47 protein-coding genes, 1 tRNA gene and 1 pseudogene (1 of these 49 only partly in view) are annotated in these 47,288 nt (G+C 63.3%); 21 read left to right on the plus strand and 28 right to left on the minus strand.

The features are described 5' to 3' along the window. Positions 1 to 414: the 5' portion of a 5-oxoprolinase subunit PxpA gene (locus GJ654_RS09445; protein WP_155445904.1), read on the minus strand. The gene continues 411 nt to the left of window position 1, outside the view; 414 of the gene's 825 nt are visible here — the first part of the coding sequence; it begins with the start codon at positions 412 to 414; its stop codon lies off the left edge, out of view. Positions 415 to 546: 132 nt separating this feature from the next. Here GJ654_RS09445 and GJ654_RS09450 point away from each other — a divergent pair, with 132 nt between their 5' ends. Then, complete coding sequence (locus GJ654_RS09450; RefSeq protein WP_155445905.1) at positions 547 to 1,590, plus strand: ParA family protein; 1,044 nt, start codon at positions 547 to 549, stop codon at positions 1,588 to 1,590. 1 nt (position 1,591) lies between these two features. On the opposite strand, the gene GJ654_RS09455 is transcribed toward GJ654_RS09450, so the two are convergent. After that, positions 1,592 to 2,575 carry a biotin-dependent carboxyltransferase family protein gene (locus GJ654_RS09455; RefSeq protein ID WP_155445906.1) on the minus strand — a complete coding sequence of 328 codons (984 nt, stop codon included), beginning with the start codon at positions 2,573 to 2,575 and terminating at the stop codon, positions 1,592 to 1,594. Beyond that, positions 2,563 to 3,246: a 5-oxoprolinase subunit PxpB gene (gene pxpB / locus GJ654_RS09460; protein WP_155445907.1), complete on the minus strand. Its 684-nt coding sequence runs from the start codon at positions 3,244 to 3,246 to the stop codon at positions 2,563 to 2,565. The genes GJ654_RS09455 and pxpB overlap by 13 nt, the downstream gene beginning before the upstream one ends. Before the next feature lie 87 nt (positions 3,247 to 3,333). Here pxpB and GJ654_RS09465 point away from each other — a divergent pair, with 87 nt between their 5' ends. The 5 genes from GJ654_RS09465 (at position 3,334) to GJ654_RS09485 (ending at position 7,033) form a co-directional block, all read left to right on the plus strand. Continuing rightward, the gene (locus GJ654_RS09465) at positions 3,334 to 4,758 is read left to right on the plus strand and encodes a sensor histidine kinase (RefSeq protein ID WP_155445908.1); all 1,425 of its coding nucleotides are present in this window, start codon (positions 3,334 to 3,336) and stop codon (positions 4,756 to 4,758) included. Further along, positions 4,755 to 5,438, plus strand: coding sequence for a response regulator transcription factor (locus tag GJ654_RS09470; protein WP_155445909.1), 684 nt, complete (start codon positions 4,755 to 4,757; stop codon positions 5,436 to 5,438). Before GJ654_RS09465 ends, GJ654_RS09470 begins: the two co-directional genes overlap by 4 nt. 168 nt (positions 5,439 to 5,606) lie before the next feature. Beyond that, entirely contained in the window at positions 5,607 to 5,684 is a 78-nt protein-coding gene (pqqA, locus tag GJ654_RS21675) for a pyrroloquinoline quinone precursor peptide PqqA (protein WP_104469644.1), read from the plus strand. Positions 5,685 to 5,823: 139 nt separating this feature from the next. Beyond that, a complete protein-coding gene (locus tag GJ654_RS09480) occupies positions 5,824 to 6,387 on the plus strand; it encodes a tetratricopeptide repeat protein (protein ID WP_155445910.1) in 564 nt (187 codons plus the stop codon). Positions 6,388 to 6,502: 115 nt separating this feature from the next. After that, a complete protein-coding gene (locus tag GJ654_RS09485) occupies positions 6,503 to 7,033 on the plus strand; it encodes a tetratricopeptide repeat protein (protein ID WP_155445911.1) in 531 nt (176 codons plus the stop codon). Positions 7,034 to 7,355: 322 nt separating this feature from the next. On the opposite strand, the gene GJ654_RS09490 is transcribed toward GJ654_RS09485, so the two are convergent. The 7 genes from GJ654_RS09490 to GJ654_RS09520 all read right to left on the minus strand — a co-directional run bounded on the left by GJ654_RS09490 (position 7,356) and on the right by GJ654_RS09520 (position 13,894). Next, the gene (locus tag GJ654_RS09490; protein ID WP_196305489.1) at positions 7,356 to 7,982 is read right to left on the minus strand and encodes an isochorismatase family protein; all 627 of its coding nucleotides are present in this window, start codon (positions 7,980 to 7,982) and stop codon (positions 7,356 to 7,358) included. A 419-nt stretch (positions 7,983 to 8,401) separates the two neighbouring features. Further along, positions 8,402 to 8,740 (minus strand): hypothetical protein, encoded by a 339-nt coding sequence (locus tag GJ654_RS09495; RefSeq protein ID WP_155445913.1) that lies wholly within the window; start codon positions 8,738 to 8,740, stop codon positions 8,402 to 8,404. Between the two features lie 97 nt (positions 8,741 to 8,837). Next, positions 8,838 to 11,057 (minus strand): transglycosylase domain-containing protein, encoded by a 2,220-nt coding sequence (locus GJ654_RS09500; protein WP_155445914.1) that lies wholly within the window; start codon positions 11,055 to 11,057, stop codon positions 8,838 to 8,840. 54 nt (positions 11,058 to 11,111) lie between these two features. After that, on the minus strand, positions 11,112 to 11,873 hold the full coding sequence (gene eutC / locus GJ654_RS09505; RefSeq protein WP_155445915.1) for an ethanolamine ammonia-lyase subunit EutC: 762 nt from the start codon (positions 11,871 to 11,873) through the stop codon (positions 11,112 to 11,114). Positions 11,874 to 11,880: 7 nt separating this feature from the next. Then, entirely contained in the window at positions 11,881 to 13,251 is a 1,371-nt protein-coding gene (locus GJ654_RS09510) for an ethanolamine ammonia-lyase subunit EutB (RefSeq protein WP_155445916.1), read from the minus strand. A gap of 9 nt (positions 13,252 to 13,260) precedes the next feature. Next, a complete protein-coding gene (locus GJ654_RS09515; protein ID WP_155445917.1) occupies positions 13,261 to 13,641 on the minus strand; it encodes a type II toxin-antitoxin system VapC family toxin in 381 nt (126 codons plus the stop codon). Next, complete coding sequence (locus GJ654_RS09520) at positions 13,628 to 13,894, minus strand: AbrB/MazE/SpoVT family DNA-binding domain-containing protein (protein WP_155445918.1); 267 nt, start codon at positions 13,892 to 13,894, stop codon at positions 13,628 to 13,630. The genes GJ654_RS09515 and GJ654_RS09520 overlap by 14 nt, the downstream gene beginning before the upstream one ends. Before the next feature lie 147 nt (positions 13,895 to 14,041). On the opposite strand from GJ654_RS09520, the gene dnaN reads away from it, so the two are divergent. The 3 genes from dnaN to GJ654_RS09535 all read left to right on the plus strand — a co-directional run bounded on the left by dnaN (position 14,042) and on the right by GJ654_RS09535 (position 17,345). Further along, positions 14,042 to 15,157, plus strand: coding sequence for a DNA polymerase III subunit beta (gene dnaN / locus GJ654_RS09525; protein WP_155445919.1), 1,116 nt, complete (start codon positions 14,042 to 14,044; stop codon positions 15,155 to 15,157). Next, the gene (locus GJ654_RS09530; RefSeq protein ID WP_155445920.1) at positions 15,154 to 16,728 is read left to right on the plus strand and encodes a P-loop ATPase, Sll1717 family; all 1,575 of its coding nucleotides are present in this window, start codon (positions 15,154 to 15,156) and stop codon (positions 16,726 to 16,728) included. The genes dnaN and GJ654_RS09530 overlap by 4 nt, the downstream gene beginning before the upstream one ends. A 239-nt stretch (positions 16,729 to 16,967) precedes the next feature. Then, entirely contained in the window at positions 16,968 to 17,345 is a 378-nt protein-coding gene (locus GJ654_RS09535; RefSeq protein WP_155445921.1) for a response regulator transcription factor, read from the plus strand. A gap of 233 nt (positions 17,346 to 17,578) precedes the next feature. On the opposite strand, the gene GJ654_RS09540 is transcribed toward GJ654_RS09535, so the two are convergent. Next, positions 17,579 to 18,049: a GNAT family N-acetyltransferase gene (locus GJ654_RS09540; protein ID WP_155445922.1), complete on the minus strand. Its 471-nt coding sequence runs from the start codon at positions 18,047 to 18,049 to the stop codon at positions 17,579 to 17,581. A 21-nt stretch (positions 18,050 to 18,070) separates the two neighbouring features. On the opposite strand from GJ654_RS09540, the gene GJ654_RS09545 reads away from it, so the two are divergent. Continuing rightward, positions 18,071 to 19,063: a polysaccharide deacetylase gene (locus GJ654_RS09545; RefSeq protein WP_246664673.1), complete on the plus strand. Its 993-nt coding sequence runs from the start codon at positions 18,071 to 18,073 to the stop codon at positions 19,061 to 19,063. Here GJ654_RS09545 and GJ654_RS09550 read toward each other — a convergent pair whose 3' ends face one another. Next, positions 19,064 to 19,333 carry a hypothetical protein gene (locus GJ654_RS09550; protein WP_155445924.1) on the minus strand — a complete coding sequence of 90 codons (270 nt, stop codon included), beginning with the start codon at positions 19,331 to 19,333 and terminating at the stop codon, positions 19,064 to 19,066. 142 nt (positions 19,334 to 19,475) lie between these two features. Between GJ654_RS09550 and GJ654_RS09555 the strand changes: the two genes are divergently transcribed. The 3 genes from GJ654_RS09555 to GJ654_RS09565 are packed head-to-tail and all read left to right on the plus strand — an operon-like array spanning position 19,476 to position 21,479. Then, positions 19,476 to 19,715: an exodeoxyribonuclease VII small subunit gene (locus tag GJ654_RS09555; RefSeq protein ID WP_155445925.1), complete on the plus strand. Its 240-nt coding sequence runs from the start codon at positions 19,476 to 19,478 to the stop codon at positions 19,713 to 19,715. 4 nt (positions 19,716 to 19,719) lie between these two features. Further along, positions 19,720 to 20,604, plus strand: coding sequence for a pirin family protein (locus GJ654_RS09560; RefSeq protein WP_155445926.1), 885 nt, complete (start codon positions 19,720 to 19,722; stop codon positions 20,602 to 20,604). Next, a complete protein-coding gene (locus GJ654_RS09565; RefSeq protein WP_155445927.1) occupies positions 20,601 to 21,479 on the plus strand; it encodes a 4-(cytidine 5'-diphospho)-2-C-methyl-D-erythritol kinase in 879 nt (292 codons plus the stop codon). Before GJ654_RS09560 ends, GJ654_RS09565 begins: the two co-directional genes overlap by 4 nt. A 575-nt stretch (positions 21,480 to 22,054) precedes the next feature. On the opposite strand, the gene GJ654_RS09570 is transcribed toward GJ654_RS09565, so the two are convergent. Genes GJ654_RS09570 through GJ654_RS09580 form a run of 3 tightly spaced genes read right to left on the minus strand, consistent with a single transcriptional unit; the run spans position 22,055 to position 24,455 of the window. Continuing rightward, positions 22,055 to 22,342 (minus strand): hypothetical protein, encoded by a 288-nt coding sequence (locus GJ654_RS09570; RefSeq protein ID WP_155445928.1) that lies wholly within the window; start codon positions 22,340 to 22,342, stop codon positions 22,055 to 22,057. Positions 22,343 to 22,371: 29 nt separating this feature from the next. Next, the gene (locus GJ654_RS09575; protein WP_196305490.1) at positions 22,372 to 23,535 is read right to left on the minus strand and encodes a lytic murein transglycosylase; all 1,164 of its coding nucleotides are present in this window, start codon (positions 23,533 to 23,535) and stop codon (positions 22,372 to 22,374) included. A gap of 8 nt (positions 23,536 to 23,543) precedes the next feature. After that, on the minus strand, positions 23,544 to 24,455 hold the full coding sequence (locus GJ654_RS09580; protein ID WP_155445930.1) for a DMT family transporter: 912 nt from the start codon (positions 24,453 to 24,455) through the stop codon (positions 23,544 to 23,546). 129 nt (positions 24,456 to 24,584) lie between these two features. On the opposite strand from GJ654_RS09580, the gene GJ654_RS09585 reads away from it, so the two are divergent. The 3 genes from GJ654_RS09585 to GJ654_RS09595 all read left to right on the plus strand — a co-directional run bounded on the left by GJ654_RS09585 (position 24,585) and on the right by GJ654_RS09595 (position 27,764). Continuing rightward, positions 24,585 to 26,195 carry a mucoidy inhibitor MuiA family protein gene (locus GJ654_RS09585; protein WP_155445931.1) on the plus strand — a complete coding sequence of 537 codons (1,611 nt, stop codon included), beginning with the start codon at positions 24,585 to 24,587 and terminating at the stop codon, positions 26,193 to 26,195. A gap of 188 nt (positions 26,196 to 26,383) precedes the next feature. Further along, on the plus strand, positions 26,384 to 27,295 hold the full coding sequence (locus tag GJ654_RS09590; protein WP_155445932.1) for a SphA family protein: 912 nt from the start codon (positions 26,384 to 26,386) through the stop codon (positions 27,293 to 27,295). Positions 27,296 to 27,368: 73 nt separating this feature from the next. Next, on the plus strand, positions 27,369 to 27,764 hold the full coding sequence (locus GJ654_RS09595) for a VOC family protein (RefSeq protein ID WP_155445933.1): 396 nt from the start codon (positions 27,369 to 27,371) through the stop codon (positions 27,762 to 27,764). A 253-nt stretch (positions 27,765 to 28,017) separates the two neighbouring features. On the opposite strand, the gene GJ654_RS09600 is transcribed toward GJ654_RS09595, so the two are convergent. The 3 genes from GJ654_RS09600 to GJ654_RS09610 form a co-directional block, all read right to left on the minus strand. Then, positions 28,018 to 28,935, minus strand: a complete 918-nt coding sequence (locus GJ654_RS09600) for a hypothetical protein (protein ID WP_155445934.1) — start codon at positions 28,933 to 28,935, stop codon at positions 28,018 to 28,020. Between the two features lie 356 nt (positions 28,936 to 29,291). Next, the gene (locus tag GJ654_RS09605) at positions 29,292 to 29,492 is read right to left on the minus strand and encodes a hypothetical protein (protein WP_155445935.1); all 201 of its coding nucleotides are present in this window, start codon (positions 29,490 to 29,492) and stop codon (positions 29,292 to 29,294) included. Positions 29,493 to 29,505: 13 nt separating this feature from the next. Beyond that, positions 29,506 to 30,447, minus strand: coding sequence for an aspartate carbamoyltransferase catalytic subunit (locus tag GJ654_RS09610; RefSeq protein ID WP_155445936.1), 942 nt, complete (start codon positions 30,445 to 30,447; stop codon positions 29,506 to 29,508). Positions 30,448 to 30,617: 170 nt separating this feature from the next. Here GJ654_RS09610 and topA point away from each other — a divergent pair, with 170 nt between their 5' ends. Further along, positions 30,618 to 33,482 carry a type I DNA topoisomerase gene (gene topA / locus GJ654_RS09615; RefSeq protein ID WP_155445937.1) on the plus strand — a complete coding sequence of 955 codons (2,865 nt, stop codon included), beginning with the start codon at positions 30,618 to 30,620 and terminating at the stop codon, positions 33,480 to 33,482. A 21-nt stretch (positions 33,483 to 33,503) separates the two neighbouring features. Further along, positions 33,504 to 34,550, plus strand: coding sequence for an alpha/beta fold hydrolase (locus GJ654_RS09620; protein WP_155445938.1), 1,047 nt, complete (start codon positions 33,504 to 33,506; stop codon positions 34,548 to 34,550). 21 nt (positions 34,551 to 34,571) lie between these two features. Here GJ654_RS09620 and GJ654_RS09625 read toward each other — a convergent pair whose 3' ends face one another. From GJ654_RS09625 to GJ654_RS21580, 5 genes are all read right to left on the minus strand, one after another. Continuing rightward, entirely contained in the window at positions 34,572 to 35,645 is a 1,074-nt protein-coding gene (locus GJ654_RS09625; protein ID WP_196305491.1) for a glycosyltransferase family 2 protein, read from the minus strand. Continuing rightward, positions 35,626 to 36,642 carry a rhamnan synthesis F family protein gene (locus GJ654_RS09630; protein WP_196305492.1) on the minus strand — a complete coding sequence of 339 codons (1,017 nt, stop codon included), beginning with the start codon at positions 36,640 to 36,642 and terminating at the stop codon, positions 35,626 to 35,628. The genes GJ654_RS09625 and GJ654_RS09630 overlap by 20 nt, the downstream gene beginning before the upstream one ends. Positions 36,643 to 36,718: 76 nt before the next feature. Beyond that, positions 36,719 to 37,984 carry a rhamnan synthesis F family protein gene (locus GJ654_RS09635; protein WP_155445941.1) on the minus strand — a complete coding sequence of 422 codons (1,266 nt, stop codon included), beginning with the start codon at positions 37,982 to 37,984 and terminating at the stop codon, positions 36,719 to 36,721. After that, complete coding sequence (locus GJ654_RS21440; RefSeq protein ID WP_264586175.1) at positions 37,977 to 38,108, minus strand: hypothetical protein; 132 nt, start codon at positions 38,106 to 38,108, stop codon at positions 37,977 to 37,979. The genes GJ654_RS09635 and GJ654_RS21440 overlap by 8 nt, the downstream gene beginning before the upstream one ends. Before the next feature lie 164 nt (positions 38,109 to 38,272). Continuing rightward, the gene (locus GJ654_RS21580) at positions 38,273 to 40,552 is read right to left on the minus strand and encodes a putative bifunctional diguanylate cyclase/phosphodiesterase (protein WP_155445942.1); all 2,280 of its coding nucleotides are present in this window, start codon (positions 40,550 to 40,552) and stop codon (positions 38,273 to 38,275) included. A gap of 293 nt (positions 40,553 to 40,845) precedes the next feature. On the opposite strand from GJ654_RS21580, the gene GJ654_RS09645 reads away from it, so the two are divergent. Together GJ654_RS09645 and GJ654_RS09650 are read left to right on the plus strand one after the other, a co-directional pair. Then, complete coding sequence (locus GJ654_RS09645) at positions 40,846 to 41,376, plus strand: hypothetical protein (RefSeq protein WP_155445943.1); 531 nt, start codon at positions 40,846 to 40,848, stop codon at positions 41,374 to 41,376. Positions 41,377 to 41,511: 135 nt separating this feature from the next. Continuing rightward, entirely contained in the window at positions 41,512 to 41,784 is a 273-nt protein-coding gene (locus tag GJ654_RS09650) for a hypothetical protein (protein ID WP_155445944.1), read from the plus strand. A 165-nt stretch (positions 41,785 to 41,949) separates the two neighbouring features. Here the strand turns inward: GJ654_RS09650 and GJ654_RS09655 are convergent, their stop codons facing one another. Further along, a complete protein-coding gene (locus tag GJ654_RS09655) occupies positions 41,950 to 42,222 on the minus strand; it encodes a helix-turn-helix domain-containing protein (RefSeq protein WP_196305493.1) in 273 nt (90 codons plus the stop codon). Positions 42,223 to 42,401: 179 nt separating this feature from the next. Between GJ654_RS09655 and GJ654_RS09660 the strand changes: the two genes are divergently transcribed. Then, complete coding sequence (locus tag GJ654_RS09660; protein ID WP_155445946.1) at positions 42,402 to 44,474, plus strand: methyl-accepting chemotaxis protein; 2,073 nt, start codon at positions 42,402 to 42,404, stop codon at positions 44,472 to 44,474. A 28-nt stretch (positions 44,475 to 44,502) separates the two neighbouring features. On the opposite strand, the gene GJ654_RS09665 is transcribed toward GJ654_RS09660, so the two are convergent. The 4 genes and pseudogenes from GJ654_RS09665 to GJ654_RS09680 all read right to left on the minus strand — a co-directional run. Next, entirely contained in the window at positions 44,503 to 45,168 is a 666-nt protein-coding gene (locus tag GJ654_RS09665; protein ID WP_155445947.1) for a sulfate transporter family protein, read from the minus strand. A gap of 980 nt (positions 45,169 to 46,148) precedes the next feature. Beyond that, positions 46,149 to 46,224: transfer RNA gene (locus tag GJ654_RS09670), tRNA-Trp, on the minus strand. A gap of 536 nt (positions 46,225 to 46,760) precedes the next feature. Further along, a complete protein-coding gene (locus tag GJ654_RS09675; RefSeq protein WP_155445948.1) occupies positions 46,761 to 47,024 on the minus strand; it encodes a hypothetical protein in 264 nt (87 codons plus the stop codon). A gap of 183 nt (positions 47,025 to 47,207) precedes the next feature. Continuing rightward, positions 47,208 to 47,288, minus strand: a pseudogene (locus GJ654_RS09680) (elongation factor Tu); the annotation flags it as partial.

The raw sequence follows: 47,288 nt of genomic DNA on the forward strand, positions 1-47,288 counted from the left end.
AGCCTTGATGGCGCGGGCTATGGCCCCGGCAAGCTCGGCGTTGCGGCAGGCCTCGTTGCTGAGCGCGCCGTGCGGCTTCACATGGGTGACCCGCGCCCCGTTCGCGCGCGCAAAACCGTCCAGCGCGCCGAGTTGGTAGAGCACAAAAGCCTCGACCTCCTCCGCCGAGCATTTGAGCGCGCGACGGCCAAACCCTTGGAGGTCGGGATAGGAGGGATGGGCGCCGAGGCTGACGCCGGCTTGCAGCGCCGCCGTGACGGTTTTTTGCATCACGAGCGGATCGCCGGCGTGAAAGCCGCAGGCGATGTTGGCGGATTGCACCAGTTGCAACAAGGCCACGTCGTCGCCCATGCGCCACGCGCCAAAACTTTCGCCGAGATCGGCGTTGAGGTTGAGATGAGAGGGCGAAAGCATGCCGATAATCCGCAAGCTCCTTTTTCCCTGTACGCCTGTCAACGTCATTTTCGAAAGAGCGCTTTTTGACTTGATCGCGTCCGTTTTGGACATTATTATGTCCAATAACTCCACGCTGATCTTGGAACCAAAATGACACAAGCACACGAAAATATCCCGACGATTTACGCGTTTTGGAACAACAAAGGCGGAACGGGAAAGACCAGCCTCGCCTTCCAGGCAATTTGCCTTTACGCCGAGAAAAATCCCACGAAGAAAATTTTGGCGATCGACCTTTGCCCTCAAGCAAATCTTTCCGAGCTTATGCTTGGGGGATTAGCTAACAACGGCAGCGACCGACTGCTTACGCAGCAAGGCCTTGTGCCGCGTTGCAGCATAGGTGGATATTTTCAACTTCGACTCCCGTCTCCATACGTCGCTCCAAAATTCAGTGCCGCCGACTTCATTACAAAACCGCACACCTTCAATAAGGAACTCAAGGACAATATAGATTTGGTTTGCGGGGACCCATTACTCGAACTGCAGTCGAATGCCGTCAACACCCTCGCAAACAACCAAATTCCCGGCGCAAACCCGTGGATTTCGGTGATTGACTGGCTTAAGGATTTTTTGGCTCAAGTTGCAAGTGAGTACGATACTATCTTCATCGACTGTAATCCAAGCTTTTCCCTATATACTCAGATTGGCTTGGCTGCATGCGACCGGATTATTTTGCCGGTTATGGCTGACGACTCATCACGAAGAGCGATTCAAAACGCCTTCTCGCTCGTCTATGGCCTGAAACTTCCGTCAGAGATTTACACTTCATACGCTTTCGCTACAAAATTGAAGGCCGCTGAACGCTCGCTGCCGAAAGTGCACTTGATCGTCAAGAATCGACTTACTCAATACATGGGTGCAGCCTCTGCTTACGCGGCAGTCCTCAAAGCTATAGAAACCGACGTGGCCAAGCTTATGAAATCAAACCCTGACATATTCACGTTCAACTCAAATTCAAAAGGATTCGTTGAAGTACGAGATTTTCAGACAACCGGTGTTGTCGCATTTGCAAAAGGACAACCGTTTTCGAAGGTGAAAATTGGAAAACAGAGCATAAACGGTCATCGGGTTCAGGTCAAAAAAGATTACCTCGACAACGCGAAGGATGCCATGGAAGACCTTGTGAATCACCTGTAGTCTATTCCCCAAAAATCGCACCGCCGATCAGGTTTTCGCTCCACAGCTTTTTCTCGTCGAAACCAATTGGCACCAGGGCTTGCCGCCATTTTTCGAAGCCGTCGCGCCGCTCGGCCCGCGCCCGCGCCGCTTCCGTCGCGTCCACCGCGCGAAAACGGACCTCTTCGCCCGGCAGGACGTGCGCCAAACGGTCGAGATCGGCGGAGATGATGCAGCCGATCTTGGCATAGCCGCCGGAAGTCTGTCCATCCGCGCGCAAAACGATCGGCTGGCCGTCGCCGGGAACTTGGATCGCCCCCGGGGTCACGCCGTCGCTGACGATATTCGCGCTCTTTCGGCAGGCAAGGCGCGGACCCACGAGACGCAGCCCCATGCGGTCGCTTTCGGGCCGCGCCGTCCAGCGCGCGGTCGTGAACGCTTCGAACGTTTCGGGGGAAAAATGATCGACCTGCGGTCCCGGAATGAAACGCAGCGGACCCTCGCCGGCGCAAAGCGGCGGCGCGGCAATATCCTCTCCCTGCGCGGAGGCGCAGGTCAAAAGATCGCGGACGGCGAGGGCGCCGCCCAGACCGGCCCGCGCGTAAGTCGAGCGGCTGCCGAGCCGGACCGACGCGTCGAGCCCGCCGGAAAAGCCGATGTAGCCCGGCGCGCGCAAGAGCTTTAGCGCGAGACGGTCTCCCTCATGCAACAGCAGGCCGCGCCACGACTCCACTTTCTTCTCGTCCCCTTCGCGAAAAAGCACCCCGGAAATCGCGCCGGCGAGCCCGAGCCGCAACGGCCCCTGCTCCACCCGGAAAACCGGCGCCGCGAGCAAAATTTCCAGCACGGCCGCCTGCTCCGGCGCCCCCGCCAAAAGATTGGCGGCGAGCCGAAAACGCTGGTCCAGGGCGCCGGACACGGGAACGCCGAGTTTTCGATACCCCGTGCGGCCGCTGTCCTGAATGGAGACTCCGAGGCCCGGATGTTCGACGATCAGCCGCGCCATTGCGCCTCCAGCTCCAAAAATTCGTCCAGGGCGATGGGGCGCCAGCGCACGCGGTCGCCGGGCGCGAGGCGGGTCGGGGTTTTCGCGCCCGCGTCAAACATTTGCAGCGGCGTGCGGCCGACGAGGCGCCAGCCGCCGGGGCTCGCGAACGGGTACGCGGCGCACATGCCGTCGGCGATGGCGACGGACCGCTCCGGCACGATTTTGCGCGGTGTGGCGAGGCGCGGCGCATCCAAGAAATTTGGAAGGCCGCCGAGGTAAGCAAAACCCGGAAGAAAGCCGAGCATGTAGACGTCGAAGTTCACTTTCGAAAAGGCGTCCAGCCAGTCGCGCGGGGTCATGCCATTGCGCGCGGCGACATCAAAAAGGTCGGGGGCAAACTCCTCCTCCGCGCAGAACGGCAATTCATGCACGACTCCCGCGCGCGAAAAATTCGGGGTTGAGGCCAGCCGCAGGCACAGGGCGTTCAGTTCATCGAAAGACAGCGCGTCCGGGTCATACCAGAGGGTCACGGAGGAAAAAGCCGGCGCCCATTCGCGCAAGCCGGCCGGGCGCGCGGACTCCAGCGCCGCGCAAAAGGCGTGGGCGCGGGCGTTGAGGGCCAGGTCGATCGCCTCGCCGAAGCGAAGCGTCGCCGCCTCGTCTCCGAGCGGAAGGAGGACAGGTGACATGAGGCAAACATCTTCCAAGGTCCGGGTTTTTTCCAGCGCCGTTTTGTGCTGCGCTCAAAACCTGGAGGACATGCATTGAAGCTTAGCATGGGTTCGCGGAGCGGCTGGATCGCGACGGCGCGCACGGCGCTGCTGTTCGCCCTGCCGCTCATGCTGGCCGCCCTGCTCGGCGCGCAGGCGCTCGACGCCGACTATCTGGTTTTGCGCGAAAAGGCGCGGCGCGAGACGGAGCGCGTCGCCGACGCCTTTTCCGGCGCCGCCGTCAACGAGGTCACCGAACTCGCCGCCTTCGCCAAACTCAACATCGAAAAGGCCGCGCGCGACCCCAACCCCGACCCCACGCTGTGGCGGGTGATCTACACTTACGATCTGGGCCTGCTGGTGCTGAAGCGGCGCGGCGACCGCGTCCTGTTCCCGCCGGAGGACCCGCTCGCCATGCCAAAGATGTGGGAGGAAAAGCTGCGCGCGCTCACGGCGATCGCCGACCTGCTGCGTGACGGCGATTTCGTCAACGGCTGGTTTCCCAACATCGCCGGCGAATATTATTTCGAATGCCGCCGCAAAGGCGCCGGCGCCGAGCGCGACGAAAACTGCCTCGCGTTGTCGAGCACGCAAATTTTTCCCACCCTGTTCGGCGTGCTCGACGAATTCGCCGCGGTGACCCCCGGCTGGGCCTTCCGCCTGCGCGATCCCTTCGACCGCATCGTCTGGAGCAAGGGCAAGGGCGACGCCTACGAATCCTTCACCCAGGGCGGCGCGCTGCATGGCTGGGTGGTGGAGCTGTCCGGCGCGCCGAACGCCAAACGCGGCGCCTTGGGGCGGCTGGCGCTGGCGACGCCGCTCGCCCTGGTTTGGCTGCTGCTCGTGTTCCAGGCGCGGCGCGCGCAGACCGCGCAAGCCGAGGAAAGCGCGGCGCGCATGACCCTGCTCACGCAATTGTCTCACGACCTGCGCACGCCGCTCGCCAATCTGAAGCTTTACGCCGAACTGATCCGGCGCAAAGGCGACAGTCCCGAACTCAGCCGCTATTGCGCGGTTCTGACCGACGAAATCGACCGTCTCGACGCGCTCGCCGGCGCGACCCTTTCGCAAGGCGCGGCGCCGGTTCAATACAGAATGGAGACCGCCGATCCCGGCGAATTGGCGCGGGAGATCGTGGCGCGCTACCACAGTCTTCTCGCCGCTTCCGGCTGCGCCTGCGAGGTGACGAGCGCCGTTCAGGGCGAACGCCGCTTCGCCACCAGCGCCTTCGAGCGCATCCTCATCAACCTCATCGACAACGCCCGCAAATACGCGCCGGGACGGATCGAGGTCGAGGTCGGCGAGAGCGGCGGCCTGCTGCATCTGAGGGTGCGCGACCACGGCGGCGATTCCCCCAAGGCGCCTAAGTCGCATGGCGTCGGCCTGTCGATCGTGCGCGAACTGGCGCGGGCCAATGGCGGCGGGTTCACGCTTTCGCAAGCGCATCCGGGCTCCTGCGCCCACGCGACATTGAAAATGGACGTTTCATGAAGATTTTGATCGCCGAGGACGATCCCAATCTGCGCGCCGGCCTCACCGACCTTTTGGCGCTGGAAGGCCTTGATTGCATTGTCGCCGAGGACGGCGAGGCCGCCTGGACCGCCTTCGTCGAACAGGCGCCCTCGCTATGCCTGTTCGACGTGATGATGCCGCGCCTCGACGGGCTTGCCCTATGCCGGCGCATCCGTGAGCGCGACCACGCCACGCCGATCCTGCTGCTGTCGGCCAAGGGAGCCGAAATCGACCGCGTCGTGGGACTCGAAATCGGCGCCGATGACTACATCGCCAAACCGTTTTCGGCGCGGGAATTGGTGGCGCGAATCAAGGCGGGGCTGCGCCGCGTCAAGGCGCCGGCGCCCGCGACGCCCGAGAAGGTTTTTCACATGGGCGATCTCGCCATCGATCCCGACGCTTTGCGCGCCACGCGCGGCGCCGGCGGCATCGACCTCGCGCCGCGCGAGCTTGCCGTGTTGCAGGCGCTTTACGCGCGAAAAGGCAAGGCGGTGTCGCGCGACGAACTTTTTGATCTCGCCTGGGGGCGCGGCTACATGCCCAACAGCCGCGCGCTCGACCAATATGTGTCGTCGCTGCGCAAAAAGATCGAGCTGGACCCGGCGAAGCCGAGGATCATCCAGACGGTGCATGGCGTGGGGTATCGTTACGACGAGTGACGGCCCTGTCGCCGCGCCCAAAGACGCGAGGCGGCGGCGCGCCTGACAAAAATCTTACAAATTCCTTCCGGACGCATGACCCTTTTGCGCCGCCCGCCGTTTATAAGAGAGCATAGGCCGGGGTGAACAAAGCCTTGGCCATCAAGCAAAAATATTGGGAGTTAAGCAATGACGTGGACCGTTCCGGAAGCTTGCGAAGTGTGCGTCGGCATGGAAGTCACCAGCTATATGTCGGCTGAAATCTGAGCCTTTTCGCCATTCCTCCAGTGGCGGCGCCCGGGCATCGGAAGATGTTCCGGGCGTTTGTTTTTGCGCAGGATGTTTTTGCGCCAGGATGTTTTTGCGCCAGGACGTTTTTGCGCCAGGATGTTTTTCGGGAGGCTGCATGTCGATCAGGTTTGCTTTGACCGTGGCGCTGTTCGCCGCGAGTTCGCCGCTCGCCGCCGCGCCTGTGGGCGAGACCATCTCGGACGAGGTCGGGACCCTCAACCCGGAAGAGCTGACCGTGCAATATTGGGCGGCGCGGGCCGACGAAGGCCGCTTCGATCCGGGCATGTGCATGTACGGCTATCCCATCGCCAAAATGGGCTGGCACGAGCCGGCGCGCAAAATTTTTGAGCGCTGCGCGCAAAACGGCAATCCCCACGCCATGCCCTGGGCGGCCTGGATCGAGGAGAACGGCTACGATCGCCCCTCCAACCCCGGCGGCGCCGCCGCATGGGACAAAAAACTCGCGGAAACCGGCTCACCCCTGGGACAGCTGAATTATGGCCTGGATGTGCTGCGCGGCCATGGCGTGGCCCGCGATCCCGCGCTCGGAAAGGCGCTGGTGGACCGCGCCGCGGCGGCGGGCGAACCGACGGCCAAGGCGCTGAAGGCCGCCAATTACGATCCGGAAGCGGTGACGCCCAGCGCCGACCTCGCCCACTACCGCCAGCCGCAGTTCTAAGCAAGCATTCGTTGGTCGCCCAACGAATGCTTGCTTCAGTTCCTTTGTTTTCGCAGGATTTTCATCCGAAAACCGGGGGCCGCTTTTCGGAAATCCTGCTTAGGAGTTTTGTCGCATGCGGATCGCTCTCGTCCTCGCCCTCTGCCTCGCCGGCGCGGCCCATGCGGACGACATCGGCGAACTCAACCCCAACCAGTTGAGCGTCGACTATTATGTCGGCAAGGCGGGAGCCCAAAAACTCGATCCGCACCTGTGCGCCTATGGCGTGTTCATGGACAAGACCGGCCAGCACGAAGAGGCGCGCAAAATCTTCGAGCGCTGCGCCAACGAAGGCAATGATCTTGCGATGCCCTGGATGTCCTACATGGAGGAAAACGGTTTTGAAAAGCCCTCCAACCCCGTCGCGGCGGCGGAATGGGACCGGCGGCTGGCGGATCGCGGCTCCTCGCTGGGGGCTTTCAACTACGGCCTGGACCTGCTGCGCGGCCACGGGATCGCGCGCGACGAAAAGCTGGGACGCGCGATGATCGACCGCGCGGCGGCGGGCGGCGACGTCACGGCCAAGGAGCTGATTGCAAACGGCTACGACCCGGAGTCCGTGACGCCGGGCGCGGATCGCGCGCGCTATCGGCAGCCGCAGTTCTAGAGCATTTTCAAGCGAAGCCGATGCCGGTTCGCGTGAAGACAATGCGTCAAAACAAGAATCTGGAGCTTTTTCATGTTTCCATGAAAAAGCTCTAGGGGCCCCTCGCCTCGAAACCCACGGCCGTCATGCCCGGGCTTGTCTCGGGCTTCCCGGCCGAGCCGCGAGGGCAAGTCTGGGACGGCTCGCATTGCCGCACCGCGTGGATGGCCGAAACGAAGCCCGGCCATGACGACATGGAGTTGCATGTTAAACGGGACATGCGCGTCATCGTTGAACCCGCGCTTTTGCCGGCAGCCTCGCCAGTTCGCAGGGAACCGGCGCCTCAGCACACGTCGTAAGCGTAGCTGTCCGGCAATCGGCGGCGCGGCTTTTTCGGCGCGAGGGCGTCTATAACATCCGAGGTCGCGACCACCTTCGCGCAGGTTTTGGCCATAGCGGACAAGCCGGCGGAATGGTCGGCCTCGTCGATGTCGGCCACGGCGTCGGCGACGAGGAATGCTTTGATGTCCCGCGAAAATGCGTCGACGGCGGAGTAATGGCAGCCGATGGACGTGTAAACGCCAACGATCAGGAGCGCGTCGCGGCCCAGGCGGCGCAGCAGCGGTTCGAAATCATTGCCGTAGAAGGCGCTGTAGCTGCGCTTCACCAGGGGACGCGCGTGATGCGCGTCAAGGCCGAGCGCCGGTTCGAAGCCTGCGGCCGCAGGCCCCGGGCCCCATATGTCCGCCATCAGCCCGCGCTCGTCGAGGCGGCGCGCCTTCGGCACATGCGACGCAAAGATCGGAATGCCCCGGCGGGCGCTGGCGTCGCAGATGTCGCGCGCGTTCGCCACGATCCGGGCGCGGCTGTCCTGCGGGAGCGCGTTCAAAAAGTGCGGCTGCATGTCATGCACGAGCAGCGCGCATCGCTCCGGCTCAATCGTCCAATCCACCTTGTTCGAGAATTTCACGGCTTGCCTCCTTGAAGGCCGCCGCATCGTCACGCGAATTGAGATTGAACCATACGCCTGCCGATACGGCGGCCATGGTCATGAGTGATGACGTGGCCGCTCCCTAAAAGGAGCGCCAATAGCCTGCGGTAAGTGCAATGCGGGCGTGTGTCATGAAGGCATTTGCGCCATATTGGTTCCGCGATGTCAATGTCGTCGATGTCGCAGGGCTCAACCCCGCTTGCGGAACACGCGGACATTGGGGTGGGCGCGGTCCCTGGCGCATGTCGGGCGCCCCGGCGGGTCGAGCGGCCCGGGATCGCCCTCGCAGAGGAACAGCCATTCAAAAAACGGATGTCGCCGGCCTTCGCCAGCGCCGGCGCAACCCTCAGCGCCGCGCCGAACGCGCCGTCCCGCGCGCCGATCCGCGATCTGCGCGGCTATTCGGGTTTGCGGCACACCTGCACATAGGGGTGGCGGAAATCCCAGTCGTCAAAGACCACACGCTGGCGGAAGACGCAATTCGTCTTGCCCGCGTGGGGGGCGTAGACTTTCATCGGGCGGCCCGCGTCCCAGCGGGTGCGGTCCATATAGGCGTTGGGATCGTACTTGTACTGACCGGACGTCCAGAACGTGCCCGGATCGATCGGACCGGGATCGACGTCGTAATAGGCCACGCCGTTGGCGGTCCTGATCTGCGCGCGCGCCTCCGAGGCGAGGGTCGCGGCGCCAATCAGCGCGACGCACACGGTGGAAAGGCGCACAAAATTTCCGAACATCTAAACCTCTTTCGCCGGAGAGCAGGCGGGCCGGCTCCGGCGCCCCGCCAGAGTAGCGCGATCGATGCGCCCTGCCCATAAAATTCCCTGCGCCGCCTTAATCGTCGCTGAACAGCTTTTCGAAGAAATTCCGGTCGTCGCGCGCCTGGCGGGCGGTGCGGCCGGTCGGAATGTCGGCAGGTGGCGTCGGCTCCTCGTCGCGGTCGAAACCCGGAATCCGTTCCGGCGGGCGCGGCGGCGGGGCCGAACCGCGTCCGGCGCTGGAGAAGACCACGGGCGCCGAAGGGTTGCTGGTGTCGAGATGCTGAACCGGCGCCTGCGGCTGCGCCGGCTCGCGCGGCGCCTCCGGCTGCGGCCAGAGAGAGGCCGGCAGGCCGCCAAGACTCTCGTTGCGCCAGCCGCCGGTCGGCAGGCCCGCAACGACTTGGCCCTTCAAAGCCTCGCGCATGTAGCGGCTCCAGATGTCCACCGGCAGATTGGCGCCGGAGGCCTTTTTCGTCGGCGAATTGTCGTCGTTGCCGAGCCAGACGCCGGTCACCAGCTGGCTGGTGTAGCCGACGAACCAGGCGTCGCGGTAATCCTGGCTTGTGCCGGTCTTGCCCGCCGCCTCCCAGCCCGGCAGGTCGGCTTTTCGCGCGGTGCCGATGATCAGGGTCTGTTGCAGCATGCTGTTCATCATGGCGACATAGGTGGGGTCGATCACCCGGCCGTTGCTGGAGCCTTTGCGGGCGTACAAAAGCTTGCCGTCGGCGGTGCGCACTTTGGTGATGATGTGGCTCTGCACGCCAATGCCGCCATTGGCCAAGGGGACGTAGGCCGTGACCAGCTCCAGCGGCGACACCACGGAGGTGCCAAGCGCGATCGAGGCGTTGGGATCCAGCTTTGAAGAAATGCCGAGCCGGTGCGCCGTCTGGACCACCGCGCGCGGGCCGACATCGAGGCCGAGCCGCACCGCCACGGTGTTGAGCGACAGCGCCAGCGCCGTGGTGAGATTGACCTCGCCCATATATTTGTGGGTGGAGTTTTCCGGCTGCCAGCCCTTCACATTGATGGGCGCGTCCTCGCGGGTCGAATCGGGCGTCAAACCTTTTTCCAGCGCGGTGAGGTAAACAAACGGCTTGAACGCGGAGCCGGGCTGGCGGCGCGCGGAGACGGCGCGGTTGAATTGGCTTTCCTCGTAATTGCGCCCGCCGATCAGGGCGCGGATCGCGCCGGTCGGGTCCACCGACACCAGCGCGCCCTGGGTCACGCCGAATTTTCCGCCGCTCTGCGCCAGAACGGCGTTCAGCGCCCGCTCGCCCGCCGCCTGCATCATCGGATTGACGGTGGTGGTGACGACAATGTCCTCGTCGATGGCGCCGATGGTCTCGTCGAGCGTGTCCATCACATAGTCGGCGGCGTAGTTGAGCGTGCTGGCGTCCTTACCCTTGACCGCGCGGGCGGGCCGGGCGAGGGCCAGTTGCGCCATGGCCTCGGTGATATGGCCTTCCTGCGCCATGGCCGCGATCACCATGTTCGCCCGCTCGACGGCGGCGGATTCGTAATGGTTCGGCGCGAGTCTTGTGGGCGCCTTCATCAGGCCGGCGAGCATGGCGGCCTCGGCCAGCGTCGCGTCGCGCGAGGGGTGACCGAAATATTTGAGCGAGGCGGCGTCCACCCCATATGCGCCGCTGCCGAAATAGACGCGGTTGAGATAGAGTTCGAGAATCTGGTCCTTGGAATATTTGTGCTCCAGCCACAGCGCCAGAATCGCTTCCTGGATTTTGCGCGAGAACGTGCGCTCCTGGGTCAGGAAAAGGTTCTTGGCGAGCTGCTGCGTGAGCGTCGAGCCGCCCTGCATGCCGCCCTTGCCGGTGACGTTGCGGGCGAGCGCGCGGGCGATGCCGACGGGATCGACGCCGTAATGGCTGTAAAACCGGCGGTCCTCGATGGCGATGAAGGCTTTGGGCAGATAGGGCGGCAAGTCCTGCAAGCGCACCGCCGCGCCGCCGGTGTCGCCGCGATTGGCGAGCAGGCTGCCGTCCATGCCGAGAATGGCGATGTTGGGCGGGCGCTTGGGGACGGCGAGATGGTCGATCTGCGGCAGTTGCGAGCCGTAATAGACGAACAGGCCGCCGGCGCCGATCACGCCCCAGACGCCGAGCACGAAGGTCCAGTAAAACAGGCCGCCGAACAGCGAGCGGCGCTTTTTCTTTTTTTCGGCTTTGGGCGCGGCTTTCCTCGCCTTGGGCGCGGGCGCGCGCGCGTCGGGTTCGACGGGCGGCGCGGAGGCGTCAAAGGTCGGCTCGATCCGTTCGCCGCGTTTCTTCCGCGCCATGTCTTTCAGGTCCGAATTGGTGAAACCGGCCTTTTCGAGCTTAAGTTGGGCGAATTAAGGGCCGGTTAAGGATGGGGCGGCGTCATCCTTGAGCTGGACGCCGCTCAGCCCCCGTCTCAGCGATTCCCTCAGGAGCCACAGGGTTTTGCGCGCGGCTTCGGTGCAAGACAAACCGTCCGGGCGGATGTTTGAAATGCAGTTGCGCTCGGCGTCGGTGCGCCCGATTCTGGGCGCGTGGGTGAGATAAAGCCCCATGGAATCGGGCGAGGACAGGCCGGGGCGCTCGCCGATCAGGACGATCACGATTTTGGCGCGTAAAATTTCGCCGATCTCGTCGCCCAGCGCGACGCGGCCTTGCAGCGCGAGGGTCGTGGGGCCGAGGGTCAGCCCCGAGTCTTTCGCCAGCGGCAGGAAGGCGGTGAGAAATTTTTCCGCGTTGGTCTCGATGGCGAACGAGGACAAGCCGTCCGCCACCACAAGCGCGACATCGCAGGGTGAGGCCTCCAGGGCGACGAGTTTTTCGCGCGAGGGCGCGTCCAGGCGGCGGCCGAGGTCGGGGCGTTGCAGATAAGTTCCCCGGTCGGGAGCGGCGCTGTGCGCGCGCACAATTTTCAGGCCGAGGCCGCGCAAGTCTTCGAAAACCTTGTCGGCGTCGAGCGGGCGATGCACGGCGTCGCGCGCCTGGGCGTGGTCGAACTGGAAGTTCAAATGCGCCGAGGTCGGCAGGCTGGTGCCGGCGCGGCCCAAAGCGATGCGCGCCGCCGTGAGTTTTCGGAACTCGGTCCAGGGGTTTGTGGTGACTTCGCTTTTTTTCATGCGCGCCTCACGCCAGTTGCGGTAGGCGAAGGGGGTTCGCCGCGTTGAGTTTTATTTGCGCAACGCTTTCGAATATGCCCGCCCGCTCCAGCCAGTCGGCGAACTCGGGCGCCGGCGCGAGGTTGAGAACACGGCGCGCGTAGAGCGCGTCATGAAAACTGGTCGTCTGGTAGTTGAGCATGATGTCGTCGGCGCCGGGCACGCCCATGATGAAATTGACTCCGGCCGCGCCCAAAAGGGTCAGCAGCATATCCATGTCATCCTGGTCGGCCTCAGCGTGGTTGGTGTAGCAAATGTCGCAGCCCATTGGGACGCCCAAGAGCTTGCCGCAAAAATGGTCTTCCAGGCCGGCGCGGATGATTTGCTTGCCGTTATACAGATATTCGGGGCCGATGAAGCCGACCACCGTGTTGACCAGCAGCGGGTTGAAGGCGCGGGCCACCGCATAGGCGCGGGCCTCGAGGGTTTGCTGGTCGACGCCGTGGTGGGCCTCGGCCGACAGCGCCGACCCCTGCCCCGTCTCAAAATACATGACGTTGTCGCCTCCGCGCTTGAGCGACAGGCCGGCGTCGTGGCCTTCTCGCAGCAGCGCGAGATCGACGCCAAAACTTTTGTTGGCCGCCTCCGTGCCGGCGATGGACTGAAAAACGAGGTCCACCGGCGCGCCTCGGGCGATGGCCTCGATGGTCGTGGTGACGTGGGCGAGCACGCAGGATTGGGTGGGGATGTTTTGGCGCAAAATGATCTCGTCGAGCATGTGCAGCAGTGTGATCACCGCCGGCACCGAATCGCTGGCCGGATTGATGCCGATCACCGCATCGCCCGCGCCATACATGAGGCCGTCGAGCACGCTCGCGGCGATGCCGGCGGGGTCGTCGGTGGGGTGATTGGGTTGCAGCCGCGTCGACAGCCGGCCGGCGAGACCCAGCGTGTTGCGGAATTTTGTCACCACCCGGCATTTGCGCGCGACCAGGATCAGGTCTTGCACGCGCATGATTTTTGAGACCGCCGCCGCCATTTCCGGCGTCAGGCCGGGCGCGAGGGTTTTGAGCGCGGCCTCGTCAGCGGCGTCGGAGAGCAGCCAGTTGCGAAAATCGCCGACGGTGAGATGGGAGACCTTCGAAAAATTTTCGGCGTCGTGGCTGTCCACGATGAGACGGGTCACCTCGTCGTCTTCGTAGGGGATGACCTGTTCGCTGAGAAAAGTTTTGAGCGGCAGGTCGGCGAGCGCCATTTGCGCGGCGACACGCTCGCTTTCGTCGGACGCCGCCACGCCCGCCAGAAAATCGCCGGAACGGGCCGGCGTCGCCTTCGCCAAAAGCGTTTTGAGGTCGGAAAAGCGATAGGTCAGGCCTCGGATCGTGTGCTGAAAAACCATCGCTGCTCCTCAGGGCTCGCGGACCGCGGCCGGCGCCGCTTTCGCGAAAGCTTTTTTGTCGAAGGTGATGAAGGCGTCGCAGCCGCCCGCCGCGGCCAGATGCAGGGCGTCGGCGAAATCCAGCCCGCCTTCGGCCAGGGTGAGCGCTGCTTCCGCCCGCGCGGGGTCTTCAAAATGCACAGTTGCAAGACCGGCGAAGGCGCGCAGGGCGGCGAGGACATCGCGCTTTTCGAAACCATAGGCGCCGCGCAAGACCCACTCGGTTTCGAGAAGGACGGTGGTGGCGACGAAAACCTCGGCTTCGCCAAAAAATTTTTTAGCCCTGGCGGCCTGGTCGGGGTCGTCGTTGGTGAGCAGCCGGACGATGATGTTGGTGTCAATCGCCAGCATGTTTTCGCGCTTCCGCGAGAATCGCAGCGTCCATCTCCTCGACCGCGCGGGCGCGCCCGTCGGTCTTGAGACAGGCGAAAACGTCGGACATCTGCGTGGTTTCGAACAGCGGCGCGCGCTTGAGCAGCACGCCGTCGCCCACTTCCTCCACCACCAGCCGCGTTCCGGCCGGCCAGTTTCGATGCTCGCGCACGGCCTTGGGCAGAATCACCTGCCCCTTGGTGGACACGGTCGTGGTCAGGCGCTCGCTCATGCGGCCCTCCAGAGTAAGACAGGGGTAAGATAGGCGTGATCCACAACAATCGCAATGGATTTGCCGTGGATTGCGCGCCAAAACCCTTGCCTTGTGCGCCGCAGAGGGGCAGTCTTGCCGCCCTTTTATTGGTTTCGGTTCGCGAAAATGAAAGTCACGCTTGAGAGATCGGCTTTGCTCAAATCGCTGGGGCACGTGCATCGCGTGGTCGAGCGGCGCAACACCATTCCGATCCTGTCCAACGTCCTGCTCAGCGCCAGCGGCGACGGTTTGCAGCTCAAGGCGACCGACCTCGACCTGGAAGTGACCGAAATCACCCCCGCCGACATCGGCCAGAAGGGCGCGACCACCCTGCCCGCCCACACGCTCTACGAAATCGTGCGCAAATTGCCCGATGGCGCGCAGGTGTCGCTGGAGGCCGGCGACAATGGCCAGTTGCAATTGCGCTCCGGGCGCTCGCGCTTCAACCTGCAAAGCCTGCCCGAAGGCGATTTTCCCGATCTCGCCACCGGCGACCTGACCCACGCGTTCAAGATCGCCGCGCCCGAGTTGAAGCGGCTGATCGACAAGACGCAATTCGCCATTTCCAACGAGGAAACCCGCTACTACCTCAACGGCGTGTTCATGCATGTCGCCGAAGTGGACGGTCAGGCGTTTTTGCGCGCGGTCGCCACCGACGGACACCGGCTGGCGCGGCTTGAGACGCCCGCGCCTTCGGGCGCCGTGGGCATGCCCGGCATCATCATCCCGCGCAAAGCGGTCGCGGAAGTGCAAAAGCTGATCGAGGACCCGGAGGCGGAGATCGGGGTTGAGCTGTCCTCGACCAAGATTCGGTTCACCATCGGTCCCGTGGTGCTGACGACAAAATTGATCGACGGCTCCTTCCCCGACTACGCGCGGGTCATTCCGACCCAGAACGACAAGTTCTTGACCGTCGAACGAAAAGATTTCGCGGAAGCCGTGGACCGCGTGTCCACCATTTCGTCCGAGCGCGGACGCGCCGTGAAACTGGCGGTGTCAGAGGGAAAACTGGTCCTTTCCGTCACCAATCCGGATTCCGGCTCGGCGGTAGAAGAGCTGGAAGTCGATTACGATGGGGGAGCCCTCGAAATCGGCTTCAACGCCCGCTACCTCCTCGACATCGCCGGGCAACTCGACAGCGACACCGCCCTGTTCAAGATGAACGATTCGGGGTCGCCGACCATCATCATGGACCGCGACGGCGCGAGCGCGCTTTACGTCCTGATGCCGATGCGGGTGTGATCCGCGAAGTTGCACAGCACTTAGAGATAGAATTGAATAAATTTCATGGAGCAACCATGATCGCTAACTGGATTGAGTTCGGACAGGTATCCGCAGAACGCGACGATAACCTTTCCGAGTATTTTTTTGAGAACGGCGTCCTCCAGTTAGTAATCGGAAACCGCCATCAATTCCTTGTTCTTGGACGCAAAGGCGCAGGAAAAACCGCTGTTTTCAAGCACCTATCAGAAAACCCGAAGAAGTTTCTCGGCCCTAACGACATAGCAACTAGTCTGTCCCTTCAAAACTATAGCTGGGATGTACACAGTTTATTATCCACCGACGGAAAAGCACCTTCATTAGCTTATATTCACTCATGGAAATACGTAATATATCTGTTTGCTCTCAAAGAATTGATTAGCAAGAATATCAACTCTCCTAAAATCAAAATTGCTAAACAAATTATTGAAAAAGTCTACACATCTCCATTCCCCAAACTCGGCGACGTGCTTGGGCAAAAATTGCTACAATTGAGCAAACTGAAACTGCCCAGTGGTACACTTGATTTTGATGGCTTTGAAATTGACAAAGTTGGCATGTCCGGTGGTGAAATTACATTTAGCGACGTCAAGAAAAACAACTCTCTCCAAATCTCCTTAAACAGGTCGCTTGAACGCCTGTCCGATATATTCGAGGATGCCCTGTTAGACACCCTTGGTCAAGAGAGGCGTGTCTTTGTAACCTTTGATAGGATCGACGAAGCTTGGGATTCTGCTTCGTTTGAATCTAGTCAACGGATTATTGCAGGACTTATCGGAGCTGCTGAAGCTATTAGCGGAAAATTTAGAGGCGTTTTGCGCCCTGTAATTTTCTTGCGCGAGGACATATTCGACACATTGTCTCTGAATGATAAAAACAAACTGAAGTCCGACTGCGGACAGCTTCTTGCATGGACCAAAGACGGTCTTTCTCGCATGATTTTGGAGCGGGTGAACTTTTTCGCGCGCAAATCAAATAATAGTGAGTTCGCAGACATAGATGGACTTTTTGATCGCAACCAGATGCGCCAAGCGAGAGCACCCTTCGATTACATCATGCTTCGAACGATGCTTCGACCACGGGACTTCATCAGACTTCTACAGCTTGTAAAAGAGGATATGCAAAACCGTCAAAACAACCCCTTCGACAAAGACGTTGTAAATAATGAAAAACTGGAATGCCGCTCAATTTATAACGCTGAAGCCAAATACTCTGATTGGTTGATACAAGAAATTCGCGACGAGTGGCAAGTTCAATTTCCGCGAATCAATACTCTTTTTTCTGCAATACAAAATCACGGGGCAACAACCCTAACGGCAGAAGATTTGTGTAATTCGCTAAGACAGCTAGAAAGAATCGCCTCAACACGAGACATCAATGCTGACCTTCGATTCCTTTTTGATAACTCAATCATAGGCTTTAGAGTCGGGAAATCGCAGCAGTGGAAGTTTAAGTGCTTCTTCACAGCCCAGGGATTTGTCGAATCTGCTATTTATAAGGTGCACGATGGGCTTCACAGCGGTCTGAATTTAACCGAACGAAGAAAATCATAGCCAACCATTAACAGCGCTCGTCATGCCCGCTCACAATCTTGTGAGACTAACTATGACGCATGGGCATTTTTTGCATGCAAACGACTGAAGCTGGGGGCTTTCTAACGGCCGCGACGTGCCGCCTCGCCTCGCGGGTTGTGTGAATGCAATCAGGAAGTTAATGGTCTGTTAACCTCTTTGATCCCATCATTTTTAGTCAAATTGTTCCTATCGGCTCGGCGCCGCCTCGGGGGATCGCCATGCAAGCCATCTGTGTCATCGACGACGACGTCCTTATCCGCATCGGCCTTGAAATGGCGCTGAAAAAGGAGGGGTTCGCGGTGCGCGCCTTCTCCTCGGGGTGCGAATTCCTGGAAGAAGGCGATCTTTCCGAAGTCGGCTGCATCGTCACCGACATCGAAATGCCCGGCGGCGTCACCGGCCTCGATCTCCTCGCCGAAACGCGGAAAACCGCGCCCGACTGCCCCGTCGTGGTGATGACGGGCAAGGGCGAAGGCGCGTTCCGATCCGCGGCGCTGGCGCTCGGCGCCCGCGCCTATATCGAAAAGCCGGCTTCGCCGCGAAAAATCATCGACGCCATCGCCGGCGCGATGCGACCGGCGGTCCTGGCGGCGTAAACTCGCGGTCGCCGGGGCGCCCCCTCGCCGAAGGCGGCGTGGGTGTTTGGCGAAACGCTTTCGGTTGTCTTTCCACGCGCCAGTTCAACCCACGGACGTCATGCCCGGCCTTGTGCCGGGCATCCACGCCGGGCCGCGATGGAAAATGCCGCCGAAATCGCGTTGTGGCGCCGCGTGGATGGCCGGCACAAGGCCGGCCATGACGACACGGAGTTGCATCGCCCGCGTGAGATTCACGTATGTGCAGGACGAAGACTTCCCCGTGACGGTCGTGCCGCAAGCTCGGAGAGGGAGAGGAAAGTGCGGGTGGCGCCGGGGGGAAAATTGTCGATTCGTCCGCTGATCTCAAAACCCCGGCGCTGGTAGAAGGCGCAGGCGGCTTCGCTGAACGTGTCGAGATAAATCCCGACGCAGTTGGTTTCGCATGCGAAATTTTTCGCACGCTCCAGCAGCGCGCAGCCGAGGCCCCCGCCCCGGGCCTGCGGCGCCACATAAAACTGCGCGACATAGAGCCAGCGCCAGTGGATCACGCCATTGACGCCGCCAACCACAAGTCCCTTGGAGTCTCGGGCGAGCAGCGCGAACGTTTGCTCGTCGCGCGGGCCGAATTCGGCGGCGACTTCGGCGCCGAGCGCTTGCCCCAGCGTCTGCGCCTCACTGGACTCGCGGGGCGCAAGCTCGATAGAAAAGATCGAATCATCCATGGTTTGACGATGAAACGATTTTTGACGGCCCTGGCAATAGCGGCGTTTTGGTGCGGCGACGCCCGCGCGGAAGTGGACTGCGCCGCGCCGGTGGAGATCAGCGCGCCGCTGGGCGAGGTGAAACCGCTGGAGCGCGTTGCCGACTATCAGACGAAAATTCTCAAGAGCTGCGCGCGCGAAAAAGAAAAAGAAAAAGAGAAAACCGCCGCGCTGGCGATTCGGGACATGGTGGTGGATGGCGAAGAGCTGTTGTTGATGGTCGATCCCGACAGCTTGCAGACCCGGCTTGAGCGCGCGGCCTGCTGGACCTGCCGCGAGGCCGGACCGGAGGCGAAGGAGTCGCGCTATCTCAAGGCAGTCGAAGAATTAGGCGCCAGCACAGGGAAAAAACGTCCTCCCGGATCGAATTGGCTGGAGAACGCCGGCCTCACGCATGGCCGGGAGAAACAGGGCGTGTTCGTCACCGGCGACCTCTGCCCGTCGAAAAAGCCGCTCGACCGAAGCTTTCTCCTCAAGCTGGAGGCGCAAAAAGCGCCGGTGGCGCTATCGGTCACCGGCGCGTGGATCAAGCATCATCACGAAGATTTTACCTGGCTGCGGCGCGAGAAGGCGGAGGGTCGCCTGACAATTCTCTGGGTGAATCACTCATTCACCCACCCGTATCAGCGCGGTTTGCCCTATGGCGAAACCTTCCTGCTGACGCCCGGGCTCGACCCGGAGGACGAGATCGCCAATGTCGAACGCCTGCTGATCGCCAATGGCGAGACGCCCAGCGTGTTCTTTCGCTATCCGGGGCTGATCTCCGACGCGGCCTGGGCGTCGCGGCTGCGCGCGGCCCACTTGATCCCCCTCGGCGCCGATGCCTGGCTGGCCCTCGGCGAGAGACCGGGTCCGGGAGGGGTTATCCTCGTCCACCCCAACGGCAACGAGCCGGCCGGGCTGGCTGTGTTCGATCGGCTCAACCAATTGGGAGCTCTGCCAAAACCTTTTCGTCCGCTCATGGAGGCTCCCTGATCAGCCGCACGCCAAGCGCTGATGCGCATTGGCCCGGGAACGAGGCTCGAAGCAATGGTCGGGCGGATCGCGACCGAACACGGTGTTGCGCACGTCGCTTGCGGTGGGTTGCGGCGTCCGATCGATCAGGAAGGCGGGAACGACATGCACGGCCTCCGGCTTCGACGCGGCGGCCCGCGCCGGCGGCGCCGGCTGATACGCAAGTGTCGCCAGCCCGCCCAGGACGCCGGTGACCAGGAATAAACGAGTGAATAACGCTGACTGCCGCATGTCCGCCCCCGAAATGATGCTTCGGCGATCCAAGTCGTAGCGCGTCCCTTCTCTCGATTCGAATCACAAGCTCGTGTACTGCGACGACATCTCTGGAGGTGGTAAAGGTTCACCAACACCCCCACGTGCAATTGGAGCGCGCATGCAAGCGAAAGATTCACCCCTGACATTCGAGGCCGCCATGCGCGAACTCGAAGAGATCGTCACCGCCCTGGAAAAGGGCAATGTCGATCTCGACAAGAGCATCGCGCTCTACGAGCGCGGCGAGCAGTTGAAGAAACATTGCGACGCCTTGCTGAAGAACGCCGAAGCGCGGATCGAGAAGATCGTGCAGGGCGCCGACGGCGCGGCCAAGGGGGTCGAAAAACTGGACGTGGAGTGACGGCATGAACGCATCGGTCGAAGCCCAGATCATTCCGCCGCTGCGCGACATCGGCGGCTTCGGCGTGCGCCGCGCCCTGCCCGCGCCGAATCGGCGCTCGATCGGGCCGTTCGTGTTCTTCGACGAAATGGGGCCGGCGGATTTTGTCCCCGGGCAAGGCATGGATGTGCGGCCGCACCCCCATATCGGGCTGGCCACCCTCACCTATCTGCTCGACGGCGCGCTGTTCCATCGGGATTCCTTGAAAAACGACCAGGAGATTACGCCCGGGGCCGTCAATTTGATGGTGGCGGGGCGGGGCGTCGTCCATTCCGAGCGTTCGCCGCAAGATTTTCGCGCCGCGGGCGGGCGGATGGCCGGATTGCAGTTCTGGCTGGCGCTGCCCCAGGCGGAGGCCGAACGGGCGCCGAGTTTCGACCATTTTGACACCGGGCAAATTCCCCTGATCTCCGGCGAGGGGTTTCGGGGCCGGGTTGCGATCGGCCGTTGGGATGGCGCCACGGCGCCGGTCCATAATCACTTTGGCCCCTGCGCTCTCGCCGACATCGCGCTCGACGCCGGGGCGGTCTATGAAATCGGCGCCGATTATGAGGAGCGCGCCCTTTATCTGATTTCCGGCGTCCTCGAGATCGACGGAAAAGGTTTTGCCGAAAAGAGCCTGATCGTGCTGAAGCCCGGCGAAAAAGCTGTCGTGCGCGCGAAAACCGATTCGCGCGTCGCGCTGGTCGCCGGCGATCCGATGGACGGGCCGCGCTACCTCTGGTGGAATTTTGTGTCCGCCCGCCGCGAGCGCATCGTTCAAGCGCGGGAGGACTGGATTGCGGGACGTTTTTTGGGCATTGAGGGAGACGCGGAATTCATTCCGGCTCCCGAACTGAAAGCGCTATGACCAAAAATCTTAGGAACGCCCGAGCGCCCGCGAAAATCAATCTCACCTTGCACATCGAAGGACGGCGCGTCGACGGTTATCACGAGCTGACCAGCCTCGTCGCTTTCGCCGGCGCCGGCGACTTGCTGACCTTTGCGCCCGACGCGCAATTCTCGCTTGAAGTGTCGGGACCGACCGCGATCGAAGCCGGCGACGGCGGCGACAATCTGGTCGCGCGAGTCGAACGCGCGCTGCGCGCGGAAAAGCCGGATGTCTGTAGCGGCGCCTTCCACCTGACCAAGCGCCTGCCGGTGGCGGCCGGCATCGGCGGCGGCTCTTCCGACGCCGCGGCGGCGCTGCGGCTGCTCGCCGCCGCCAACGGCATCGCCCTCAACGACCCCGCGCTCTACGAGGCGGCGCGGCGCACCGGCGCCGACGTGCCAGTCTGCCTCGATCCCCGCGCCAAGTTTATGCGCGGCGTCGGAGAAAAGCTTGGGCCGACGCTGAAGCTGCCCACCCTGCCCGCCGTGCTGGTCAATCCGCGCGTGCCCGTGGAAACCAAGGCGGTGTTCCAAAAACTCGGGCTGAAACCCGGTCAGAGCAATGGCTATGGCCCGCATCCCGCTGTGACCGACGGCATGGATTTCGAAAATTTTGTGCGCGCGCTGAAAAAGGGGCGCAACGACATGGAGGATGCGGCCTGCGTGATCGCGCCGATCGTCGGACACGTGCTTTCGACCCTTTCGAGCGCGCGCGGCTGCCGCCTGGCGCGGATGTCGGGCTCCGGCGCCACCTGTTTCGCTCTGTTCGAGACCTGCCGGCAGGCGGGCGCGGCGGCGAAGGCGATTTCCGCCGCGCATCCGGAATGGTGGGTGAAGCCGACCGTGCTGCGGTAGGCAGAACCGTCTTGCCCGGGCTTGTCCCGGGCATCCAGGCCGAGCCGCGAGAGACAATCCTGCAACGGCTCGCATTTCGGCGCCGCGTGGATGGCCGGGACGACGCCCGGCCATGACGGCATAAAGGTGCGGCGGCTTCGCGAGACTCCCGCATTTGCAGAACCGGGAGCCTCATACGGTTTCCGCAAGATCGCTTCGCGATCCGCGAAAACGAAATCGCGCGGAAATCCTCCAAGCGAAGGGCGGATTTCCGCGCGAACGGAATACGCCGTTGGCGTCTTCGTTGCGCGAGCGCAGGTTGCGGATGAAGGCGTTCACGGGGTCGAACTGGCGCCGCGCGACCATGTCCCAGCAGCCCACATTGCACGCTTCCGCTCGCCGGCGGTCCGACTCCGGGCAAAAAAAAGGCCGCTGCGAACAGCGGCCCAAGTCTAGGGAGGAAACGCCCAAGGAGGGCATGCAGCACAGGCGAGGCCCGCGCTACAGGTGTGAATTTATGTTGCGACGCACAAAATGTCAACCCGCATTGCTGCGGTGCATCATTTGCCGAATCGCAAAGTTCAACCTGCGCGCGATTATTGCACCGTATGGTCCTTGTTGAAGCCGCGATTGAGCATGATCGCCTGGGGCGCGCCGGAGGAATCGCGCCATTTGGCGCGGCAGATCTGCGGGCCGCACCAGATTTCCGGGAAATGATAGAGCGGCTCGCCCCTCCCCGTGCGCGCGCCATAGGACACATCGGGCTTCCAGCCCTTGGCCAGCAGCGCCGCGCGCGCCTGTTCGTAGGGCGTGCCCGAAGCCACCTGGGCGAGCGCGGGGGACGCCAGCAAGAAGGCCAGAGCCGCGAAAAACACTTTGTGCATTCATCTCTCCATGGGATGGACCGCGCGCGCTATGGATTGGCGCGCAAAAGCTCGAAAACGGCGCGCGACGGAAAACCATCGGCCTCGGCGACGCCGGACCCGCGCTGAAAAGCGTGGATGGCGAACCGCGTGATCGGACCGAATCGCCCGTCGATCTTGCCATCATAAAGGCCCCTGGCGACGAGGCCGCGCTGGATCGCCTCGCGCTCGGCCTGCGTCAGCGGTTGCGTTTCCACGGGCCAGGGCTGGCGCAGGACCGTTCGGCCGGCGAGGCGCTCGGCGAGCACCGCGGCGGCGAAGGCATAAGAGTCCGAGAAATTATAGGCCTTCAGCACGAAGAAATTCTCGCTGAGCAGGAAGGCGGGACCGCTCGCGCCGGCGGGATAGAACAGCATGGCCACGCCCTGGCGCGGCAGCGCGCCGCCGTCGAGGGTCTTGAAGCCGGCCGCCCGCCAGGCGGAAAAATCCTGCTTCAGCGTCGCATAGTCGAAATTCTCGGGCGTGCGCGTCTCGATCAGCGGCGCGAGGCCTTGGACCCAGCCGCTCTCGCGCAAAAAATTGCCGATCGACAGCAGCGCATCCGGCGCAGTCCAAATGTCCGGCATGCCTCCCGACGCGCTTTTCGCATATTTCAGATAGGCCGAGGGCATGAATTGCGGATCGCCCATCGCGCCCGCCCAGGAGCCCTTGAGTTTTTCGCGGGGCAGGCCTTTTTGCAGCAGAACGAGACCGGCGACGAATTCCTGGGCGTAAACCGGATTGTCCCGGTGCAGGAAGGCGAGCGTGGCGAGCGTCCGAAAAATGTCGCGGTCGCCGCGCGCGCGGCCGAAATCGCTCTCCATGCCCCAGAGGGCCACGATCATTTCGACGGAAACATCGGTCGCTCGCGCCGCGGCGGCCACAGCGGGGCCGTTCTTGGCCTGACTGTCGCGACCGGCCTTGACGCGGCCCGGGGAGGCGGCGTCCTCGACATAGGTTTTCAAGGGACGGGTGAACTCGCCCTGCCCCGCGCGCTTGCCGGTGAGCGACGGGTCCTGGCTCAATCCGCCCGCGACCGAATCGAACAATGCGTCGGCAACGCCCGCTTCGCTGGCGGGGCCGCGCAGGGTGGCGACGAAGGCGGAAAAATCGTCGGCGAAGGCCGGGCGCGCCGCCAACGCGGCGAGAAAAGTCAGAAATCCGCGTCGGTCCATGTTCAATCTCAGTTGCGGCCGCCCCATTCGGCCAAGGCTATCCCGGACAAGCCCAAAACCATGGCGCCGGCGTGATAGAGGTGAAACGGCTCAGCGAGGAAACCTATCGCAAACACCGCGCCGAACAAAGGCGTCAGATTGGTGAAGATTCCGGCCCGCCCCGGCCCGATCAGCTCCACCGCGCGCATGAAGAAAATCTGCGAGATCAGCGAGGGAAACAAAGCGACGAACAGGACGAAGGCCCATCCTTTCGCCGTCGGCCAGAAGAAGCCGCCGGAGGCGATTTCCCAGGCGAGAAACGGCAGCGATTCGGCGAAGGCGGCGATCGCCATCCCGGAAAAGAAAACCAATGGCGCGAGCGGCGGACGGTCCCTGAGCGCGAGCGTGTAAAGCGCATAGAGCAGGCAGGCGACGAGCATCATGGCGTCGCCGGCGTTCAGCGAAATCTGGCCGAGCGCGAACAGGTCGCCGCGCGTCGCGATCAGCCCGGCGCCGCTGAACGACAGGAGCATGCCGGCGATTTGCAGCGGGCGCGCCGGCAGCCCCTTGAACAGCGCGCCCATCGCCAGCACCGCCGCGGGAATCACCCCTTGCAACAGCACGATGTTGACCGCGCTGGTGCGCGCGCCCGCCAGATAAAACAGCACGTTGAAGCCGGTGTAGCCGCAGAGCGCCATCAGCGCGAGATAGGTTTTTCGCGCGCGCAAGGTTGGCGCGGCTTTGCGCACGTCGCGCCAGACAAAGGGCAGCAACACGCCGCACACCGCCAGCCAGCGCAGCGTCACCAGGGTCAGTGGCGGAATCTCGCCGACCGCGGCGCGGCTCACCACGCCATTGGCGCCCCACATGGCGGCGGTCAGCACAAGCAGGGTCACCGCGCTTCCGTTGAGCGCGGCGCGGGCGCGAATCCATGCGGTCATCGCGCCAATCTGGCGCAAGCCGCCCAAAAGTCCAGATTTTGCCCGGCAAGCCGCTTCTTGCGTCGAAAAAAACACGCAATCGGGCTGTCTCATCCCCGCCAAGTTTTTGATGACCCCGGATGCCTTTTCATGCGCTGTTTCCTCTCCCTCGCCGCCCTGTGCCTCGCCTGTCCCGCGCTCGCGGCGGAAATCGAGGCGCCCTCGCGGATCGATTCCGTCATTCTCTATCCCGACGCCGCGCAGGCGACCCGCAGCGCTGAAGTCCTTTTGCCGGCGGGGGCGAGCCGCGTGGTGCTGCGCGACCTGCCCGCGGCGCTCGACGCCTCGACGCTGCAAATTTCTGGAGAGGGCGACAGCGCCCTGACGCTGGGCGCGGTGGACGTGCGCCGCACGCCGGCGACGAAACCCGACGGCGGTTTCGAAACAAAGTTGAAAGCGCTTCAGGACGAACGCGAGGCCGCGCAGGTCAAGACGGACGCGCTCGCCGCCAAACTGGCGATGATCCAGGATTTTTCGCGAAAAGGCCCGCAGCCCGCCGAGGAGCAGGCGGTCACCGCGCAGGAATGGAGCGCGGCCTTCGATCTCGTCGGCAATGCGCTGACCAAGACCGGCGAAGAGCTGCGGCAGGCGCGCGCCGTCGTCGCGGAAATCGAAACCCGGATCAAGGCGCTGGAGGCGACACGGCCCGCGCCCACCCCGCGCGGGGCCATGCAGGATGTCGCCATCGATGTCGAGGCGCCCTCGGCCGGAAAATACCGTCTCGGCCTGACCTATCGCCTCCACGGGGCGCGCTGGACGCCGGCCTATGAGGCGCGGCTGACCACGGACAAGAAAAGCGCAAAACTCGAATTGTTGCGCCGCGCCTCGATCAGCCAGCGCACCGGCGAGGACTGGAGCGAGGTAAGCCTGACGCTCGCCGCCTTCCCCGCCGCCTCCCGCGCGGGCGCGCCGGAGCCGCAGCCGCAGCGCATCGATTTTATCGAACCCATGCCGATGGGCGCGGCGATGCGGGCCGCGCCGGCGCCGGCCGCGCCGGCCATGGAGGAAAATGACGGCGCGCGATTGAAAAAAGTCGCGCGGCCGCAGATGGCGCAGGTCGAGTCCAACGGCATCCAGGCCTTTTTCCGCGCGCCGGGAAAAGTGAGCCTCGCCGCCGACGGGACAACAAAACTGGTCGCGCTGTCGGCGCAAACGCCGGCTGTTGAATTGAGCTGGAAGACCGCGCCGGCGCTCGACCCGCGCGCTTTCCTCTCGGCGCATTTCGTCAATGGCGAGGAGGCGCCGCTGCTGCCCGGCCCCGTGACCCTCTATCGCGACGGCGCCATGATCGGGCAAGGCGCGCTGAAAATGATCGCGACGCAGGAGGGCGCCGACCTCGGTTTTGGGCCGGACGAACGCGTGAGCGTCACCCGCGCGCCGATCAAGCGCAAGGAAAACGAACCGAGCTGGTACGGCCAGACCAAGACGGAGACGCGCGAGTTCAAGACGGTGATTCGAAACCTCCACGATTTCCCCGTCGACCTGCTTGTGGTCGACCAGGCCCCCTATTCGGAAAACAGCGCCATCACCGTCGAACTGTTGGCGTCGCAGACCACGCCGGGCGCGGAAAAGGACCCGGAGGGCAAGCGCGGCCTGCTCAACTGGCGCTTTTCGCTCGCGCCGAACGAAAGCAGGGAGCTGCGCCTCGCCTATCGCATGAAATGGCCGGCGGACCGGGACGTGTTCGTTCCCGGAGGCTGATCGCGGCCAACCCGGACGCGCCCTCGGCGCCTTGTCGTGGCGTCACGCTGCCGCGCGCCGCCGTGTGACTTAATGGCAACTTAGACTTGTTTTCTCTGGCAAAAATCACTCTTCATCTGTGCCGTTGCATTGCTGAGTGTTAATCGTTGTTGAATTCGTCACATCCGCGCCAGCCTTGGGAGTTCATCATGCGCCTCTTGCGATCCCTTCTGTTGAGCGCAACGGTGCTCTGCGCCGCACACCCCGCCGGCGCCGTGGAATATACTTTCGGATTGTACAGCCTTGGCAGCGGCGCGGTCGGCGCGGGGCAACTGCCGCCCGCCGGACTGTATTTCACCACCGCCGTGAACGCGGTTCACCTGGACAAGTCGATCTCGGTCCCGTTCGGAACCACGCTCTCGGCGCAGGCGAATATCGCGCCCGTTTTCGTCGGCAACATCATGGGGGTCCTGCCGGAAGAAATCCTCGGGGGACATCTGGCGCTGTCGCTGACCTCCGGCTTCGGCGAATCGACGGTCACCGCGGGACTTGGGCCCATCCAGAGATCGACGCAGGGCTGGGGCGCGGCGGACACGATTCTCGGCGCGGCGCTCGGCTGGCAGGTCACCAAGGAATTCTCGCACAAGCTCAGCTTCTCCCAGTGGCTTCCCACCGGCCGCTACGAACCGGGCTTCTACGCGATCATCGGCCTCAACCGGCCGGGCAGCAATATTTCCTGGGGCGCGACCTATATCGAGCCGACCAACGGGATCGAAGTCTCGGGGACGGCGGGCTTCACCATCGAGGGCTATAACGCCCAGACCGCCTATCGCTCCGGCGACGCGCTCCACTTCGAGGAAAGCATCTCAAAACATTTCGAAAACGGTTTTCGCGCCGGCGTGTATTCCTACCAATACCAGCAGGTCACGCCCGACACCGGCGCGGGCGCGCGCCTCGGCGCTTTCGAGACGAGCGCGGTCGCGATCGGACCGACCTTCGGCTACATGACCCTCATCAACGGTCATCTCGTCTCGTTCACCCTTCAGGGCGCGCACGAAATCGCCGTCAGGAATCGCCTCCCCCAGACATCCGGGATCTTGTCGGCCACCTACAAGTTCTGACGGCCGCCGATTCCTGAGGGCGGCGGAACCCGCTATAATCTCGCGTCGCGCTTCGCGACGCGAGGAGTTTTGGATGGCCAAGGCGATACACGCCATGATCCGCGTTCTCGAGGAACAGCGGTCGGTGGATTTTTATGACAAGGCGTTCGGCCTGAAACCGTCGTATCGGCTCGATTTCCCCAGCTTCACCCTGATCTACCTGCGCAACGCCGAGAACGATTTCGAGCTGGAGCTGACGGTCAACAAGGACCGCGCGGAGCCCTATACCCACGGCGACGGTTATGGCCACATCGCCGTCGTCGTGGACGATCTCGCCGCCGAGCACGCCCGGTTCAAGGCCGCCGGCCTCAACCCGCTCGACATCAAGGAATTCGCGCCGGATGGAAACCTGATCGCGCGGTTCTTCTTTGTTCAGGACCCCGACGGCTACAAGATCGAGGTGTTGCAGCGCCACGGCCATTACTTATGAGTCATACGGTTTCCGCAGAATCGCTTCGCGATCCGCGAAAACGAAATCGCGCGGAAATCCTCCAGGCGAAGAGCGGATTTCCGCGCGAGCGGAATAGGATTTCCGAACTGGTCGTTCGGAAATCGTATCATACGGTTTCCGCAGAATCGCTTCGCGATCCGCGAAAACGAAATCGCGCGGAAATCCTCCAGGCGAAGGGCGGTTTTCCGCGCGAGCGGAATAGGATTTCCGAACTGGTCGTTCGGAAATCCTATCAAACCCCCGCCCTGGCGAACAAGGTTTTGAGGGATGGCGGCGGCTCGCCGGCCATCTCCTGCTTGAGGAAGCCGAGCAGCGCGCGCTCGGCGGAGGTCAGGGCGCGGGACAGTCTTGAGGCCAGCCAGCGCGTCTCCTCGGGATAGACGCGTTCGGCGACGGCCCGTTCGGCGCTTTCGGCGGCGTCCCGCTCGCGCAGGCGTTCGCCCGCGCGTTCGCCCACATCCTTGAGGTCATTGAGCGTGGGCAGGCTCAGGCGCGAAAACATGCCGCTCAGGAATTGCCCCATGCTCGGCGCCGGGCTGTTTTCGAAATCTTCCAGTTGCTTCCGGTCCGCGCGCGAAAGAACGCCCCGATGGGCGACGCCCATCAGGTGATTGCCGACCGCCTGGGCGAACAGACGGTCGAAGGCGGGATCGACACAGCCCGGCGCGCCGGCATGGGCGATGCGGAACAAAACTTCGGCCTTGGTCCGGGTGACGTGGAGGGACGCCGCCTCTTCCGTCGCATAGACGGCCTGGCGCAGGGCTTCGACATCTCTCGCGTCGATGACGCCGGCCGGATGGTCGCGGCGCCCCAGGATGATCGCCTCCTCGATCTCGGCCAGCGCGAATCGCGGCAGCGACTCCGGGAGGCTGAGCGCGCGCTCCAGCGTCCGCGTCAGCAGGCGGATTTCGACATCGTAGGGCAGCGGATGCGCATGGATCGCGCCGATCAGCCAGGCCGCGTCCTTCGCGCAGACATAGCGCGGCGGATCGGCCTGCTCGACGATCAGTTCGACGGCGACATCGGCGAGCAGATCGGCGTGTTCGGGGCCGGCGCCGTGAACGGCGAGCACGCGGGCGAAATCCTCGCGGGTGACCGCGCCCTTGCCGAAAATGTCGCGGCGCAACGCGCCGATTTCAGTGGAAAGCATTGTATGGGTCATAGCGACAAATCCCGATGAGAAATTCGTCGGAGTGTCCGGCCCGCGCCTTGCCGCGAAGTAAAAGGACGAGATCACATAGAATAAATGGCTAATTTTCAGCTAACGCCGACGCTATTGGCGAAGGAATCGCCCGCAAGGTCTGACGTTACGGCATAGATCTTTCATGCGGCCTGCAAATGTCTCAGCCCCCTGCCGCGATTACAGAACAGCGCAACAGGACGAGCACGCCCCGATCAGGCCGAACGAGGCGACTGGCGGGGTCTTTGCGCGGACTTCATTCGATCCGGCGGCGCGAACGGCCGCCTGCCGTCGCCGCGCTTCAGACGCTGATGAAACGTCGAGACTTATCCTCTGACCATGAACACGATGGCGGCGACAACGGCCGGAAGGCCGACGGGCGCGAGGAAGAAGGGAAGCATCCACACGTCGCCCTCCGGGCCGTTGCACGCCCGGCTGGAGGACGCAAACGGCGAGCAGGTCGCCTGCGCGAAGATGAGCGTGAGCACGAACAGCGCAGCGGCGGCGTAAACGACGAGGCGCTTCAAGACTTCCTTTTGCTCACCCGTTCGGCAGGTTGCGCGCTAGCGCCTCCAGGACGGCCATGCGCACGGCCACGCCCATCTCCACCTGTTCGCGAATCAGACTCTGGTCGCCGTCGGCGACGCTGGAATCGATTTCCACACCCCGGTTCATTGGGCCCGGGTGCATGACCAGCGCGTCGGGCCGGGCATAGGCGAGTTTTTCGGCGTCCAGACCGAAGAATCGAAAGTATTCGCGCGTGGAGGGGATGAAGGCGCCGGACATGCGCTCGCGCTGCAGGCGCAGCATCATGACGATGTCGGCGTCCTTCAGGCCTTCGCGCATGGTCGTATAAACCTCGACGCCCAGGTTGGCGATGCCGGTCGGCATCAGGGTGGACGGGCCGACGACGCGCACGCGCGCGCCGAGCGCCGACAGCAAAATGATGTTGGAGCGGGCGACGCGCGAATGCAGCACGTCGCCGCAGATCGCCACGTTCAGATTTTCGATGCGGCCCTTGTTGCGGCGGATGGTGAGGGCGTCGAGCAGGGCCTGGGTCGGATGCTCGTGCGCGCCGTCGCCGGCGTTGACCACGGCGCAATCGACCTTTCGCGCCAGAAGATGCGCGGCGCCGGCCTGGGCGTGGCGGACGACGATGATGTCGGGACGCATGGCGTTGAGGGTCATGGCGGTGTCGATGAGGGTTTCGCCCTTTTTCACCGAGGAGGTCGCCACCGACATGTTCATCACGTCGGCGCCCAGCCGCTTGCCCGCCAGTTCGAACGAGCTTTGCGTGCGCGTCGAGTTTTCGAAGAACAGGTTGATGAGCGTGCGGCCCGAAAGGGTCGACTTGTGCTTCTTCACTTGTCGCGAGACAGCCACCGCCTCCTCCGCCAGATCGAGCAGGTGGAGGATTTCGAGCCGGTTGAGGCCCTCGATCCCGAGAAGGTGACGTTGCGAAAAGGTGTAGGCCGGGCTCATGAGACAGGGTGTAGTGGAGAGGCGCGGTCCCCGCAAGCGCGAGGGCGCCGCAGCGAGTCGCTGGGCAAATTTTGGCCGCACGGTGACTGCCCATTTGACAGAGTCGCGAGGCTCCCCCATGTTCCGGCGCTGTTCCCGTAAGCCCATCACGCCTAGATTTCGGATCCCCCATGGACGTCGTCATCGTCGAATCGCCGGCCAAGGCCAAGACGATCAACAAATATCTCGGCAAGAATTTCGAGGTCGTCGCCTCGTTCGGCCATGTCCGCGACTTGCCGGCAAAAGACGGCTCCGTCGATCCCGCCGACGATTTCAAGATGCTGTGGGAGACCGACGCCAAGGCGAACAAACGCCTGTCCGACATCGCCGCGCTGGTGAAACAGGCGGACCGCGTCGTGCTCGCCACCGACCCGGATCGCGAGGGCGAGGCCATTTCCTGGCACGTGCTGGAGATTTTGCGCAACAAGAAGGTCCTTAAAGACAAGCCCGTGCAGCGCGTCGTCTTTAACGCCATCACCAAGGATTCCATCCTCGAGGCCATGCGCCACCCGCGCGAGATCGACCAGAGCCTGGTCGACGCCTATCTCGCCCGCCGCGCCCTGGACTATCTGGTCGGCTTCAACCTTTCCCCCGTGCTGTGGCGCAAACTGCCGGGCGCCAAATCGGCGGGGCGCGTGCAATCGGTTGCACTGCGGCTGGTGTGCGACCGCGAGCTGGAAATCGAAAAGTTTGTGGCGCGCGAATATTGGTCGCTGGTCGCGCATCTGCGCACGGCGAAGGATGCGCCGTTTATCGCCCGTCTGGTCGGGGCGGATGGCAAGAAAATCTCGCGTCTGGACGTGGGGACCGGCGCCGAGGCCGAGGCGTTCAAGGCCGCGCTGGAGACCGCGTCTTTCCTCGTGAAATCGGTCGAGGCCAAGCCGGCCAAGCGTCATCCCGCCGCGCCGTTCACCACCTCCACCTTGCAGCAGGAGGCGTCGCGAAAACTGGGCATGGCGCCCGAAGCGACCATGCGGACGGCCCAAAAACTTTATGAGGGCGTCGATATTGGCGGCGAGACCGTGGGTCTCATCACCTATATGCGTACCGACGGCGTCGATGTCGCCCCCGAGGCGATCACGGCCACGCGAAGTGTGATCGGCACGGAATTCGGCAAGGATTATGTGCCGGATGCGCCGCGCAAATATCAGGTGAAAGCCAAGAACGCGCAGGAGGCGCATGAGGCGATCCGCCCCACCGATCCCGCGCGCCTGCCGAAAAATGTCGCGCAGTATTTGCAGCCGGATCAGGCCAAGCTTTATGAGCTGATCTGGACGCGTCTGGTCGCCAGCCAGATGGAATCGGCGCTGCTGGAGCGCACCACTGTCGATATCGAGGCCAAGGCTGGGGCGAGAACGCTGGACCTGCGCGCCACCGGCCAAGTCATTCGGTTTGATGGGTTTCTGAAACTCTATCAAGAGGGCAAGGACGACGAGGACGATGAAGACTCCGGCCGCCTGCCCGCCATGACCGAGGGCGAGGCCTGCGCCAAGGACAAGATCGAGGCGACCCAGCATTTTACCGAGCCGCCGCCGCGCTACACCGAGGCGACGCTGGTCAAGCGCATGGAAGAGCTGAGCATCGGCCGCCCCTCCACCTATGCCTCGACGCTCGCCGTGCTGCGCGAACGCGATTACGTCAAGCTGGAGAAAAAACGCCTGATTCCCGAGGACAAGGGGCGGCTGGTCACCGCCTTTCTGGAAGGGTTTTTTGGGCGTTACGTCGGCTATGATTTCACCGCCGACCTCGAAGGCCAGCTCGACCGCATTTCCAATGCGGAAATCGACTGGAAGCAGGTTTTGCGCGACTTTTGGGGAGACTTTTCCATCGCCGTCGGCGGCGCCATGGAATTGCGCACCACCGACATTCTCGAAAATCTCAACGAATTGCTGGGGCCGCACATTTTTCCGGCCAAGGCGGACGGCGGTTCGCCGCGCGCCTGCCCGGCCTGCGCCGCTGGGCAATTGTCGCTGAAACTGGGGAAATTCGGCGCCTTCATCGGCTGCTCCAATTATCCCGAGTGCAAGTTCACCCGCACGCTGTCGGATCGCGGCGAGCAGGCCGAGGGCTCCAGGCCGGGTGTAAAGGTGTTGGGCGAGAACCCGGAAAACGGGCTTGAGATTACCCTGCGTGACGGGCGTTTCGGCGCCTATGTGCAGGAGGGCGAACCGGCGAGCAAGGAAGACAAGCCCAGGCGAGCCTCCCTGCCCGCGACGCTAAAACCCGACGACGTCACGCTGGACAAGGCGCTTGCCCTGCTGTCGCTGCCGCGCGAAGTCGCAAAACATCCGGAGACCGGCGAGCCCATTCTGGCCGGCATCGGGCGCTACGGCTCCTATGTTCAGCACAAGAAGACCTACGCCAATCTTTCCAAGGACGACGACATCCTCGAAATCGGCGGCAACCGCGCCATCGATCTGATCATGACCAAGGAGGCCGGCGGCGGGCGCGGCGGCGCCGGCGGCGGCGAGATGAAGGTGTTTGGCGATCACCCGCAGGGCGGCGCCATTGCGCTGAAGGCGGGGCGGTTCGGGCCCTATCTGGCCTGGGGCAAGGTCAACGCCACCCTGCCGAAAGGGACCGACCTGCAATCGCTGACGCTGGAAGAGGCGACAAAAATCGTCGACGCCAAGGCGGCCGGCGCGCCCTCCGACGGGCGGCTGCTCGGCGAGCATCCCGAGGGCGGCCCGATCGCGGTGCGGCCGGGGCGGTTCGGCGCCTATGTGTCGTGGGGCAAGGTCAACGCCACCCTGCCGAAGTCGATGACGCTGGAAACCGTGTCGGTGGAAGAAGCGATCCGCCTGATTGAGGACCGGATTGCGAGCGGCGGGGCGAAGCCGGCGAAGAAGCCCGCCAAAAAACCGGCGGCGAAGAAAACCGCCAAAAAGGCGGCGGACCCGGAGGCGGCCGAGACGAAGCCCGCGGCCAAGAAGCCAGCGGCGAAAAAGCCGGCGGCGAAGAAGAAGATCGAGGACAGCGACGAAACGCCGTTCTGAACGGGGGCGCCGGGCGGCTTGATGGAAGACACCAGAACCTCGGCCGCCTCGCGGCGCGCCTTTTTGGCCGGCGCCGCCGCCGCGCCCCTGCTCGCGGCGCCCGCCCGCGCGCAATCCAAGGCGGCCGCGTCCGAAAAGACGCTCGAGCCCATGGGCGTTTGTTTTGAAGGCTGGCCCTATCCCGGCCCCGTCAAATTTTTGGCGCTCGACCATGGCGAGCCCACGCGCATGGCCTATATGGATTTTCCCGCCGCGGACGGTTTTGCCAAAAACCGCGCCGTGATGCTGCTGCACGGCAAGAACTTTGACAGTTCCTATTGGACCGACGTGATCGCCTTTTTGCGGCGCGCCGGGTTTCGCGTGATCGTTCCCGACCAGATCGGCTTCAACAAGTCGTCAAAGCCGATCCGCACCTATTCGTTCGCCGATCTCGTCGCCAACACGCTTTCGCTCGCGGATGGGCTTGGCCTGCGCACGTTCGACGTCATCGGCCATTCCACCGGCGGCATGCTCGCGGTGCATCTGGCGTCAAAGCATCCGGCGCGGGTTCGAAAACTGGTTCTGGAAGACCCGATCGGGCTCGTCGACTATCGCGACCACATCCCGCCGCAAACCCTGGCCACGCTGGAAAAGGCGGAGGCGGCCTATGACGAGGCGAGTTATCGCGCCTTTGTCGCGCGCTATTTCGTCAGCCTGCCGGCGGCGCAATACGAGCCCTTCGTCACCAGCCGGATGCGCCTCGCCTTGTCGGGGGATTATCCGCGCTATCTGCGCGTCGTCGCCCTCACCTATCTGATGATTTATAATGAGCCGGTGCGAAAACTTTTTGGGTCGCTCAGACCGCCGACGCTGCTGGTGACCGGCGCGCAGGACAAGGCGACTCCGTTCCTCGCCTATGCCTCGGAAGAAGCGAAGAAGCGAATCCCGCCTCTGGCCCAGGCCGCGCGCGACGTGGCGCAGGCGCATCCGGCGATCCGCCATGTCGAGTTTCCGGGCGTGGGGCATGTGCCGCATCTGGAGGCGACGAAGGATTTTGAGCGCGAGGTTTTGGCGTTTCTCGGGGCGTGATGCGCGCCGCTCGAACACGTGTCAGCGGCGGAGCGTCACGTGATACGGTTTCCGCAAGATCGCTTCGCGATCCGCGAAAACGAAATCGCGCGGAAATCCTTCAGGCGAAGGGCGGATTTCCGCGCGAGCGGAATAGGATTTCCGAACTGATCCTTCGGAAACCGTATGATTGGTGTATTCGAAATTGCAGGCCTGATCGACTCTCCAGGACGAAGCTTGCGGCGGCCCCATCGTCACCAGCCGCCGCAGCAGGATTCTGTGGCGCGCGCGAAACGGAGCGCGCAGCGCATAGGAGACAAGTTTTGACAGAAACAGCCCCAGCCAGCTCAAGAATCCCTTGTTCTTGCGGATGACGTAGAGCAGAGCGCGGTCCGACTCCGGCTTGGTGTCGGCGCCCTTCAAACTTGCCTGGCCAATGTGCCGAAAGCTCGCGCCGGGATGGAAGACGATCCGCCATCCGGCGGCGCGGAGGCGCTGGCAGATGTCCATCTCCTCGTAAAACAGGAAAATGGTCGGGTCGAACCCGCCGCATTGGGCCAGGGCCTCGCGTCGGAACATCATGAAGGCGCCGAAGACATAATCGACGTCGATCGGCGCGCCCGGAAGCGCCGCCGGATCGAACTTTTCGCGCCGGCTCAGCCGCGCGCAAAGACCGTCGTCGAAGCCGTAGGAGCGCGTCGGCGCGCCGTCTTGCGAAAGGTGCTGCGGCCCGATCACGCCAATGGCCGGGTTGGCTTGCATGTGCGCGATCAGCGGCGAGAAGCAGTCCGTGTCGAATTCCGTGTCGCTGTTGATGAAGGCGATGAAGCCTCCGGCGGAAAAATTGAGCGCCATCATGCAGCCCAGCCCGAAGCCCGCATTGATGCAATTGCGGAACAGCAGGACTTCGGGCGCGGCCAGCGCCGCGATCTCGTCTTGCAGACGCTCGAACGCGCGCGGCTCCGAACAATTGTCGACCACGACCATGCGAAAGCCGTCGCCGAACGCCGGCCTGACCACATTCAGCGCCGAGGAGACGCAGCGCGCCGTCGCCAGCGGCGTGTTGAAATGCACGAGGACGATGGTGAGCGTCTCGTCACCAGCGGGCGCGGCCACAAGCGGTCTCCTTCGGCGAGTGCGAGGCGGCGAGAAGCGTGCGGGCGCGTTCGCCGTCGAGCCCGGCTGCGCGCAAAACCGCGACCCAGTCGGAGAGATCGATGTCATCCGGCGTCTCCGTGAGCAGGCGCGTCTTGATGAACGGATAGCCGCGCGCGGCGAGGCGGCGCCATCCCCAGAAGCTGGGATTCGCCGGGCGCCGGTCATCCGCCTCGAACGGAAAGACCGCCTCATGCGCGAGACCGGCGATTTCGCACAATTGAATCGTGTTGACTTCGTAAGCCGCGATCACGTCGTCCTTGTCGGCAAGATTTCGCACCGTTCGCCAGAACGCCCGCAGCGTCGCGTTGCGCAGCGCCTCGGCCTTGTAGAACATCCAGAAGCTTTGCATGTGTCTTTGGACGTCAAGACTTTCCACCAGCCCGAACACGCTGGCGGGCGAGCGCGCGATCCCATGCCAGATGTCATCCATCGCGCGCAGCGGGCCGATCACGCTGTCGTTCATCAGCAGCAGGCCGCTGGCGTCCCACACTTGCGGATAGCGCCGGAACATGGCGGCCCAGGCGCCGAAGTCCCAGCCCGCATTGGCGCGCGCGCAAAGCGCGTCGGCGACCTCCGGGCCCGGATCGATCATGGGCGCATCGACATCGTTGCGCACGGCAAGGCAAATGACGTAAAATCCGTCCTGGCGCAGCGCCGCCATGGCATGGGCCGCATGGGGCGCCACCCGGTCGTGGCGAACGAAACACACATAGACGCAGACGCGCCTGTTCGACGTCCACACGGGTTCGCGGATGTCGCGCCAGCGCGTGAGCGCGGGCGCCTGATCGTCCGGGAGCGCGCAAGCCTCGTCCCTGGCGAGGGCTTCGGCGAGCTGGAGCCGCAACGCCAATTCGACATTCTTGCGGGTGAGGATTTCGACTGTGCGCCGCGCCTTGTCGCGCTGCCGGAGCGCGCGGGCAAGAAAGGGAATTTTGTAGGCGACTCTGAGCGACATGATGCTTCTGGCATGGATTGCGTCGCCCATGGCTTCGAGGCGAAAGCGACGATGTCCAGGCGCGTTGAGGCTAAATTCAACGCGCGCGGCTGAACGACGGATGAATAGCCGGCGGGTCGTCGAAGCCGTCGATTTCGCCGATGTCATAGCCCGCGAGCCTGACGATCGCGCTGAACGCCGTTTCGAACGCGACCTCCAGCCCGTCATAGATTCCGCCAGCCTCCGGCTCGAATCGGGCGGAAAATCTGTGCGGCTGCAACGCCGCCAGAGCCGCCGGCCGCGCCCAGAACATCGCGCCGGCGAAAAAGTCCGCGGCAAAGCGCGCGGGGTCGCCGCCGAGCGTCGCGATGATGTGGTCCGGACTTTGCGACGGCGCGCGCCATTCGTGTGCGGCGACGGGATTGCGGAATTTTCGAAACCCCCTGGGGCCGACGAGTCCGAGCTTGGGATCGACCGCGAAGGCGTCGATGATCCGGACCATCGCGCCGGCGCCGACCAGCAGATCGAGGAAGATTTTCCGGCGCCAGAGCGCGCCCACCACCGCCGGCGCGGTCGCCGAGCGTTTGCCGTGAATCTTGCAGACGAGGTCGTAGCCATCGAGCGACCCATCCTCGATGAGCGTCAGAAACGGGCGGATATCCCGGCCTCTGTTTTCGGTGCGGCGGAAACGGACATGGGGAAAAGCCGCGCGAATGCGTTTTTCCACGCCCGCGTCCGGCCCGGAACAGGTGACGATCAAATCGCAGGCGTAGGGCAAGGCGCGCAAGGCCGCCTCGATGTCCGGCCAGATATCCTCGTAATGGAGGTGCAAGGCGACAGCAATTTTCAGCGGCGCGGCGCCAGCCGCCTTCGCCGGCGCAAGGCGACGGAATCCGTCGAAGAGCTCGGGATGGGCGCTGACCGCCGGACTGTCCAGGCGCAAGCCGTTTTCCGCGAGAAACCGGCTGGCGGCGCCCAACAGTCTGCGGGGGCGCGTCGGCCCGCGCAGATCGAAAACAAGCCCGGCGTGAACCAGCTTGTATTTGATCTTGCGCGTCAGCCAGCTCCGCCCGAGGGCGAGGAGGGAGGCGAAGGGTCCGAGTTCGACGATCTCCGCCTGCGCGCTGGACAGACCGACGATGTCTCCGGTCCGTTGCGGCGGGATGACGTAGAACACGGGCGGATGGACGGGAAGGCGCACGCTCGCCACGGAGCCGTCGCGTCGATGCAACAGCGCCTCCACCGCCGCCGATTCGCCGTTTGTCGCGCGCGGCGTGAGGCGAACCGCGCGCCAGGGCCGAATCGGCTGTGTGCGCATTGGCGAGACCGCCTGCGCTTCCATGGCGTTCCGGTCGTCACTCACTCCAGCGCCTGGCGAGAGCCTCACGCTCCTCCTTCATTTCCTGATGCGTCGCCCAAGCAACGACGCCGATGAACAGCCCACAGCCACCGCACAAAATACCGATGCCTGCAAGAAAAGTGGTCATGATCTCCCCCAATCGCGTCGGGCGCCAATGATCGAGCCCGAAACGTTGCGAAAAAGCGGGAGCTGGTGGAACCGCTCGCGACGATGCTCGTCCTCACAAGCGTGTTATTCTCGATGACCTGAACTTCGCCTGAACGAAGTTTTTGGAGCGCGGGGAAGAGATCCTCAACTGATCGACTCCGGCCTGAGCGCCACCACATTGGGGTCGACCCGCTCGAACGGAGAGGTCCAGGAGGCGTCGTCGGGATTGTTGAGTTTTCGCGCCCGAGGCAATTGCGCGGGGTCGGAGACGAGGCGCGCGATTTCATTGGCCGGGCGCGGCTTGCTGAACAGAAAGCCCTGCGCCTCGTCCGCGCCATTGGCGCGAAGAATTTCGAGCTGCTCCTGGGTCTCGACGCCCTCGACCAGCATGTCGATGTTCAGCTCCTTGGCCAGCGCCCGCACCGCCTTGATGATCGCCAGCGAGGCCGCATTCTTGCCCATTTCGCGCACAAAAGACTGGTCGATCTTGACCTTGTCGGGGCGGAAGCGGCTCAAATAGGCGAGCGACGAATAGCCCGTGCCGAAATCGTCGAGCGCCACGCGCACCCCCATGTCGCGCAATTCGTCGAGGGTCGCCAAAACATTGTCGGCGTCGCTCATCAGCGCCGATTCCGTGATTTCGGCTTCGAGGCGATTGGGGGGAAATTTGGTGTCGCGCAGAGCGCGCCGCACCATTTCGGCGACGCCGCCGCGCGCGAACTGGTGGGCGGAAAAATTCACCGCGACGCGCACCGTGCGCGGCCAGCTCTTGGCGTCCTCGCAGGCCTGGCGCAGCACATATTCGCCGAGCGGAACGATGAGCCCGGATTCCTCGGCGATGGGGATGAACAGGCCGGGCGAGATCATGCCCTGGGTGGGATGGCGCCAGCGCACCAGCGCCTCGCAGCAGCAGATGCGCCGTTTCGCGAAACTGATGATCGGCTGGTAGTGGACTTCGAGTTCGTTGCGGCCGATGCCGATGCGAAGGTCCTGCTCGATCTGCTGGCGCCGTCGGGCGTTTTCCCCCATGTCGCGGGTGAAATAGCGCCAGCCGCCGCGCCCGCCGTCCTTGGCGGCGTAAAGCGCCATGTCGGCGGCCTTCATCAGGTCCGAGGCGTCCGACGAATCTTCCGGGGCCAGCGCCACGCCCACCGAGGCGCCGATCAGAAGTTTCGAGCCTTCGATCTGATAGGGCTCGCTCACCGCCTCGACGATGCGGGCGGCGAAATGGCCGGACTCCTCGCGGTTCATGCGCGCGAGCACGACGAATTCGTCGCCGCCGAGACGCGCCACCTCCTCGCCCTCGGCGGCGAGATCGAGCAGGCGCTTCGCCACACGGCTGAGCAGCTTGTCGCCGGCGGCGTGGCCCATGGTGTCGTTGACCTGTTTGAAACGGTCGAGATCGATCATGAAAATGGCGAACGGATTTGACGCGGCCTCCGCGGCGGCCTGTTCCAGCAATTCGCGGAAGGCGGCGCGATTGGCCATGCCGGTGACGTCGTCGGTGCGCGCCATGCGCTCGATGCGGACTTCCTCGGCGCGGCGGCGCGTGGCGTCCTCGACCTGCATCGAAAGACCGTCGGGCGTCGGCGAGAACGCGAATTCCATGATCCGGTCGCCGGCGAGATCGACGCAGAGTTTTTGCCGCAATTTCTTCTTTTGCGCCGCCGCCGCGAGGTCCAGAAGGCGGTCGATGTCGCCGCGATCCTTCAAGGGCAGCGCCAGCCGGCGGGTCATCATGTCGTTCAGCGTGCGGCCGCGCGCCTCGTGGGCCGTGAGCTTGAACAGCCGGAGGAATTCGGAATTGCCGGACAGGCAGACCTGCCCCTTGCCGAACAGGCCGAAACACTGGTTGACCCCGTTGAGCGCCGAGGTCAGCCGCGTCTCGGCCTCGGTCTCCGTCTGGGCGACGCGCTGGATGCGCCTTGAAATCAGCGGGAAAGCCAGGAAGAGCGCCAGCACGCCGGCGACGCCGACATAGGCGTCGGGCGTCTGGCGCAGCGCGAGGCCCACCGCGAGCGGCCCCAGCGCCAGCGCGCCGCGCCAGCGCGCCAGCGGTTGCGGCGCGTCGCTCTCCATGGCCAGCACCGCCTGGCCGAGCGCGGCGAGCGCGCCCGCCGTGCGCATGTCGGCGGGAACCGGCGGCGTGACGCTGACGAAGGCCATCGCGCCGGCAGCCAGCGCCGCCAGCGCGCCCGGCCAGACCAACCATTCCTCGGGCAGGTCGAATTTCGCCAGAGCGGCGACCGGCGGAACGGCGCACAGAACAACAGTCAGCAGGAAGGCGACCGCGGCGGCGTCCGCCAGCGTGCTGAACCGGCAGACAAGAAGCGGCGCCGCCACGCAGAGAGCGCAGGCCAGATTGTAAAGCAGGCCCTGGGACCCGCCCCGCCGCACCGCCGCGGCGCCGCCTGACTCCGCCACTTACGCCATCCCCTCGCCCCGGCGCAGGACGCGCCATGAATCGTTTTAGCTTAAGGGTGTAAATAGAATGCAACCTTGAATTGAAACCACACGCAAATCCTCCGCGCCGGCGTTGCGTTGGCTGAAACAGGGCCGGGTGCGCGCCAAATTGGGGCGCCAGACGACGCAAGTCATGCGTTTCAAAGCCGAATCGGCGAACGCTTTCCTATCCATGATTTGCCACGGCCCGGGGCGGTTAAGGTTTAATTATAAGCTTAACGCCAGCTTCATCAACAACCTGAGCGGAGTCTGTCATGAGCGCGTTGTTGTGTGGACTGTTGATCCTGGGCGCCGTGAGCGGTTCGGCGGCGGCGGCCTATTTCATCTCGATTTCGCGCGAACGATTGTGGTTGAAGAGCCAGAAATCCGAGGACCTCTATCGCCGCGCGGAAAAAACCTATGTCGACGCCATGGCGTTTTTTCGCGCGCGCTACGACCTCGCGCAGACCAGGACTTTTGCGCGCGCCGCCGACGACCTGGCGGCCCTCAACGAGGACGTCGCCGAACTCAACATTCTGGTCGGCCTCTATTTTCCCGCGCTCGGCCCGCAATTGGCGGCGGCCACCAATGCGCTGGCGGTCGCCTTCGACAGCCTGCGGCTGGCCGAAGCCGCCGACCTGAACAACCGCGAACGCGCGCTCGACACGCTCGATCTGACGGTTGGCGGCATCCGCGAAGCCTTCGACCAGCTCAAGGGCGCCGCCCTGAGCCGAGGCCGGATCGAAGGCAGGCGCGCCCTGCCCGCCCCGGGAGCGCGGCGCGCGTCGCGGGCCGCCATCGCCTGACGCCGGCCAGAGCATTTTCAAGCGAAGCGGATGCCGGTTCGCGTTAAGAAAATTCGTCAAAACAAGACTCTAGAGCTTTTTCATGTTTCCATGAAAAAGCTCTAATTTCGGGATCCCTTTTGGAGGTCCCGAACCATGCTTCCCACCCTCGATCCCCTGATCGCCCTCGGCGTGATCGCCTCCACGGCCGCGACCGACGCGGTCTATGTCCTGTTCAACGCCTCGGTCGTGGCGCGCAAGCGCGTCGCCGCGGCGAACTGGAGCAGCCTGTGGTATCTCATGTCGGCGTTCGCGGTGATCAGCTACACGTCGAACTGGCTCTATGTGCTGTTCGCGGCGGCGGGATCGTGGCTCGGCGGCTTCTTCTCCATCACCGCGCTGAACTGGATCGAAGCGCGCAGGCGCTAAAGCATTTTCAAGCGAAGCGGATGCCGGTTCGCGTGAAGAAAATGCGTCAAAACAAGACTCTAGAGCTTTTTCATGTTTCCATGAAACGTGAAAAAACTCTAAGCAGGATTTCCGAAAAGCGGCCACCGGCTTTCGGATGAAAATCCTGCGAAAAACAGAGGAACCTCAGCACATCCATCTGGGCCTGTCTTCGACGTCCGCCCTGAACTCGGACAAAGTATCGAAGAAGTCGAGAGGAGAGACGCCCAGCAAACGACAGATCCGTTGCAGGCTCACCGCGTCGATGCGCTCGCGGCCGGTCTCGAAGCGCCGATATCTGATTTCATCGACGCCGATCGCCGCGCAGACGCCGATGACCGACAGGCCGGCGCGGCGGCGCGCCGCCTCGAGATGGCCGCCGACCATCCTGTCGACTTGATTCAGGTCATTGCTTGACATCGATGCGCGATCCCGCTGGAGCGTGCCCCCGCTTAACGCCAATGCGATGTCTGCGATAGTGACCTTCGTCTCGTCTCGCGCAAGCAAAAGTCACATGGCTCGCACGAGCCCGAAGGCTTTGCGCAAGCTCTGATTATTAGCCTTGGTCGATACCGCCGTGACCCCGGAGTCTCACAACAATGCAGCTTTCCAGGCTTGCAAGATCGCGTCTCGCCGCCTCCGGACAAGACGAGGCCGCGCTCCCGCCGGCCCAGATCGAAGGCGTTTTCGAGGATGTGCAGTCCCGCCTGGCCGACGATCCGGAAAAGGCCGCGCTCTCCAGCGCGCTGTTGGCCGAAATGCGCGCGCATTGGCGCGAAATTCTCTCGCGGCCGCCGGGCGAGGAGCTGGTTCTGCGCGCCCGCCGCCTCGGCGAGGCCCAGGCGCGCGCTTCGCTTGCGCCCAAAACCCTCGTCGAAACCTACGGAATGTTGACCAGCGGGCTCGCCCGAGGGGCGCTGGGGCGCAATTCCCGCGAAGCCGCGGTCGTGGCGCGGGTGATCGATATGATCTTCGCCGACATGGCGGCGAGTTTCGACGCTTACGTTTCGGGCTGCGAAGGCGTTTCGCGTGAGAAGGAGACCGCCGAACTCCTGCGCGCGGTCGACGCGGAAATGGAGGCGTCGAACGCCGCCGCCGAAACCCAGTCCGGCGCGATGCGGTCCATTGTCGCTGATCTGGAAAAAGTCATCGGTGAACTTCGCGACGGCGTCACCCTGGTGACGGACGGCGCCGCGACCGCCAGCCAGTCCATCGGCGCCGTCGCCGCCGCGGTGGAGGAACTCCACGCCTCGAGCCAGGAGGTCGGGCGCCAGGCCAACGACGCCAATTCCCTGGTGCACGACGCCGTCACGCGCGCCGACGGCGCCGAGCAGCGTTTTTCCGATCTCGCGTCCTGCGCGGCGCGGGTGACGGAGATCGTCACGCTGATCTCCGGCATTTCCAGCCAGACCAGCCTGCTCGCGCTCAACGCCACCATCGAGGCGGCGCGCGCCGGCGAGAGCGGCCGCGGTTTCGCCGTCGTCGCCAACGAGGTCAAATCGCTGGCGCAGCGCACCAGCGTCGCGACCCGCGACATCGCGACGCAGATCGGGGAGATCGAGACGGCCGTGCGCTCGTCGGTCGGGGCGATGCAGGAGGTCCGCGACATCATCGGCCGCATCGCCGAAATCGCGAGCGCGGTGGCGCGCAGTTCGGATCAGCAGATCGGCGCGATCCAGGAGGTCGGCCAGAGCGCCAATTCCGCCGCCCAGGGCGCCGCCCAATTGGGCGGCAGCGTCGATCTCTTCAACGGCGCGGTCGGCGAGGCCAATGAAGCGACAGAAAAGGTCGCCTCGCAGTCGCGCCAGGTCAGCGCCCTGTCCGCGCATCTGACCAAGCGCCTTTCGGTGACGCTGAAGAATTTCGTCGATGCGGACCAGCGCAAGTTTCCGCGCTCGCCGGCGAAAATTCCCGCGCGCCTGATGTTTCGCGGCCAGACGGTCTCGACCGAGGTTCTGGAGATTTCGGAGGGCTCGGCGCTCGTCAACGGCGTCCCCTTGCACGCGGGCGACCTGGTCGAACTCGACCTTCAGGACATTGGCGCGGTGCGCGCCCGCGCCCTGCCGGCCGATTTCGGCATCCGGCTGCTTTTCACGGAAACGCCGACACAAACCGCCGTCGCCTTGAAAGCGCTGATGCATCGGCTGCTGAGCAAGGAGCGGGCCTTGCGCGACATCGTGATCTCGCGCGCCGCGATGATCTCGACGCTGTTCGAAAAGGCTCTGGGTGCGGCGACGATTTCCGAGGCCGACCTGTTCGACGTCAACTATATTCCCATTCCCGGGACCAATCCGCAGCAATTCCGCAACCGCGCGCTGGATTTTCTCGAACAGACTCTGCCGGCGATCCAGGAGCCGATCCTTGCGCTGGATGCGGCCGTCGTGTTTTCGGCGGCCGTCGATCACAACGGCTATCTGCCCGTGCACAACAAGAAATATTCCGCGCCGCAGGGGCCGGACCCCGTCTGGAACAACGCCAACAGTCGCAACCGGCGCATTTTCGACGACATGACCGGATTGATGGCGGGCCGCAACATTGCCGAAAGCCTCAGCCAGACCTATCCGCGCGATCTCGGCGGCGGCCAGGTGGTGCTGATCAAGGATATTTCCGCGCCGATTTTTGTGCGCGGCAAGCACTGGGGCGGGTTGCGCATGGGGGCGAAGATCGCCTGACATTTTGTCTCACGCCGCCTCGGCGCGCTCATTTCTTGAGCGTCGTCAACCTCTTGTTGAGGCGGACCATCAGGGCTACTCCGAACAAGGGTGTGAACAGGTTCAAGACAGGCGTCACGACGAACACGGCGATGACGAGACCGTAGGCGTAGATCTTGAGCTGGTTGCGTTGGCGCAGCGACCGGACGCCTTCGCCCGGAAGGAACCTCGACGCGGCCATCTCGAAATATTCGCGGGAGAACAGATACGCGTTCGCGGCGACGAAGATGAGGGCGTTCACGCCAGGCACGAGCCAGAGGACGAACGCCGCCATGTTGACGAACAGCGAGACGACGAAAAACCTCAGCGCAAGGGCGAGCGACTGGGACAGAGGCGCCGGAACGCCCTTGCGTCCGTCGGGATAGATGGCGGCTTCGACATGCTCGGCCAGTTCGTCGAGGAAAAAGCCGGCGACGAGCATCGACACGGGGGCGATCAGGAACAACAGGCCGACCGAAAGCCCGAGGACGGCGGTCACCTTGACGATCATCGCGATCCACGGCGCCGTGTTGGACGTCTCGTACAGCGCCAGCTTGTCCAAGCCGAGTCCCAGCGCGAGAAGGATCGTCAGGGTCAGGCCGAGGGACTTCGCCATGACGGTCCGAAATGGCGGCGTGAAGATCTCTCGCAAACTGGCGTAGGCGTCTTGAAACATCCAAAGCTCCAAAAGAGGGAAGGACCTGCCGAAGGTGAGATGGGTGTTGTGAGTCCACCCGTTTCAAGGGATAGCCGAAAAATGCGGGGAGGATGCGATTTCCGACTCGCCGCCCGCGTGATCCCCTGCCCCATGCCTCGAACCGTCATACGTTCGTCACAATCATCGGGCATTCTATCCTCAATTCCAAGGCGAGCTCGGATGTACAGACGCCAAGGATGTGGCCCCGCACGGCGAAAGCCGCTGGCGGGGTTTTTTGTGTCCGAGCCGCCTGCGACCCCATCCGAGATCGGCGCAACCTGACGCTGGGTCGATACGACATGTTTTCGCGACAGCGCATATCGGACTGGCCGATCGACACGACAAAAAGGCTCTCTGCGCCGGTCAAGGACATGCGGAGGGTGAGCGAAAGGCCGATGCGCCGGCCTGACGCGTTCACTCAAATCGTCGCTCGCCATGGGCGCGCTGATCGCCGACGCTCCGAGCGTCTTCACGCATGTAAAAAACTTGTAATATTAATCCAGTAACACATGTGTGAACGTATTTTTTGAACCGAACAAGTCCTTTTGGCGTTGAGGGAATGTACGCTAAAGGGGATAAAAGCATATGAGTGAACACAATCGAGCTACAACTGTTCGGCAGTTCCTTCAAGAAACCACGGCCATGGAACGTTTTGCTGTGGCGTTGTCGGCAATATTGATGCTTGCGCCTCTGGTTCCCTGGCAATTGGCAGAGAATTGGGCGGGCTGATCGCTCGCCTTTGAAGGCGTGAGCAACAACAATCAAGGCCCCGCAGGGTGAAAACCGATAGCGGGGTTTTTCGTGTCCGACGAGACCAACGGCAGAGTCGCGTTCGACTTCAGAATGGCGGCGGAAGGGATACGGCGCGGACGACGCCCGTTACTCGCCCGTTTTTGTTGCCCCGTTGACGCCCCCTCTAAAAGGGGCTTTGCGAGGACTTGCCTAAGGCGTTGAAAGACTGGCAGGAGTGGCCGGGCTCGAACCGACGACACCCGGTTTTGGAGACCGGTGCTCTACCAACTGAGCTACACTCCTACGCGCCGAAGCGTGTGTCCTTCTAATCGGAATGCCCGGCGTAAAGCAAGCCCACGCGAGAAGAAAAAGCGTCGCGCGACCAACGGCCCTCCCGCACCGACGCCAGGAGATCAGCCCTTCGCCAGCGCCGTGCTGGCAGGTCGATCATTCCGCGACAAAACGTCGTCCCAAGGCAGCACGGAGCACGTCCGGGTATAGCGTTTCAAAGCAGAGTGAACTGCCTCGCATTAGGCGAGGCGACGAAATACGTGAATCGCATCGGTGCGCGAGGGACGAACCCCTCATCCGGCCCCTTCGGGGCCACCTTCTCCCGCCGCAGGGCGTTCGTCAGAACGCCCGTCTAAAGACGGGCGATGGGGAGAAGGAAGGCGCGCCCGAGATACGGGACAACACTCCGGCGCACAAGGCGGAGCGTTTATTTCGCCGCGTCGCCTGACTTCACGAGGCCTGAGGCTAGCATTTCGGTTCTTTTTGGCTTCGTTCGCACGGACGGCGGACCGCCTTTTTCGCAAAAACTCTACTTAAGGTTGCATTTTTCAGCGCAAAAGTGATCGAAATCGCGTGCTTTTTTCGGTTTTTCTGCGAAAAACCGCGAAAAACACGCCGGTTTTCGCGCATGCAACGCGCAGGTTGCCGCCGCAGCGGCGCAAGGCGCGCTCGAATCGGCTCAATAAAAAACGCCTTACATCAATCATTTGCGCTCGGATGGTTTCACGTGAAACAAAACATGAACAAAATCCGCAAATGTCAAGCCCAGTCAATTGGTTTTCACTTTTCACCGCCGAACGCTTTTTGGCCACCGGCGCTCGGCACACAACAGAAAGGGGAGCCTCTCGGCTCCCCTTCATTCCGCCTTGCTTGCGCAGGCTTATTCGATGATCGAAGCGACCACGCCCGCGCCGCAGAAGGAGCGCCTATAGGCGCTCCGTCGCATTGCAAAAAAAACCGTTGGCGCGGCAACAGGCGCCAACGGTCAATCATTTTTACTCGATGATCGAAGCGACGACGCCCGCGCCAACGGTGCGGCCGCCTTCGCGGATGGCGAAGCGCAGCTTCTCTTCCAT

This window comes from Rhodoblastus acidophilus (genome assembly GCF_009720655.1).
Lineage (GTDB): Bacteria > Pseudomonadota > Alphaproteobacteria > Rhizobiales > Beijerinckiaceae > Rhodoblastus > Rhodoblastus acidophilus_A.

Bases quoted from the DNA above. Each gene is read 5' to 3' on its own strand.
- GJ654_RS09450 (WP_155445905.1), top strand. From the start codon at position 547: ATGACACAAGCACACGAAAATATCCCGACGATTTACGCGTTTTGGAAC.
- GJ654_RS09455 (WP_155445906.1), bottom strand. From the start codon at position 2,575: ATGGCGCGGCTGATCGTCGAACATCCGGGCCTCGGAGTCTCCATTCAG.
- pxpB (WP_155445907.1), bottom strand. From the start codon at position 3,246: ATGTCACCTGTCCTCCTTCCGCTCGGAGACGAGGCGGCGACGCTTCGC.
- GJ654_RS09465 (WP_155445908.1), top strand. From the start codon at position 3,334: ATGGGTTCGCGGAGCGGCTGGATCGCGACGGCGCGCACGGCGCTGCTG.
- GJ654_RS09470 (WP_155445909.1), top strand. From the start codon at position 4,755: ATGAAGATTTTGATCGCCGAGGACGATCCCAATCTGCGCGCCGGCCTC.
- pqqA (WP_104469644.1), top strand. From the start codon at position 5,607: ATGACGTGGACCGTTCCGGAAGCTTGCGAAGTGTGCGTCGGCATGGAA.
- GJ654_RS09480 (WP_155445910.1), top strand. From the start codon at position 5,824: ATGTCGATCAGGTTTGCTTTGACCGTGGCGCTGTTCGCCGCGAGTTCG.
- GJ654_RS09485 (WP_155445911.1), top strand. From the start codon at position 6,503: ATGCGGATCGCTCTCGTCCTCGCCCTCTGCCTCGCCGGCGCGGCCCAT.
- GJ654_RS09495 (WP_155445913.1), bottom strand. From the start codon at position 8,740: ATGTTCGGAAATTTTGTGCGCCTTTCCACCGTGTGCGTCGCGCTGATT.
- GJ654_RS09500 (WP_155445914.1), bottom strand. From the start codon at position 11,057: ATGGCGCGGAAGAAACGCGGCGAACGGATCGAGCCGACCTTTGACGCC.
- eutC (WP_155445915.1), bottom strand. From the start codon at position 11,873: ATGAAAAAAAGCGAAGTCACCACAAACCCCTGGACCGAGTTCCGAAAA.
- GJ654_RS09510 (WP_155445916.1), bottom strand. From the start codon at position 13,251: ATGGTTTTTCAGCACACGATCCGAGGCCTGACCTATCGCTTTTCCGAC.
- GJ654_RS09515 (WP_155445917.1), bottom strand. From the start codon at position 13,641: ATGCTGGCGATTGACACCAACATCATCGTCCGGCTGCTCACCAACGAC.
- GJ654_RS09520 (WP_155445918.1), bottom strand. From the start codon at position 13,894: ATGAGCGAGCGCCTGACCACGACCGTGTCCACCAAGGGGCAGGTGATT.
- dnaN (WP_155445919.1), top strand. From the start codon at position 14,042: ATGAAAGTCACGCTTGAGAGATCGGCTTTGCTCAAATCGCTGGGGCAC.
- GJ654_RS09535 (WP_155445921.1), top strand. From the start codon at position 16,968: ATGCAAGCCATCTGTGTCATCGACGACGACGTCCTTATCCGCATCGGC.
- GJ654_RS09540 (WP_155445922.1), bottom strand. From the start codon at position 18,049: ATGGATGATTCGATCTTTTCTATCGAGCTTGCGCCCCGCGAGTCCAGT.
- GJ654_RS09550 (WP_155445924.1), bottom strand. From the start codon at position 19,333: ATGCGGCAGTCAGCGTTATTCACTCGTTTATTCCTGGTCACCGGCGTC.
- GJ654_RS09555 (WP_155445925.1), top strand. From the start codon at position 19,476: ATGCAAGCGAAAGATTCACCCCTGACATTCGAGGCCGCCATGCGCGAA.
- GJ654_RS09560 (WP_155445926.1), top strand. From the start codon at position 19,720: ATGAACGCATCGGTCGAAGCCCAGATCATTCCGCCGCTGCGCGACATC.
- GJ654_RS09565 (WP_155445927.1), top strand. From the start codon at position 20,601: ATGACCAAAAATCTTAGGAACGCCCGAGCGCCCGCGAAAATCAATCTC.
- GJ654_RS09570 (WP_155445928.1), bottom strand. From the start codon at position 22,342: ATGCACAAAGTGTTTTTCGCGGCTCTGGCCTTCTTGCTGGCGTCCCCC.
- GJ654_RS09575 (WP_196305490.1), bottom strand. From the start codon at position 23,535: ATGGACCGACGCGGATTTCTGACTTTTCTCGCCGCGTTGGCGGCGCGC.
- GJ654_RS09580 (WP_155445930.1), bottom strand. From the start codon at position 24,455: ATGACCGCATGGATTCGCGCCCGCGCCGCGCTCAACGGAAGCGCGGTG.
- GJ654_RS09585 (WP_155445931.1), top strand. From the start codon at position 24,585: ATGCGCTGTTTCCTCTCCCTCGCCGCCCTGTGCCTCGCCTGTCCCGCG.
- GJ654_RS09590 (WP_155445932.1), top strand. From the start codon at position 26,384: ATGCGCCTCTTGCGATCCCTTCTGTTGAGCGCAACGGTGCTCTGCGCC.
- GJ654_RS09595 (WP_155445933.1), top strand. From the start codon at position 27,369: ATGGCCAAGGCGATACACGCCATGATCCGCGTTCTCGAGGAACAGCGG.
- GJ654_RS09600 (WP_155445934.1), bottom strand. From the start codon at position 28,935: ATGCTTTCCACTGAAATCGGCGCGTTGCGCCGCGACATTTTCGGCAAG.
- GJ654_RS09610 (WP_155445936.1), bottom strand. From the start codon at position 30,447: ATGAGCCCGGCCTACACCTTTTCGCAACGTCACCTTCTCGGGATCGAG.
- topA (WP_155445937.1), top strand. From the start codon at position 30,618: ATGGACGTCGTCATCGTCGAATCGCCGGCCAAGGCCAAGACGATCAAC.
- GJ654_RS09620 (WP_155445938.1), top strand. From the start codon at position 33,504: ATGGAAGACACCAGAACCTCGGCCGCCTCGCGGCGCGCCTTTTTGGCC.
- GJ654_RS09630 (WP_196305492.1), bottom strand. From the start codon at position 36,642: ATGTCGCTCAGAGTCGCCTACAAAATTCCCTTTCTTGCCCGCGCGCTC.
- GJ654_RS21440 (WP_264586175.1), bottom strand. From the start codon at position 38,108: ATGACCACTTTTCTTGCAGGCATCGGTATTTTGTGCGGTGGCTGTGGG.
- GJ654_RS09645 (WP_155445943.1), top strand. From the start codon at position 40,846: ATGAGCGCGTTGTTGTGTGGACTGTTGATCCTGGGCGCCGTGAGCGGT.
- GJ654_RS09650 (WP_155445944.1), top strand. From the start codon at position 41,512: ATGCTTCCCACCCTCGATCCCCTGATCGCCCTCGGCGTGATCGCCTCC.
- GJ654_RS09655 (WP_196305493.1), bottom strand. From the start codon at position 42,222: ATGTCAAGCAATGACCTGAATCAAGTCGACAGGATGGTCGGCGGCCAT.
- GJ654_RS09660 (WP_155445946.1), top strand. From the start codon at position 42,402: ATGCAGCTTTCCAGGCTTGCAAGATCGCGTCTCGCCGCCTCCGGACAA.
- GJ654_RS09665 (WP_155445947.1), bottom strand. From the start codon at position 45,168: ATGTTTCAAGACGCCTACGCCAGTTTGCGAGAGATCTTCACGCCGCCA.